We start from the raw sequence: 57,671 nt of genomic DNA, 5'->3' as shown, positions 1-57,671 counted from the left end.
TGTTTCTTTTGTAGAACAACACAAGGTCCTGCTTGAATCACAGTCACAGGCACTACATTGCCATCTTCAGCAAAAATCTGTGTCATCCCAATCTTCTTACCTAGAATCCCTTTCATCATTTACACCTCCTACCATGTGAGAATTTCGTATCTATAACTTAATTTCGATATCAACGCCAGAAGGCAAATCTAAGCGCATTAAAGCATCGACTGTCTGTTGTGATGGATTCACAATATCGATGAGACGCTTATGTGTACGCATTTCAAACTGTTCACGTGAATCTTTATACTTATGAACAGCGCGCAGTACTGTGTAGACCGTCTTCTCTGTAGGAAGCGGTACAGGTCCTGCTACCTTTGCACCTGTACGATTGACTGTGTCAACAATCTTTTTAGCAGATTGATCCAATACACGATGATCGTAGGCTTTTAAACGAATGCGAATCTTTTGTTTTGCCATATCGTAACCTCCTTCGCCCATTTTAGCAATGAACTTCTCCATGGAAATTCCCCGTCCCACCCCATGGCAAAGGGGCCGGGTGTGTCGGCAACCTTCCACTTCATCGCTGCTTAGAAACCAACATTTGCTATTATAAAAAAAAAATCTCCATGATGCAAGCAATTTCTGCAATAGGATGTTTTCCATCGCTATTTTTTGGGTAAGAAACATCATCTACATGGCTATGAAAGATAACGTCTTTACAGCTTTTAGCAAAGATAGTAGTGGCTCCACAATTTCTACTCTTTCGACCAAATATTTCATTCATCTTCTTGTAAACTTAAATGGATCACCTTTCATTTCAAGAATGGCAACAAGGAGGTTTAGCAATGTATGAAAAGGCACTCCAAATTGCTCTGCAAATTACACCTGGGATGTCGATTAACTCGATTGTCGAAATTACAGACCTATATATCGAATCAAGTTGGGAAGAAGTTTTTCATGCGAAGTATGATGAATTAACAGCAGTTTACCAACGGATGGGCAATCTGGCTTATGGAACTTATCTATCCTATCTAATGGGGCCTATCTTTGGACGATTGCATGAATGTTGTTACCAGTTTCCTGGCACCTTTACCCTTGATGATTCTCAAGAATGGGGCTCATCCACATACCGAAATCGTATGTACTGGCGATTGATCCGCTTTATAGATAAACCAATTGGTGGACTGATTGTAGAGCTTTTCCAGAATCATACAAAGCTATCACTTCCGACAAGACCTCGTGCGCATATGTCCGATGCAATCGACCTGCAAGGAGTGGTAAAAAGAGCTCAATCTATTCATAATGCACGCAATCGTCGCTTTACCGAAGACCTCTATTTTCATCCAAAGCCAAAAGATTCATCTAAAACAGACTGCTAAAAAGCGCCATAAGATTTACCGCTTTATCCTACACTACGACCAGATCACGTGACTTTGTCTACAAGCTGAGAGTCTGCCTCTTTTCCTAGCCGAAATCGATCTCTTTTTTTATATGCCAAGCGGATGAGGATCATCCACGAATCGCTTTAATATTCAAACAGCTCCCTTGACAGGTTGCTGTATCCATTCTAAAATAAGAGTGGACGGAATCGCCGCCGTGAGGCGAACGATCTCCGTCGGGTCAAACTAAAAAATCCTTAACCCTACATGAAGGCCGACCAAAGCTCTACCATGTGGGTAAGGAGTGTGGTCACAGTCGCCTTAATTGCTGAGGCGGCTGTTCCCAATTGATCTTGAGTCAAGTACTCGAGCAGTTTTAAGAACAATCCATTAAAGATGACAAATCCCGGCCATGTGTTCACCAAGTTTTTGGCGTGCCATGGCTTTCCTTTTGCCTCTAATAATAAGGCGAGGATCTGATCATCCAGTTCCTTCAGCGCTTTGAGCTGCTGCTGGATGGACTGATCGGAGTCTGCTAACTCCTGTTGCATCTGCATTACTTGTTCCATCGAACAAGTCAACTGATCCAAGCGATGGTGCAGTGAGGATTGCGACTTGCGGATTTCCCGTACTTCTGCCATCAACATTTGATCGGATTGCACCGATAATCGTTGATTGCTTTGAAGTCGGAGCATCTGTTGTCGCATCCAGTTCGCTTGTTGCATGAGAAGCCTCACCAGTTGGTGATTGGTGCGCTTTAACTCAGCAACTTCTTGTCTCAACTGTTGCTCAGATTGCTCCTTCTGATGCAACCTGTTACTGATTTGCTCCAGTTGCAGAGACATTTGCTGCTGGATTGTATTCCCCGTCTGTACCTCTTGAAGCAGTTGTTGCAGCATCTCCATTTGCGCCGGAGAAGGCGTTTGCTCAAGATTTTCCTTAGACGACTGAATGGTATCTTCCGATGCAAGAGGATCAGATTGCTCCGTTCGACTCGATTGCAAAGGGGACACCTGTTTTGAAAATGGATCATGTTTCATAACATTTCGCTTCCTTTCGAGAATAAAATTCCCGACGGGAAACGATCAGCCGCCCACACGGTATGCGATTGTTTGGCTTTTTGGCCTCCGTCCACTAATCAAGTACCTGCGAACTGCAAGCATGAGAAAATTCCTTCCGTGAAGGTCAGGCAACGCACCTCACTCTTTATCTACGGTGATTGCGTGTTGCACACACCAACTAGGCTACCAAGAAGGTAGATTACTAGAAGGAGAATGAATGCAGGACTTCTCTAAATTATACAATATTTCTAATTCTGTTAACAATAAAACCCGGCCATCTCTCCTGTCTATTAATTCCCCATATTCATAAAAATGTAGCGAAAATAGACTTCAATTGACCGCTTATATGGAGCAGGCTAAGATAAAGATAGAAACATTGAGTCATCCTTCCTTCCAAAAACGGGAAGTCCCGTGCAAGGGAGCTTCGACTCAGCCTGCCGTCGAATCCACAGGAGTGGACCAACCCGAAGGAGCACCATGGAAAGCATCCTCTTCCTCTTCGTCGTGGCGATTGCTGGCTTCGTCATCTACATGGTGGTTAAATTCCTCTCCAACTTGGAGAACCTCGACACCATCATTGCCTCAATCGCTGCGGCTGCTGCATTGGTCGTGGTTGCTTGGAAGAGCTACGAAGCAGAGGTGGAGCTGGAAATGCTGATCATCATGCCGCTACTTGCTGGCGGTCTTGTCTACTACGCGGTCCAACGCAAGTTCAAGCAGAAATAACCTCCTGCTGCGCCATTCCTGGTGCAATCAATCCTCAATCAGGAGAGCCTGACCTTGTAGGGTCAGGCTCTTTTGGATGAGATCTTCAACGCTTTATGATTTCCTTTGAAAGCAGTACTTCAAAAAGCTGACTATACACGGGCTGATGAAATGGAACATATCCCGTTTGGAATGATCTTAATTGATGAAAAAAATGATCCCTCGTAATGATGTGTTAGTTTACTTGAAGGATTTATACAAGAAGCACTTGAATGCACAGAAACCATTATTTTGGCAACATCAATATAAACGATAATCATGATGCGATTAGAATATAGTAAGAATATTGCGAATTTTATTTTCACCTCTCTGCCCTCTATCCAGTTTTTGGCTGGATGGAGCAGAGACAGGCGACTCAGATGAAACGGGTTTCCCGATTGATCTTCTCCACGGTGCCCTTGTCGGTGGTGATCTGATTGATGAATTCGATCCTCACCTGCTTCTTGCCCGGCTGGTCGTCAATGGGATGCTGGACAATGAGCTTGATCTCGGTCGTCGTGATCCTGTGCTTGAACATGCAGCAGACCTGTCTGAAGGTGATGCGGACGATCGGTCCACTGATCCACAGATCGGTTGACTTCTGCTGACCGAACGACCCGACCAACTCCTGGTTGACGTACACGTCGAGGCTTCGGCCTCGATGGGTTCGGACCTTCGGCCTCAGTTCCATCGCCAGACCGATGATCTCGTCGAACAGGTCGGATCCGGTGCCGAAGGTCAAGCCGAACTTGTCCTCCAACTCTGGAAAACGAGACTCTTCCGTCTTCCCGCTGAAGTCGCCGCCTTCGAAATCGGCGAACGCCTTGCCCCAGAGCTCGTCCTTGTCGAAGGTGAAGAGGTGCTCGTTGTCCCGGAGGATCTTACTGAGGAACGGGTACACGTCCCACGACTTGTCGATGGGGAACAGTCGGTCATCCAGGTACTTGTTCAAGTGCTTCCCCACGTAGTACGGTTCGTCCCATGTCTCGCGGACAGACGACGGATCCTGATGGCCGTACCCCCTGATGAACATATCCACGGTGGGCCGGCTGTCGAGTAGCTGCCGTAGCACCCGCAACTTGCCTTCGACGTTCCGGTGCTTGCGGCTGAGCTCCCCCAGGCCGGGCAGCTCGCAGATCGTCAGAAGATTCCAGAATTTGTCCCTGTCGTTCTCGAGCTTGCGGCTGAGCTGCTCCAGCTCGGGCCCCTCGAGGCGCTGCAACTTCATCTCGACTTCCCGAAGTTCGTTGAGGAGTTCCTCGACGGTGGACAGGATGGCGCCCATCTGCTCCTCCAGGTTGTCCTTGTCGTTCTGGAGCTTAACGATGCGCTGCTGGAGGTAACCGCTGAGGATCGACTTCCACCTCGGGTTCTCGTTGTGACCCATGGGGGTCTCCCTTCTGATCTATATGAACCGGTTTTCTATGCCTCCCAAAAGGCTCCATCGTTGGTGGCATCCGAAAGGATTCCACTTAGAGCTCCTAGGGAGACAACGATCGAAAGATCCTTCCGCAGTCTCCCTATGGAGAAATGGTTTAGCGGAAAAATCGTTCATATTTATATTAAATCAAACCTATAAATATTCGTCAAATTACGACTTCTCTATTAAAATGTCATCCAATCGTGTGAACAGCAATTTCTCTTTCTTCTACTCAAAACTCTTATTACACATTGAGACCACCAAGCGATGATGGTCTCTTTTATCTATGTCATAAGGATTCATCTAGATGATCAGGAGGTTTCAACCGTTCATCTAGCATTTCCTCTACCTTTTTTAAAATTGTTTGTTCTATGACCAGTTTCTTAATCTGCTCTTGAATGCCTTCTAGAACTTCTAATAATTCATCAACTTGATGTTTGTTTTCAGCGATAAAAATAAGTCCCTCACCGCTTGAATAAGAGACATTAAATGAACACTCTCGACGTACTTTTACTAGGCATCCATCGACGTCAAAGTTCCTCACCTTATCTGGCCCCTGATTCTCTTCCTCTACAATTCTGGAATGATCCATAAAATCCCCTTTCAACTTTTGATAAAAGCACAGACTCAATTGACGAAACGGCTTTTCAAATAAGATCATCCATACATATTTCGAGAAATTGATAGAAACAAGCCCCTCCCAGACAATCATGTAAGTGGTTACAATCATTCTATTCCCTTCTCAAACTTGAAAATAACCTCTTTATACAAACGCTAAAACATCATGATTTCAAGTGTTTGTTTAATCAGACAGAAGAAAAACGCTAACGAGTGAGTGAAGCGGTGAGCAACAAAACTCCATCTCGGGCGCTATGATACAAACTATAAAATATTTAAGTTTAAATAGCTGTTTATGGGCAGTATAAGCTTAATCTCTCTTGTAAATCTTTTAAGACTTCTTTTGGCACTTCTCGAAACTTCATATCCTTACCCAGAAAAAGAAGCCAATCTGTTATCTCAATCAATTCTTCGGGCATATGAACATTGATAAATGTTTTTAGAATGGCTGTAGTTTGGAAAGGATTTGTATAAGAAATGGAGACTTTAAAAGGATGGTACTTTCTGAATTGGGCAATCGCTTTTGGACCAAGTTCAAGGACAAGATTGACTTCCTCATCCTGTTTACTTAGTTTTTCTAAAACCTTTTTCTTACTTAATCTTTTTTTCGTTGGATAGGGTTTCACATCAATCAAATGATCAACAGGAAAGATTCCCCTCTTCTCTTCCTTTAAGTCAAATCCTTCAATCAGCCAAAAGCTTTTTTCATGATAAAGATGCAAGAGATAGATGGGATAAGACTTTATTGCATGCTCTTCTTTGATCGTGATCAATAAATAACGATCCAAAAGAATGACTTGAATGAGGTTTTCTAACATGGGATGAGGGAGATCTGAAAGTTCAAGTAGATCGGGGTTATGGGGGTTCGTTCCTTCAAAAAGCAAAATTTGATTTAAAAAAACGAGGTCTTCTTGCTGGTTTTCTGAGATAAGTCCCAGTAATTTTTCAGCTAAAGACTGACGACTCTTTAGATAAGGTAATTGTTGATTTCTTGTCGCCATAAAGGCAACAAAAAGGGCTTTGACTTCATGATCGGTAAAGCGAACAACGGGCAGGACAGAGTTATGCATGACAAAATAACCTCCATCCCTTCCAACCTCAGAGACGAGTGGCATCCCCATAGCTTCGATTTCTCTGATATCCCTAATCGCAGTGGAACGAGAGACATGAAATTCACGCATAATTTCAGAAATGGTAAAACGGGATCTATTATTTATATATCGCATCATTGTATTAATCCGCTCTACTTTTTTCATCAGAAACCCCTAAACAGTATCATTTTTTGACATGATTTGTAGTTATCATATACCTAACAAGTGATCAACACAAGTCATTTGATTAATCAAACAGAGGTGGGTAATCAACATGGAAAATTATACGCTAGAAGAAAAAGATAGCTTTACTGTTTTAGGCATTGGAACTGAGCTTACAGATTATACAAGCTTAGCCAAGGACAAGTCAGCGTTTTGGAAGACTGTCAACCAAGATGGAAGACTTGACACTTTAAAATCCATAGCCACAAATGACTACATTTTCGCCGTAAACGAAGCGGTAAATAACAAAATGATGCATTATGCTGGCGTCATGACAGAGGCACCAGAATCAGTATCTGCGTTAGGTGAAACCAGAATAATTCAATTCCCTAAGGGAGAATACCTGGTTGTGAAAGGTGAAGAGAAGACGGTTGATGAATTGAATCAGAAACTTGAAGGGATTGCTTTTGGTCAAGTGTTGCCGGAAGCAGAGAACTTTGCCTACGTCGGTGGACCCAATACAATCGCCATGATGGGGAAGCGAAACGGCTTAGTTTTTGGTGAAATGTGGATTCCTGTTGTTAAAAAATGAAGCTTAAAAGGAGAAAAGGATATGTCCTATATTGTTGATTTTAAAAATGTATCTACAGTTGGTTTAGAATCTTCACCTGTAGCAGAGGCACTTGCTGGACTACGTGCGAATGAAGCCCGTTACTTTATGAGTAAATACAAGCATGAATTTACAGTTGTACCTGCTAGCGAAAGCCAAGAAACTCTTGATTATGTGAATCGTATCTTAAAAGAAGAACGTGATATTGAGTTTGCAGCAAAGCCTTTAGAAACGTCACGTTTTCAAATTGAAAATATCAAATTTGCTTATGTCTTTTATGAGGATGGTCTTGCTATCAACGTCATGTATACAATTGATAATCCTAAAAAGCGAGCAGTTGGTTTTAAGCTCTCTGAGGGAATGGAGATACCACAGGAGTTAGAAGGAAAGTTTAAATTTGCTAGACAAAAGTCTAAACTAGCTGGGACAATTCGAGGTTCGTTTTTTGTAATCAAAGGAGAATACTAAGGCGCATATTCAGAAGTCCAATAAATGGAAGCTATTTTCTCTCTAGGTCAAAATAGCTTCCACTCACAAAAACGCAATAGATGTGATCACTTCTCTACCTTGCTAACCGAGTAAACGGAATAATTAAAATCACTTTATTTCATTGGTCATCAATAGTTACATTATTAAAAATTATATGGATATAAACCCAACACAAAGGAAGGGAATCAAAAATGAAAATAAAAGGAAGAATCATTGCTTATTGGACTGTCACATTATTACTCGCTGTATCAATTATGTTAAGTGGTATTGGTCAACTGTTAAAATTAGGAGGAAATATTGAGTTAGTGAAGAACATAGGTTACCCGCTATACATCATGAACATTCTGGGGATATGGAAAGTGCTAGGGGTCATCGCAATCGTCTTTCCAGGTTTTCCTCGTCTTAAAGAATGGGCTCACGCTGGTATCTTCTTTTTAATGACTGGAGCGGCTTTATCTCATGTATTTGCGAACGATTATGGTGATTACGGCTTTCATATTATCCTCCCACTTTTCTATGCCGCACTCAATATCGCTTCATGGGCGCTAAGACCAGAAAGTCGCATCTTAGGAAGTTTGCTTAATCGAACTACAAAACGTACGCAAAAACAAAGCCTAGTATTCAACGATGCAGTGACTTCAAGTCCAAAATAGGAAATGAAATGAGTTGCTGAGCATTCAATTCATGACTACAAAACAAGAAAAAACTGTTGGTCAAAGTTGACCAACAGTTTTTCTATTGATACGACATTACTCGATAATGGAAGTAACAGCACCTGCACCTACCGTACGACCACCTTCACGAATGGTCAAACGAGTTCCTTCTTCAATCGCGATTGGAGCGATGAGTTCAACTTCCATTTCGATGGTGTCACCAGGTACAACCATGTCAACATCACCAGGTAGGTTAATTACGCCGGTTACGTCAGTGGTACGGAAGTAGAATTGAGGACGATATCCGTTAAAGAATGGGGTATGACGGCCACCTTCTTCTTTGGAAAGGATATAGACTTGTGTTTTAAATTTGGTATGTGGGTTCACAGTACCAGGTTTTGCTAGCACTTGACCACGTTGAATATCTTTACGCTCGACACCACGGAGCAATGCACCAATGTTGTCACCTGCTTGAGCAGTATCAAGGATCTTACGGAACATCTCAACACCTGTACATACCGTTTTACGAGTTTCACCAAGTCCTACGATCTCTACTTCTTCACCAGAGTTGATCACACCACGTTCAACACGTCCGGTAGCAACGGTACCACGACCTGTAATGGTAAATACGTCTTCAACTGGCATCATGAATGGTTTGTCTACAACACGTACAGGCTCAGGTACATAGTTGTCAACTGCATCCATTAACTCATGAATTGCTTGTGCATATTCACCAGTTGGGTTTTCTAACGCTTTAAGAGCAGAACCTTTGATTACTGGAACATCGTCACCAGGGAATTCGTATTCACTAAGTAATTCACGAACTTCCATTTCTACGAGTTCAAGCAATTCTTCATCATCGACCATATCTACTTTATTAAGGAAAACTACGATATGACTTACATCCACCTGACGAGAAAGCAAGATATGCTCACGAGTTTGAGGCATTGGGCCATCAGCAGCGGATACAACCAAGATTGCACCATCCATTTGCGCAGCACCGGTGATCATGTTTTTTACATAGTCAGCATGTCCTGGGCAGTCAACATGTGCATAGTGACGTTTTTCAGTTTCATATTCAACGTGAGCAGTTGAAATGGTGATTCCACGCTCTCTCTCTTCAGGTGCGCGGTCAATTTGATCGTAAGCAGTAGCTTGCGCACCACCATCTTGGGAAAGAACGGTTGTGATTGCAGCTGTTAAAGTTGTTTTACCATGGTCAACGTGACCGATTGTACCGATATTGACGTGTGGTTTTGTACGTTCGTATTTTGCTTTTGCCATTCGTTTACATCCTCCCTTTAAGACAAGAACAATTTGATAGATTTATGATCTGTAAAGATCAAAATTATATGAAATGACTACTCTTGACTGTTAGCCAGTTCATCCTGGATATGTTTTGGAACTTCTTCGTAATGATCGGTTTCCATCGAGAAAACACCACGACCCTGAGTACGTGAACGCAAAGTATTCACATAGCCAAACATTTCAGCTAGCGGAACCATCGCATGAATCACTTGTGCACCTGCTCGTGTATCCATACCCTCAATGTTTCCACGACGGGAATTAAGATCACCCATTACATCCCCCATATACTCTTCAGGAACCGTTACTTCTACTTTCATGATCGGCTCAAGGAGTACAGGGTCACATTTTGCTTTTGCTGCTTTAAGTGAAATGGAACCAGCAAATTTAAAGGCCATCTCAGATGAGTCAACATCATGATAAGAACCATCAAAGAGTGTTGCTCGAACATCGACCATTGGATAACCAGCAATCACACCATTTTGCATTGCTTCCTCGATTCCATTTTGTACGGCTGGGATGTACTCACGAGGAATCGATCCACCCACGATCTTATTCACAAACTCAAAGCCAGCACCTTCTTCAAGCGGCTCATACTTGACCCATACATGCCCATATTGACCACGTCCACCTGATTGTCGAATATATTTTCCTTCGACTTCAGCAGAACCGCGGAATGTTTCTTTATAGGCAACTTGAGGAGCCCCTACACTTGCATCAACTTTAAATTCACGCTTGAGACGACTTACAATAATTTCGAGATGAAGTTCTCCCATTCCTTCGATGATCGTCTGTCCAGAGTCTTCATCTGTGCTAGCACGGAATGAAGGATCTTCCTCGGATAACTTACCCAATGCGATCGCCATCTTATCTTGGTCTGCTTTTGTCCTAGGTTCAATCGCAACCTTGATCACTGGCTCAGGGAAATCCATTGATTCAAGAATAATGGGCTGCTTCTCATCACAGAGCGTTTCACCCGTTGTCGTATCTTTTAAACCAACCGCTGCTGCGATATCACCAGCATAGACTGTATCGATCTCTTCACGGCTATTCGCATGGAGCTGCACAATCCGTCCAATCCGTTCACGCTTTCCTTTGTTCGCGTTATAAACGTATGAACCGGAGGTTAACGTTCCAGAGTAGACACGGAAGAAGGTTAGTTTTCCGACATAAGGATCTGTCATAATCTTAAAAGCAAGTGCTGAGAAAGGTTCATCGTCACCAGCTTTACGCTTCGCCCCAGTACCATCTTCTAATTCACCTGAAATCGCGGGAATATCAAGTGGAGAAGGTAGGTAATCGACTACTGCATCAAGTAATGGTTGAACACCTTTGTTTTTATAAGAGGAACCACAGAGAACAGGCGTAATCATAACATCACAAACACCTTTACGCAAAGCTGCGCGAATTTCATCTTCTGTGATTTCTTCTCCTTCGAGATACTTCATCATGAGTTCTTCATCGAGTTCCGATACTGCTTCAATCAATGCAGTACGATACTCTTCTACTTGTTCTTTATATTCATCAGGAATCTCGATTTTCTCCGACTGAGTGCCCAAGTCATCTGTATAGATAATTGCTTCATTTGTGATGAGGTCGATCATCCCTTTAAAAGTCTCAGAAGCACCAATCGGAATTTGAATTGGCACTGCATTAGCTCCCAGACGATCTTTCATCTGTTCTACAGAGCCAAAGAAGTCAGCACCAATGATATCCATTTTATTGATATATGCAATTCGCGGAACATTATAGCGATCCGCTTGTCTCCAAACAGTTTCAGACTGGGGTTCTACGCCACCTTTTGCGTCGAACACGCCAATCGCTCCATCTAACACGCGCAATGAACGCTCAACTTCAACGGTAAAATCAACGTGACCAGGTGTATCAAGAATATTAATCCGATGGTTACGCCACTGAGCCGTTGTTGCGGCAGAAGTAATGGTAATACCTTTTTTCTGCTCCTCTTCCATCCAGTCCATCGTCGCGTTCCCTTCGTGAACCTCCCCGATTTTATGAACACGACCCGTATAAAAGAGAATTCGCTCAGTTGTAGTTGTTTTACCGGCATCGATATGAGCCATAATGCCAATATTGCGTGTGTTTTTCAAGGAGAACTCACGTGCCATCGGTATTTCTCCCTTCATATACACAATTGCTAAAGATTACCAACGATAGTGTGCAAAAGCTCGGTTCGCTTCGGCCATTCGGTGTGTATCTTCGCGTTTTTTAACAGATGCGCCAGCATTGTTTGCTGCATCAATAATTTCATTTGCAAGACGTTCTTGCATGGTTTTCTCATTACGTAGACGTGCATAGCTCACGATCCATCGAAGTGCTAGGCTGATGCGACGCTCAGGCTTTACTTCTACTGGTACTTGATAGTTTGCTCCACCAACCCGACGGGCTTTTACTTCAAGTACTGGCATCACATTTTTAAGTGCTTGCTCAAATACTTCCATCGGATCTTTATTTGAGCGTTCCCGAATAATCTCAAATGCATCATATAAAATCCGCTGAGCGACTCCCTTTTTGCCATCGTACATCAATCGATTGATCAAACGGGTGACCAACTTACTGTTGTAGATCGGATCAGGTAGTGTATCACGTTTTACAACGGGACCTCGTCTTGGCATTTGTTCCCCTCCTTATCTGTTACTCATTTTTGCTTATTTCTTTGGGCGTTTGGCACCGTATTTAGAGCGACCTTGCATCCGATTTTGCACACCAGAAGTTTCTAATGCACCACGAACGATATGATAACGTACACCAGGCAAGTCTTTTACCCGTCCACCGCGAATTAAGACAGCGGAGTGCTCTTGTAGATTATGACCAATCCCAGGAATATAGGCTGTCACTTCGATTTTATTGCTAAGACGTACACGAGCATACTTACGCAAAGCAGAGTTAGGCTTTTTAGGGTTCATTGTTGCCACACGAGTACATACTCCTCTTTTTTGTGGAGAACTCTGATTGGTCGATGTCCGTTTAAAGGTGTTGTAACCAAATTGCAACGCAGGTGCTTTTGATTTCACAGTTCTTTTCTTACGACCTTTACGTACTAACTGATTAATGGTAGGCATCCGTCCCACCTCCTTTTTCAATATAAGGGATGACTAAGACCACAGTTCCAGGTGTTCGCTATTGGCGTAAAGGAAAAGCGCTATTTAGCCTGCGCTCTCCTGTATGATCAATCCTTCACGATTGCAGCCGTCGCTGCCTTCACCTCAATGCCACAGGCTTGACCCAATCTTTTCATTGAATCAACGTAAAGAACGGCAACCCCGCGACTACGACACAAGGAGATAATTTGATCGACCAGTTGTTGATCAGCATCAGTTGCAACCACAACTTCCTGGGCTCTACCTTGTGTAATCGCTTTAATGGTCTGCTTTTTCCCGATCATCAATTGGTTTGCTTGTTTCACTTTATCATAAGACATCAATCAGCCCTCCAAAGTGATTCATTCCAAGCACACGAAGATATATTAACACCTCAAATTGGTGAAGTCAACGTCCACATACAACTTCAATGGAATTGATTATCTGCTCCACTTACTTCTTCTCACACAAATCAATGATGAAAAGGGTAGGAGAACCCAATTTCAGGCTTGAATTCTCCTACATATCGAAGTGAATCAATATTAATCAACCAAGACCGTCTCTTTTCTCTCTTCTTCAGAAACTTCAAATGTGTCAGTTGGGAAATTCACTTGCAATGTGCGATATCGGTTCATACCCGTTCCGGCTGGAACCAATTTACCAATGATTACATTTTCTTTAAGTCCTAACAATCGATCTACTTTTCCTTTTATAGCTGCATCAGTCAAGACACGTGTCGTTTCTTGGAAAGAGGCCGCAGATAGGAAGGACTCCGTTTCCAGTGAAGCTTTCGTAATCCCCAACAAAATAGGTCGGGCGACAGAAGGCTCTCCACCTTTTTCAAAGACTTTTCGATTCGCCTCTTCATATTCATGAATATCAACGACAGAACCTGGCAACAGGTCAGTAGAACCTGAATCAGTGATCCGCATTTTTCGCATCATCTGTCTGATCATCACTTCAACGTGCTTATCGTTAATCTCCACACCTTGTAAACGATAAACTTTCTGTACCTCTTGCAAGATATACTCCTGCACACCACGGGCGCCTTTCACTTGCAAAAGTTCTTTTGGATCAGCAGATCCATCTGTCAACTCATCACCAGCTTGTACTTCATCACCCTCGAAAACTTTGAGGCGTGAACCATACGGGATGCTATGAATTTTTGTTTCGACTTCGCCTTCGATTTCAACTTCCCGTCTGTCCTTGACCTCTTGAATACTAGCTACACGACCTGAGATTTCACTAATGATCGCTTGTCCTTTAGGATTTCTCGCTTCAAATAGCTCCTGAATCCTTGGCAGACCTTGCGTAATATCATCTCCTGCCACACCACCGGTATGGAAGGTACGCATTGTGAGCTGAGTCCCCGGTTCACCAATTGACTGTGCTGCGATAATTCCAACAGCTTCACCAATCTCGACTGGCGTACCCAGAGCAAGGTTTCGACCATAGCACTTCTTACAAACCCCATGTCTTGTTCGACAGGATAAGACACTACGAATGACGATTTCTTCAATGCCGGAAGCGATTAATGTATTGGCAATCTCTTCATCGATTAATTCGTTGCGACCTACAAGTATTTCATTTGTTTCAGGATGGCGAACCGTTTGGAACGCATACCGTCCTACGATTCGATCATATAAATCTTCAATAATTTCATTGCCATCTCGAATGCTGCTGACCAACAAACCACGATCTGTTCCACAATCGACTTCTCTTACAATCACATCTTGTGCAACATCGACCAAGCGACGAGTCAAATAACCAGAGTCAGCCGTACGAATCGCCGTATCAGCAAGTCCTTTTCTCGCACCATGTGTAGAAATGAAGTACTCTAACACGGTGAGACCTTCACGGAAGTTGGTACGAATCGGTTGTTCAATAATACGACCAGCAGGGTTTGCCATCAATCCACGCATACCTGCGAGCTGAGTAATCTGAGATGTGTTACCCCGTGCCCCAGAGTTAGCCATCATATAGATCGGATTATATTTACCCATCTTATTCATCAGAATGCTCGATATCTGATCTTTTGCTTGGTTCCAGATCGTAATCACACGCTCATAACGCTCTTCTTCGGTTATCAGACCGCGGCGATACTGCTTCATGACCGCAGATACTTTTTGCTCCGCTTCTTCAAGGATCAATCGTTTTTCATCAGGAACTTTTACATCAGAAACCGACATCGTAAGTCCTGCTTTGGTGGAGTAGTTATAGCCCAATTCCTTCACTTTATCGAGAATCACTGAAGTTTCGGTTGTTCCAAAGCGTCGGAAACATTCCGCGATCACCGCTCCTAAGTGCTTCTTCATCAATGCGCCAGGATCGGACAATTTCTGAATAAATTCTTTGAGGTCTGTTCCCTTTTCATAGATGAAGAATCGATCATCTGTCCCAAAATTACTGGTCAATGGTTCATTTACATATGGGAAAGAAGCTGGCAATACCTCATTGAAAATCAATTTCCCTACTGTTGTCACAAACAGAGCATCTTGTTGTTTTTCAGTTAGGGTCGTTTTATTTAATGTTCGTGCAGGTACGACAATCCGGCTATGCAGTGTAACATATTCATTTTGATAAGCATTGATCGCCTCAGCAATCGAGTAGAAGATACTGCCCTCGCCAATGTCGCCTTCTTTCTCAATCGTCAAGTAGTACGCACCCAACACCATATCCTGAGATGGTGTAACCACAGGTTTACCATCTTTCGGATTAAGAATATTTTGTGCTGCTAACATCAATAGACGTGCTTCAGCTTGTGCTTCAGCAGAGAGAGGCACATGAACCGCCATTTGGTCACCATCAAAGTCAGCATTATATGCTGTACAGACCAATGGATGAAGACGAATGGCTCGACCTTCTACTAGAATGGGCTCAAATGCTTGAATACCTAAACGGTGCAATGTCGGCGCACGATTCAGCAATACTGGATGCTCTTTAATCACTTCTTCCAATACATCCCATACTTCAGGATGAACACGCTCAACTTTGCGTTTCGCACTCTTAATATTATGAGCGAGCCCTTTCGCTACAAGCTCCTTCATCACAAATGGCTTAAAGAGTTCTAAAGCCATCTCTTTTGGCAAACCACATTGATACATTTTTAGGTTAGGTCCGACAACAATAACAGAACGTCCAGAGTAATCAACACGTTTTCCCAACAGGTTTTGACGGAAACGACCCTGTTTCCCCTTCAACATGTGTGAGAGCGATTTTAATGGTCGATTGCCAGGACCGGTCACTGGACGACCACGACGTCCATTGTCAATCAGTGCATCAACAGCTTCTTGTAGCATCCGTTTCTCATTTTGAACGATAATATCAGGCGCACCCAAATCAAGCAGACGTTTGAGACGATTATTTCGGTTGATCACACGACGATATAAATCATTGAGGTCAGAAGTAGCAAATCGACCACCATCTAATTGCACCATTGGACGAAGCTCAGGAGGGATGACAGGCAGAACATCTAGTACCATCCAATCCGGTTGGTTACCAGAATGACGAAAAGCCTCTAAAACTTCTAAACGCTTTACCGCCCGATTTCGACGTTGTCCTTGAGCTGTATTTAGCTCCTCTTTCAGTTGCTCTACCTCTTTATCCATATCAATCGTCATCAAAAGACGTTTTATCGCTTCTGCACCCATCATCGCCACAAATGCAGTACCATACTTTTCACGATAACTGCGAAACTCTTTCTCAGACAAGAGTTGTTTCCGTTCAAGCGGAGTTGCTCCTGGATCAACCACAACATAAGAAGCAAAGTAGATCACTTCTTCCAAGGAACGAGGAGACATATCAAGCACAAGTCCCATCCTACTTGGAATACCTTTAAAGTACCAAATGTGAGAGACTGGGGCAGCTAGTTCTATATGCCCCATACGTTCCCGACGCACCTTTGCCCGTGTAACTTCAACACCACAACGGTCACAGACAACGCCTTTATAGCGAACGCGTTTATATTTCCCACAATGACATTCCCAATCTTTTGTCGGACCAAAAATCTTTTCGCAGAAAAGACCTTCCTTCTCTGGTTTTAGTGTCCGATAATTAATCGTTTCCGGTTTTTTCACCTCGCCGCGTGACCAGGAACGAATTTTTTCTGGAGAGGCGAGACCGATTTTCATAAATTCAAAGTTATTTACATCAAGCATGATGGGCATTCCTCCCACTCAGGATTCATCCCGTTGCACACATTGCTGTGTGCTACGATTAAGAAGTCGATTTTTCTTCCCCGCTGATCAACTCTAGGCCGAGTTTATCACCAACTGGCTCTTCATCTTCATCTAACTCTCGCATCTCGATCTCTTCTTCATCTTCGGATAGGATTTTCACATCCATTCCCAAACTCTGTAGTTCCTTAATCAAAACCTTAAACGATTCTGGAACACCTGGCTCAGGAACATTTTCGCCTTTTACAATCGATTCATATGTTTTAACCCGACCGACAACATCATCGGATTTCACTGTAAGAATCTCTTGTAGGGTATAGGCAGCCCCATATGCCTCAAGCGCCCACACTTCCATCTCTCCAAAACGCTGTCCACCAAATTGCGCTTTACCGCCCAGTGGCTGCTGTGTAACGAGAGAATATGGACCGGTGGACCGGGCATGTATCTTATCATCTACCATATGAGCGAGTTTGATCATATACATGACACCGACAGTGACGCGATTTTCAAACTCTTCACCTGTTCTACCATCTCGTAAAACAGCTTTTCCATCTCTAGTAAGCCCTGCTTCTTCTAGTGCGTCGAATACATCGCTTTCTCTTGCTCCATCAAAAACAGGCGTTGCCATATGCAGACCGAGCGCACGGGCGGCCATCCCTAGATGAACCTCTAATACCTGGCCAATATTCATCCGCGATGGAACACCTAATGGGTTTAAGACAACTTCAACAGGTGTACCATCAGGAAGGAATGGCATATCCTCTTCAGGTAAAATGCGGGCGATTACACCTTTATTACCATGTCGTCCAGCCATTTTATCCCCTTCGGATATTTTCCTCTTCTGAGCAATGTAGACATGAACCAATTGATTCACACCAGGAGCGAGATCATCGCCATTTTCACGGGTAAAGACCTTTACATCAACTACAATCCCGTCTTGACCATGTGGTACACGCAAAGATGTATCGCGAACCTCACGCGCCTTCTCACCAAAAATTGCATGAAGCAGCTTCTCTTCAGCGGTGAGCTCTGTTACCCCTTTTGGTGTTACTTTACCTACTAGAATATCGCCAGCCTTAATCTCTGCGCCTACACGTATAATTCCACGCTCATCCAGATTTTTCAGCGCATCTTCACCAACGTTGGGAATATCCCGAGTGATCTCTTCAGGTCCCAATTTTGTATCACGAGCTTCTAAATCGTGCTTTTCAAGGTGAATGGATGTGTACACATCTTCTTTTACAAGGCGTTCACTAAGTAGAATAGCGTCCTCGTAGTTATACCCTTCCCAAGTCATAAAAGCAACAACGACATTGCGACCAAGGGCTAATTCACCCATCTCAGTAGATGGTCCATCAGCTAGAACATCACCTTTTTTGACAACATCTCCATGTCGAACGAGCGGACGTTGATTAATACAGGTACCTTGGTTAGATCGGGTAAACTTGGTCAAACGATAACGATCCAAATCGCCTTTTACTGTAGTACCATCTACCTCATCTTCATGCCGCACCCAAATCTCATCTGCCGTTACTCGCTCCACAGTGCCGCCTCTTCGAGCAAGAATCATCACACCAGAATCACATGCCGCTTTATATTCCATACCTGTTCCAATGTATGGCGATTCAGGCTTCAGCAGCGGTACTGCTTGCCGTTGCATGTTAGAGCCCATTAACGCTCTGTTGGAGTCATCATTTTCTAAGAAAGGAATACATGCTGTCGCAACTGAGACCACTTGCTTTGGAGAAACATCCATGTAATCTACTCGTTCTGGCGGAACGGTTAGAAAGTCATGCTTATACCGCACACTCACCAATTCGTCCAAGAATGTTCCATCTTCTGCAATTGGCGCATTCGCTTGTCCGACGTAGTAGTTATCTTCTTCGTCTGCTGTTAGATAATCAATTTGGCTTGTCACCTTATTCGTCTCAGGGTCAACCCGACGATAAGGGGTTTCAATAAAACCATACTCATTAATTCGTGCATACGTGGAAAGCGAGTTGATCAAGCCAATATTGGGTCCCTCAGGCGTCTCAATCGGACACATCCGTCCATAGTGAGAATGATGGACATCACGCACTTCATATCCAGCACGCTCTCTTGTTAGTCCGCCTGGCCCAAGCGCAGACAAACGACGCTTATGCGTCAACTCAGAGAGAGGATTTGTCTTATCCATAAATTGAGAAAGCTGGCTACTTCCAAAGAATTCCCGAATGGAGGCGATCACAGGACGAATATTGATCAATGCTTGTGGTGTAATCGCATTTGCATCTTGAATGGACATCCGCTCACGAACCACTCTCTCCATTCTGGACAAACCAATTCGAAATTGGTTTTGCAGCAACTCACCAACCGAACGCAAGCGACGATTGCCAAGATGATCAATATCATCAGTAGAACCCACATTGTGCAATAGATTAATAAAATAATTGATAGAGGAAATAATATCAGCAGAAGTGATATGTTTTACACTCTGGTCAATTTCAGCATTTGAAATGACATGAATCACTTTTTCCTCATCAAGTGGTGAATAAATTTTAACGGTTTGTAGCAAAATCTCATCATCATCAGGCACGCCACCACGAACTTGATGAATTTTTCGACCAAAGGCACTCTCGCCAGTGATATGAGGTAGAATCCGATCTAGTAAACGACGTTCAAGAATTTGACCTGCTTCAGCTACTACCTCACCAGTTTCAAGGTCAACAATTGGTTCTGCTAGTTTCTGGTTTAACAAGCGATTTTTGATATGCAGCTTCTTATTGATCTTATAACGCCCAACATTTGCCAAGTCATATCGTTTAGGATCAAAGAAACGAGCATATAATAGATTACGGGCGTTTTCAGCCGTTGGTGGCTCACCTGGGCGAAGGCGCTCATAAATCTCAATTAATGCTTTTTCCGTGTTGCCTGTACTGTCTTTGTCCAATGAATTACGGACATACTCATCATCGCCGAGCAGATCGATGATTTCTGCATCACTACTAAAGCCTAATGCACGCAAAAGAACCGTCACTGGTATCTTTCGTGTGCGATCAATTCGCACAAAAATAATATCCTTAGCGTCGGTTTCCAACTCAAGCCATGCTCCGCGATTTGGAATAACAGTAGCAGTATAAGCAGGTTTTCCGTTCTTATCTATTTTCGTGCTATAATAGACGCTAGGTGATCTCACCAATTGGCTTACGATAACACGTTCAGCACCGTTATAGATAAAAGTCCCTGTTTCCGTCATTAGAGGGAAATCCCCCATAAAGACTTCCTGTTCTTTTACTTCTCCTGTCTCCTTATTGATCAGCCGCACTTTTACTCTTAAAGGAGCCGCATATGTTACTTCTCGTGCTTTGGACTCTTCTAAATCGTATTTAGGCTCGCCCAAACTATAATCAATAAACTCAAGAACCAAATTCCCTGTATAATCCTCAATCGGTGAAATATCTTGAAACATCTCACGTAATCCCACATCAAGAAACCATTGATACGACTTCTGTTGAATCTCAATTAGGTTTGGAAGTTCAAGCACTTCATTGATTCGAGCGTAGCTTCTACGTTGACGACGACCATACTGGACAAGTTTCCCAGCCAATAAAACTCCCCCCTCGTAACCAACTGATTCGATGCTTCTAGTTTTAACACATGTGTAACGCTTATAAAAATGACATCACACCATCAACCCCCGATATGAAGTTGGTGGCTACAATGGAATCATTGAAAAAATGATAAAGAATCTTTCTGATTGTAACTTGAAAAAAAGAAAATGAGTCAAATTTGCGATCCCTCATTTTTCCAACAAACCTATTTACCTATCTTATCCAATAAATCTACCGTTTAAACAAATGAATAGGAAAGAAATATCAAACGAAGTGCTGTTCCGAGGTGCAACATTGCTAGTTAGTTATGGTTGAGAGTTTCTGCAATTTATTACACTAGCACATGGCATTCAAGATGTCAATTCATCACCGCTCGAATTAACCAATATCCTTTATTCCGATTGACTACATCTACGATTGGATAGTAGTGACTCAGCTCTTGCACAGCGGACTGAGCGCCCTGTTGTTTCCGAATAACAACCCAAAGTCTACCATTAGGTGCTAAATAGGAAACCGAATCACGAAACCATCTATAGATCACTGCTTTCCCTGCTCGAATCGGTGGATTTGTCACAATTAAATCATAACGTTGATCTGATTGAAGTTGGGCAAAACCGTCACTTTCCATTATCTTCATGTTCTCCTGTAAGCAATGTCGAGCCCAGTTTTCCTTTGCCAACTGAACCGCACGCTCATTGATGTCGACCATCGTCATCTGGAGCTGTGAATAATGGACCCTAAGAGAAATACCAATTGCACCATAGCCACAGCCTAGGTCTAGTACACGATCTCCTGGCAAGACTTCAACATTCTCAATCAAAAATCGACTACCAAAATCCACACCTTGTTTCGAAAAGACACCCGAATCGGTAATAAAGGAAAATGGATGTCCCAAAAGGTTCGCCTGAATGATACGTTGATTTGATTCACTTTCAGGACGTTCCTTGAAGTAATGTTCCTTCACGGGACCTCCTCCTATCGATGAAAGCTACCCGCCTAAGCATTTAAACGGCGGGTAGTAATCTCATTACTTGATTTCTACTGTAGCTCCAGCAGCTTCGAGTTCTTCTTTTAGCTTTTCTGCATCATCTTTGCTGATGCCTTCTTTGATTGGTGCAGGTGCGCCATCAACAAGTGCTTTTGCTTCTTTTAATCCTAAGCCAGTCGCTCCTCGTACCGCTTTGATAACTTGAATTTTGGAAGAACCAGCGGTAGCCAAGATCACATCAAATTCTGTTTGCTCTGCTGCAGCACCAGCATCGCCTTGTACGACCATTTGTGGAGCAGCTGCTGTCACGCCAAACTCCTCTTCAATTGCTTTAATTAAATCATTAACCTCAAGTACGGTCATATTCTTTACCGCTTCGATAATATCGTTTTTCGTCATTGATAAAACCTCCCATAAATGTTTTAAGCTTGTTCTTGCTCTTGCTTTTGATCAGCAACTGATTGAAGGGTGAGAGCCAAATTGCGAACAGGTCCTTGTAAAACACTAAGTAACATCGAGATGAGACCTTCACGTGATGGCAAGGAAGCAATCGATTTAATCTCATCGAGCGAAACCACTTTCCCCTCCACAACACCTGCTTTGATTTCCAATTGCTCATTTTCTTTCGCGAAATTATAAAGAATCTTAGCTGGAGCAACTACATCTTCATTACTAAAAGCGATTGCAGTTGGCCCAATCAGATGTTCATTCAGTTCTGACAGGTCAGTTTGCGTAGTAGCTAAACGAGTTAAAGTATTTTTTAACACTTTATACTCAATACCAGCCTCACGCAGTTGTTTACGAAGTTCAGTAACCTGAGCCACATTTAGACCTTTATAGTCAGTCACAATCGTACTTTTACTTTCTGAAAGACGTGTTGCGATTTCTTGCACGACTGCTTTCTTTTTTGCTAATTTGTCTGTCATAGCTGCACCTCCGTTCCAATGATAAAATAGAAAAAAGCCTTCGTAGACATATGAAGGCCTTACATACACACTTCGCCCATGTGTATCACACTTCACCTCGGTAGGATTTATGTGAAAACTCACACCTACTGTCTACGGCTTTACACTATTTGCTTAACAAATCCAATCTAGCGTATCGAAGCTGACTCAGAATGTCAAGCTTTATCGTACGCTAAATTCAGTCGATTGAACTGGCACTCCAGGGCCCATGGTTGAAGAAAGTGTAACGCTCTTCATATAAGTTCCTTTTGCAGCAGCTGGCTTTGCTTTGAGGAGCGCATCTGCCAATGTTTGTAGATTTTCTGCTAATTGTTCAGCTGCGAAAGAAACTTTCCCGATTCCGACATGCACATTACCAGATTTATCTGCACGGTATTCTACTTTCCCTGCTTTAATCTCATTTACCGCACGTTCCACTTCAAAAGTTACCGTACCAGTTTTCGGGTTAGGCATGAGACCTTTTGGTCCAAGAATACGGCCCAAACGTCCAACTTGTCCCATCATATCAGGAGTTGCGACAACGACATCAAAGTCGATCCAACCTTGTTGAATCTTATTTATATAATCATCATCACCTACATAATCTGCTCCTGCTGCTTCTGCTTCTTTTGCCTTTTCACCTTTTGCAAAAACGAGTACGCGCTTTGTTTTACCTGTTCCATGAGGCAATACAACGGCACCTCTAACCTGTTGATCCGCTTTCTTCGTATCGATACCTAGACGAAAAGCGACTTCAACCGTTTCATCAAATTTAGCTGGGGCAATCTCCTTTACCAATTCGATTGCTTCAGTTGATGAATATAGCTTCTCTTTTTCTACTTTTTCAACTGCTTGACGATAATTTTTACCATGTTTTGGCATTTGTATCCTCCTTTGTGGTTATAGCGGATGTACCTCCCACTTAGTTAGAGGTTAGGAATAAAAGCATTTATTCTGTTACTGTGATTCCCATGCTACGCGCTGTTCCTTCAATGATCCGCGTTGCACCCTCAATATCAGCTGCGTTCAAATCTTCCAATTTTAACTCAGCAATCTCACGAACTTGATCCCGTGTTACAGATGCTACTTTATTACGATTAGGCTCACCGGAACCTTTATCCACTTTTGCAGCCTTTTTAAGCAAAATGGCAGCAGGTGGCGTTTTGGTAATGAAATCAAATGAACGATCCTCATATACCGTAATCTCAACTGGGATCAGTAAACCTGCCTTATCCTGTGTGCGATCATTAAATTCTTTACAGAAGCCCATGATGTTTACACCAGCTTGCCCCAAAGCTGGGCCGACTGGACGCCCTGGTGTCGCTTTACCAGCTTCTACCTGTAACTTGATCACACGAGTCACTTTTTTGGCCATCTATATTAGCCTCCTTCTATTTGTGGTTTTCGGGTAACTTCCCTCCCACAGTGAACCGAGCATCGATCCACGGCAGAACGCGCTTCGGTATGACCGCCGAAACGCAAACAAAGACACTGTAGCACAAAAAACAAAAAAAAGAAAGTCCAAGACTACATCTTCTCAACTTGTGAAAAGTCGAGCTCTAAGGGTGTCTCCCGCCCAAACATATTGACTAACACGCGAAGCTTGGATCGACTGATATCCACCTCTTCAATCGTTCCCACAGTATTTGCAAAAGGCCCTTCTTTTACTTTAACCGATTCAGCAATTTGGAAGTCGACTGTCGCCTTCGCTTCTTCCATACCCATTTGTTCTAATATGTTCTGAGCTTCGTCCGGCATAAGGGGGGTGGGTTTTGAACCTGCTCCAGCCGAGCCTACAAAACCTGTTACACCTGGGGTATTACGCACGACATACCACGAGTCATCAGTCATCACCATCTCAACAAGAACATAGCCAGGGAAAACTTTCCGCATGACTGTTTTCTTTTTACCATCTTTATGTTCAATTTCTTCTTCCATCGGAACCAAGACACGAAAAATCTTGTCTTGCATTTCCATGGAGTGAACTCGTTTTTCCAGGTTTGTCTTTACTTTGTTCTCATAACCTGAATATGTGTGTACCACATACCAATTTTTTTCCATATTACTAAGGGATAATCCCCTTTCCCCCCTTATGGATTTGGTCTCATCATTTTGTAATGATTTGAACCAGTTTCGCAATACCTAAATCAATAACAAAGAAGAAGAGTGTAATTATGACAACAGTTGCCAAGACAGTAAGTGTATACTTCATCATCTCACGACGACTGGGCCAACGTACCTTTTTCAGTTCTTGGTAGCTTCCGCGAAAAAAGCCGGCTGTACCTGTGACGCTGTTTCTGATACCTTTACCAACACTGGCAAGAAACGCCATCTTTTCGTCACCACCTTCCGCGATCAAAGCGAACGCTGCTACTTGGTCTCACGATGAACCGTATGTGAGTTACAACGTGGGCAATATTTTTTCATCTCCATACGATCTGGATGTTTTTTCTTATTTTTGATCTTCGCATAGTTGCGTGAACGGCATTCTGTACATGCAAGTGTAAGTTTCGTCCGCATTTGTAGCACCTCCTACGGTAATGTAACTTATGAAACGGCAAATATGGGTGAAGATTTCCCCAACCCATCTGTTCATCCGTATCCTATGGATTTCTTGGAAATACCCAGACCACGTTATCATAAGAACCCAGTAATGTCAATAATGAAAGAGTTCTCATCTTCTTAAAAGAGAGTAATAATCCATCATTCGACTCTAACTGACGAATGATAAAAGAAAAAATCCCCATGATAGCAGGAGATTTTTTAATATTGTCGAAATAGTTAGAATAAAGTCGGCTATTACTGGCACTTACTTTCATCATTTGATTTCGACTCACATAGAGACTTCTCGAATTTTCAAGTACTTCTCTAGCTTTCTCTTTACTCGCTGCAACGCATTATCAATCGATTTTACGTGTCGATTTAAGTCGACAGCGATCTCTTGATATGAGCGTCCGTCCAAATAAAGCATCAAAACCTTTCGTTCAAGATCACTTAATATTTGTGAAATTTTATCCTCGATGTCGTTATATTCTTCTTGGCTGATGTAATGCTCTTCTGGATTGGATAAATTTACTGTCAATTTATCCCAGAGCGTACGATTTGAATCTTCATCGTGGATTGGTTTATCAAGAGAGATATAGGAATTGAGTGGAATATGCTTCTGGCGTGTCGCAGTTTTGATAGCAGTGATAATCTGCCGAGTGATGCATAACTCTGCAAATCCTTTAAAAGACGACAGCTTGTCCCCTCTAAAATCTCGAATTGCCTTATAAAGGCCGATCATACCTTCTTGCACAATATCTTCATGATCTGCACCAATTAAGAAATAGGATCGAGCTTTTGCACGAACAAAATTCTTATACTTGTTCATTAAAAACTCTAGTGCATCTCCATCTCCTAAACGGACACCGCTTACTAGCTCCTCATCGGCCAAGTCTTTATATTCCATTGATCTATCATAAACGGTTGAATCACTAGATTGAAGATTTACACTCACAGTCATCCCCCCGACTTATCACTTTAGCCGTCTACCCATCGTTTTTTATCTAGACCCGTTTAGAGAGTCAAAGATTATTATATCCGAACTTAGAAATGAAGGTCAATTGATATTCCTGCTTTGACCACTCCCTATGCATACATGCAAAGGTTTCTTGCAACAGGCGACACAAGCTTGGCTTTACACCACTTAAAACAGCAAAATTTGCTACTGGTACAGGCAATATAGAAAGATTTCTTAGTTCTTTCGTCTCCACTGTTCTAATTTCTGTCTGATATCATGCGAGATGCGATCCATTAATTTAGGCTTTTTCTGCATCTGATCTTGTTGATGGATTCGTTTTTGCAAACGCTGATTCATTTGGCGAATCTCTGAAAGCAGCTCTCTCCCTGAAATCCGATAAGCTCCTTGTCCGAAAATCATTCTCTGTTCTAGAAAATCAGAAGTGGCAACAAAAATATGACGTCCAGGTTTTCGATATTTCCTGACAAAACGCTCAATCCACTCATCCGCTGTCTCATCTTGTCGAGTAAAAAATATCTCAATTCCTTCCTGACGCTGCTTTACTTCTGCGCCAGGAGTTAAATGTGCATCAAAAACTAAATAAACCCTACGTCCTGTAACTGCCTGATACTCAGAAAGTGCTGCTGACAATTCCGCTCGTTTTTGCTCTAATCGCTCTGGAATCCACTGAAAACCCTGCTCCATGCCTATGATATTATAGCCATCTACGATAAGCCATTCTTCTATTTCTACATTCATGCGAGGCCTCGATGTCGAACTACCTCATACATAAATATCCCAGCTGCAACTGATGCATTAAGCGAGGAGACTTGTCCGAGCATAGGTAAGCGAACGAGAAAATCACATCTCTTTTTCATCTGCTGCCGAATTCCTTTTCCTTCATTGCCAATTACCAATGCAATCGGTGCTTTGTAATCGACATCTAAATAGGATTGGGATGCCTCGCCATCGCTCCCTACAAGCCATACTCCTTGAGATTGCAATTGCTTCGCTGTCTGGCTCAAATTCGCAACGCGGACAACAGGTACATGTGCTACAGCGCCTGCTGAGGTCTTAGCAACAATCGGTGTCAATCCCACGGCTCTCCGCTTAGGTAAAATCACTCCATGTACACCACTCGCGTCAGCCGTACGAATAATCGAGCCAAGATTATGTGGGTCCTCAATCCCATCTAAGAGCAAGAAAAATGGTGGTGCACCTCGATCTGAAGCTCGCTTGAAACATTCCTCTAGACTGGCATAGCGAAACGCTGCCTGCCTCGCCATCACCCCTTGATGTCTTCCACCAGAGGCTAGCTGATCCATACGTGAGCGGGGAACCCATTGATAAGGAATCCCTCGTTCATGTAATTGATCTAAGAGACTTTTTATACCATTTTTCTGAATACCTTCTGCGAATAAGACTTTCTCGATCTCACTCTCTGAACGAAGTGCTTCTAGAACAGCTTGTCTCCCATATATCCACTCTTGATCCATATTTTCTCTCTGTTACGAAAAACTCATCAACAAGATATAACTAAATTATAGCAAAATTTCCAAATAATACAATCGATGAGTGCAAATGTAACAGAACTACACCTCCTTTTCCCTTTTTTTCTGTCAATTATCCCAAATTAACCAATTTATATAGCAATCAAGTCCTATGAAATTGATCATCATTAAGACTTTCGTTTCCAGCGCACCCCTTGTGGGGTATCTTCTAACAAAATTCCTTTTGCTGCGAGTTCATCACGAATTTGATCTGCTTCTTGGTAATTTCGATTTGCCCTAGCTTGTTGCCGTTTTTCGATTAACATTTCGATTTCATGGTCTAATATCTCGGCTTCACTTAGTTCTACCAATCCAAATAACGTTTCGCCATAAAGAGAAAACCAATCGATAATTGCTTGTAAGGAACCTTGATTTGCCTGCTGAGCAACTTCTTCATTGGCTAACTTTGCAGCTTCAAACAATACACTAATTGCATTTGCTGTGTTTAAATCATCATTCATCGCAGCTTTAACTTTATTAGAGAGCCGTTCTAGCTTTTCTGTCAAAACAGGTTTCACATCGCCTGGCTCCGCTTGCTTTAACAAATGCTGTACATTATTCACCGCTGTCTGTAATCTCTCTACTGCTGCCTCAGCTTGTTCCATTACCTGTTTGGTAAAGGTGATCGGTTGACGATAGTGTACAGAGAGAAGAAAATAACGAATCGCAGGAGCTGAATACTCACTTCTTAAATCTACAACTCGCTTCACATTGCCAAGGGATTTTGCCATTTTTTGATCGCCCATCTGTATAAAGCCATTATGAAGCCAATATCGAGCAAAAGGTTGACCTGTTAAAGCCTCACTTTGAGCAATTTCATTTTCGTGATGCGGAAAGCAAAGGTCTACTCCACCAGCATGAATATCCAAAGTATCCCCTAAATACTTTTTTGCCATAACTGAGCATTCAATATGCCATCCTGGTCGACCTGGCATTCCCCAGGGTGTTTCCCAAGAAATTTCACCAGGCTTCGATGCTTTCCAGAGCGCAAAATCGAGCGGATCTTCTTTTTGATCGTTTACTTCAACTCGGGCGCCTATCTTGAGATCTGCTACAGTCTGCTGGCTAAGTTTTCCATAATCTGTTTTACGCTTTGTACGGTAGTAGACATCTCCTGCTACTTCATAAGCATAGCCATCTGCTAAGAGTTGTTGAATCGCCTCTATCATCTCTGGAACATGTTCTGTTGCCCGTGGATGAACATCAGCACGTTCCACCCCTAAATGATCCATATCTTGAAAGTATGCATCAATATAGCGCTCGGCAACCTGCTCTACCGACTCACTCGTTGTTTTCGCTGCTTCGATCAAACGATCATCCACATCAGTAAAATTTTGAACATATGTTACCTCATATCCGGCTTGACGAAGATAACGACGCATGACATCAAAAAAAACAAAGACCCTCGCATTTCCGATGTGGATATAATTATACACAGTTGGTCCACATACATAGATTTTGGCATGGTTCCCATCAACTGTATAAAATTCTTCTTTTTTTCTCCCTAATGTGTTATAAAACTGCATAATATTGATCCTCCATTAACCAACTTCAATATGACTTATGATCTTAGCATACGTGTCTTATTTCTTCTTATCACTTTTTAATACAGAAATCTCTGCACGTAATAATTCGATTTCTTGATTCATCACACGTATTGTCTCCATGATCGGATCAGGAAGATTCACCTGATCCAAATCTTCTTGTACACGAATCCCATCCTGTACAACTACCCGACCAGGAACACCCACTACGGTAGAATTTGGTGGAACTTCGCGTAAGACTACAGAACCTGCACCAATCTTAGCACTTCTTCCTATCCGAATGGAACCCAAAACCTTCGCACCTGATGCAATCATGACATGATCTTCTACTGTTGGATGGCGTTTCCCCTTTTCCTTGCCAGTACCACCAAGTGTTACCCCCTGATAAATTGTTACGTTTTCGCCAATTTCACATGTTTCACCAATCACCACACCCATCCCATGATCGATGAAACATCCTCTGCCAATCATAGCACCAGGATGAATTTCTATCCCTGTTAAAAAACGGCTGACTTGAGATATAACGCGAGCAATCAAGTAAAATCGATATCTATATAAAATATGGGCAATACGATGTGACCAGATGGCATGTAATCCCGAATAAGTTAAGACCACTTCAAATCGATTTCTAGCCGCTGGATCTCGATCTAAAACTGCTTGAATATCTGAGCCCAATACAGCAATAAACTGTCTAATTCGACCCATCAAACCCATACGTTCTAATCCCCCTCTTAAACAAAAAGTCTCTGTAGCGTATGCTACAGAGACGGTAAAATTCCGCGGTTCCACTCTGTTTGGACATTTTATAAAAAAGTAATCCCACTTTTTGTCTGATAACGGAGACACCGGATGGCCTATTAAGTATGTAAAAACATACCGTTCAGCGCATCTGCTCGTGGGCGCACTTCAGACCGAGTGAAAAGGAGAGCTTTTCACCAACCAGCTCCTCTCTGTACCCTTCACTTTCCTACTCTCCCACTCAAACGCGCTTTCTGATTAAAAATATATTTAAAACCTTATCCTCTAGCTGCTGATAAGATGTTCTTCTTATTTGATGAACCAGACCTATTTTATCCTATTTATGGGAGTGGAACAAGGATTTTTAGAAGTGGTTAGACTCTTTATTTATTAATGAAACAACAGCAATAGCGGCAATGCCTTCTCCACGCCCAACGAAACCAAGTGTTTCTGTTGTGGTTGCTTTGACATTAATATTCTCTATGGATGTTGAAAGCAGCTTCGCGATCTGCTTTCGGATCAGCTCAATATATGGAGACATTTTTGGTTGCTGGGCTACAATTGTAGTGTCTAAATTCCCTAATCGATATCCTTGCTGTGTCGCCATCGACCAAACATCAAGGAGTAATTTTTTACTATCAATATCTTTATATAGAGGGTCCGTATCAGGGAAATGCTTCCCAATATCTCCTAATGCAAGCGCACCTAATATGGCGTCACAGATTGTATGTAGTAAAACATCTGCATCTGAATGTCCTAACAACCCTTTCTCAAAAGGAATCTCTATTCCCCCCAAAATTAACGGACGCCCCTCAACTAATCGATGAACATCATACCCTTGTCCGAATCGAATCATCCTTTTTTAAACCTCTCATCTGAAATATTGCTTCTGCAAATAACAGATCATCCGGTGTGGTGATCTTTATATTTGTATATTCACCTTCAATGATTTTCACAGGAAATCCCAATTCCTCGACTAACATCGAATCATCTGTTGCGAATAGCTTTCCATCCGCACGTTGATGAGCTTTCCACAACAAATCACGCTGAAAAGCTTGAGGAGTTTGAATTGCCCATAATGACTGGCGCTCTATCGTTTGACTTACATAACGACTATCATCACTTCGTTTCACTGTATCTTTCATAGGTACAGCTGTGACCACCGCTTGTTCAACCCTTACTAGATCAATAATTCGCCCTACTAGATCACTCGTGACAAAAGGGCGTACTGCATCATGAACTAGTACATAATCGGTGGTCAACTGCTGTAATCCTAAGAAGACGCTTTCTTGCCGCTCACGTCCTCCTGGTACTACCTTCTTCACTTTTGACAGATGTTCTCGATCAAGCCACTCATAACAACGCTCAATCTCATCCGCTCGAGTCACTACCACAATTTCGTCCACTTGTGGGTGCGAGTCAAATATCTCCAATGTATGAACCAAGATCGGTGAATGATGTAAAAATAAAAACTGCTTACTCTCTTTAGTCCCCATCCGCTTTCCAACGCCAGCAGCGGGTATGACAACACCAACGCTCACCCAGATGTTCTCCTTTCAAAGTTACCCTTATCTCGCCCCAATATTTCGTGACCTCTTAGTGAGACGTTCAAAATGGAACATGATTACAACTCTGTAATCCGAGTTTTTCTATTCTAGTAGTGAGTTTACCAAAGATTGATCTGACATGCGAGAGGGATCAACCACCACATTTATCAATCCAGGGTGACTATAGCGCTTTTTCAAGTAATTTGGGCTTTGCAAAAATCATCCGACCTGCTGAAGTTTGCAGCACACTGGTAACCAATACATCAATCCGATCACCTATAAACTCACGACCACCTTCAATTACAATCATGGTTCCATCATCGAGATAAGCAACTCCCTGACCATGTTCTTTCCCATCTTTGATTACTTGAACATTAATCTCTTCACCAGGGAGAACAACAGGTTTAACGGCATTGGCTAAATCATTGATATTGAGTACATCTACTCCTTGTAGCTCACATACCTTATTCAGGTTAAAATCGTTGGTCACAACTTTTCCTGAAAGAACTTTTGCGAGCTTGACAAGTTTACTGTCAACTTCACTCACTTCTTCAAAGTCACCTTCATAGATGAGAACTCTTACCTGAAGCTCTTTTTGAATCTTATTCAAAATGTCAAGACCACGTCGACCTCGATTCCGCTTTAAAACATCAGATGAATCAGCAATGTGTTGCAGCTCTTCTAATACAAAACTAGGAATAACAAGCGTCCCCTCTAGAAAGCCAGTTTGACAAATATCAGCAATCCGCCCATCGATGATCACACTGGTATCTAAAATTTTGTGTTCAGGCCGCTCCACTTCCTCTTTTTTCTGCTTACTCTCTTTCCCTTGACGCCCAAGGGTAAAGATACTGATCAACTCATCACGTTTTTTATAACCTACGCGGAAACCTAGATATCCTAAAAGACCTGAAACGACAAAGGGAAGAACTCGAGATAAACCTGGTATCGATAGCTCCGAAAGAGGTTGTTGAACAAGAAAAGCAATGATCAATCCAAATATGAGTCCTAAAGCACCAACCAGTCCATCAGCAGCAGGAATTCGAACCAGTCGTTCTTCACTCCATTTGATCCATTTCACTACGTGATCAGAAAACCAAAATGTAGCGACAAAAAGCAAAATAGCTCCTAGACCAGCACCAAAATATTGTGGACCAGGCACTTCAGGAAAATCTAACGGCGATTGATGAAGCACTAGGAAAAACTTCGGCCCTAAATAATACCCAACAGATCCTCCGATCAATGTAAAGGCGAGTTCAACAAACCGTTTTAACATAGGAGCTCCACCTCCTCTCATCAAACCATCTGAATAGCTTCCAACTTTTTTCGTTGCCCCTTTCAGAAAAACAGTGTGGAGATTCTATTGCTACTATCTCATTATAGACAATCTAACGAAGAGGAAACCCATCTATTTAAAAATTTTCTCCGAAATTCATTTATCCTCTGCTACAAAAATGCCATCTATCATCTCAAATGCTTGCTCTTCACGTACATCCTTTGCTAAGACTAGCTCACTGATCAAAATCTGCTTTGCATTATCAAGCATCTTTCGCTCACCTGTAGATAGACCTTTTTCATTATCACGTAGCATTAAGGCACAGACTACTTCTGCAACATCGTAGATATCTCCACTTTTCATTTTATCCAAATTCGCCCTGTAACGGCGATTCCAATTTGCACTGTCATGCTCTTCTTGTGTGCGCATGTGTTCAAGTACCGATTGGGCAGTTTCTCCGTCAACAATTCCACGCAATCCGATGTTCTCCACGTTGTTAAGTGGAACCATTACTTTCATATCACCAATCGGCATACGCATGACATAATACTTCTGACGTTCTCCAAGTATTTCTTTTTCTTCTATTGACTCAATAATTCCTGCACCATGCATCGGATACACGACTCGGTCGCCAATATTGAACAAGCATGCCACCTCCAGATGAAAATATCTAATTTCCAAGATATCACAAGATAGTTAAATTGTCAAGAAATTAAAATTAACATCTTAGCACACTTAACTAATCTGAGTCAACAATTATTTTACATATTATCAGGAGTAAACAATTTGCCAAAAAATTGGCACATAAGATATAATATAGATAACTCGCTCCGTACTCAAAAAGAGGTGAAGAGATGGATGAGAAACAACAGATCAGGGAGTTCCAGCGCAAAGTGGAGCAAACCTTATTCCGGCATCGCAGCTTCTTAGATGTGACCTCGATGCTTCAGGAATCGAACGCACGTCTGACACGCTCGGTCATGAGAGCAGTTACAGAATGCGGCTGTATTGAGATTCGTGCTTCTCGCCAAGAATACTCCAAAGGTTTACAAAATTCAATTCACAAATATCGAAGTCACCTTTATCACAATTTATGCGAATCATGCACCGATCTTGTCTCAACAGAAATGGGAAAACATCTTTTTTACTTTACCTCACTTTGTAGCCTTCTTGAAATCCCTCTGTCCCAAATTTTCAAACAGGAGTTAAAAAATCTATCGACCCTTGGTTTTTTCTATTTGCGATAAAAAACAACCCATCTAAATGGATTGTTTTTATACTGAACATTATTTCAGTTCTTCAAGCGGTTTATCTTCATTTTCCGCCCTACGCTTACGATCAAAAGTTACTTTGATCCCATAAAGAGCATAGATGACAAGTGGTATAAAGATTAGTTTAGGTAGTTCCTGTGGATAAAAAAAGGCAGCTCCTGCAAGCGCAAGCAAATACAAAGGTATGACCACATAGAAAATTTTTGGAAATCCAACCTTTTTAAAAGCAGGATATTTAATTTGACTGACCATTAAATAAGAGAGCAACAAGACAGCCGACATCAATAAATAGTCGCTTCCCATATAATCATTATAGAGGGCTACTGTTGCCAAAATCCCACCCGCAGCAGTAATCGGCAAACCAGTAAAAAATCCAGGCTCACTCTCCTGTACATTAAAACGGGCTAACCGCAATGCTCCACAAATAGGAAAAATGGCTGTCAAAAACCATTGTTCAGGGCCTCCATATTGGAATACAGAAACATACATGATGATTGCTGGAGCGACACCAAATGTAATCACGTCCGACAATGAATCCAATTCTTTACCAAATTCGCTCTCGGTTTTTAACATCCGTGCGACCCTTCCATCGAGTCCATCAAGTAGCATACCAATAATGACCATAATTGCAGCAAACTGCCATTCTGAACGAAAAGCTAAAATAATTGCGATAATCCCCAAAAATAAATTCCCAACGGTAAAGCAGCTAGGCAAAGCTCTAGCAATCATAAATAGGAACCTCCTAAAACATATCGACTCTAAAAAGAGCAGATTATCAGCTTACTTCGTAATATCTTATTCAGTTGATATTCATTATGAAATATTCCGTTTGTACACAAGATTGTAGAAAAAAACTCACATTTTGTATGTAGTTTTATTCTAGGTTATTTTAGATATGTCTGTCAATAAAGACTTGTTCTTGGATTCGCTTCAATCCGTCTTTAATGGTACGCGCGCGAACATCGCCAATTCCCTCGACTTCATCTAGTTCTTGAATTGAAGCAACCATCATTCGGGATAATGTTTCAAATCTAGCAACCAATTTCAATATAATATTATTAGGTAAACGTGGTATCTTACTCAACATTCGAAAGCCACGTGGCGACACAGGAATCTCATGAATATTCATCGCGCCAACATAACCCAAGATTCTTGCTAAGTGTGTATGCTCAAGCAATTCATCCGCGGAGAGCTTCTTCATCTCACATAGCACCTCAGAAGGTGTTGGGTCGCCTAAATCCGCAGAGTAATCCCTAATTAAAAGATATGCCTCTTCCTCTACTTTGGATACTAACTCCTCCAATTGCATACGAATAAGCCGACCTTCTGTTCCTAGTTCACTAATATAACTCTCAATTTCATTCTTTACACGCAACACCATCTCAACTCGCTGCAAGACCATGACTACCTCGTAAAGTGTAACCAGTTCCTCAAACTCTAATGCGCTCAAGTCTGTTGCGGATTGGTCAAGGTTTGATTTGTACTTTTCCAATGTTTGAATTGCTTGATTTGCTTTGGTTAAAATGACCCCAATATCTTTTAGTGCATATGAGGTCACTCCCTTATAGAGCGTGATAATATTACGGCGTTGAGAGATCGAAATCACTAATTTATCCGTTTGTTTTGCGGTGCGCTGAGCTGTCCGATGTCGAATTCCTGTCTCTGTTGATGGGATAGAAGAATTGGGCACTAGTTGCGTATTTGCATATAAAATTTTGCGGCCATCATTGCTTAAAATAATCGCACCATCCATTTTAGCTAACTCATACAAATGAGCAGCCGAAAATGGACTATCAATATGAAAGCCTCCATCAACAATATCTTTTACTTTTTCATCAAAACCGACAACAATTAATGCGCCTGTTCTCGCTCCTAATACATTATCAAGCCCTTCACGAAACTCAGTTCCCGGAGCGATCAAACGCAATAAATCCGCCGGTATTGGAACGGACTCATTCGTCGTCTTCATCGAAATTACCCCCTCAATGCCACTGCCAGTGCTTCTTGAAGACTACTAACTCCCACGCATTCCAATCCATCAGGTATCGTTAATCCCCGATGATTTTTATCTGGGAAAAAAACACGGCGAAAACCCATGTTCTTTGCTTCAGACAACCGCTGTTCAATTCGAGAAACGGCTCGAACCTCACCCGTTAAACCAATTTCTCCAATAAAAAGATCTCCTTCTTGAACAGGGGCATCACGAAAGCTGGAAGCAAGTGCAATAGCAATGGCTAAATCAATTGCAGGTTCATCTAATCGAACCCCACCGACCACATTGAGATAGGCATCTTGGCTTTGTAAGAAAAAGCCTAAGCGTTTTTCGAGTACAGCCATAATCATGGTGACACGATTATGGTCAACGCCTGTCGCCATTCGTTTAGGACTCGGGAAGTTAGTTGGAGCAACTAACGCCTGTAATTCAACAAGAACAGGGCGAGTTCCTTCTATACTCGCTGTTACCGCAGTACCAGGAACACCATTAGGGCGACCCTCTAGAAAAATCTCTGAAGGATTTCCTACCTCTACTAAACCCTGTTCTTTCATCTCGAATACACCAATCTCATTTGTAGAGCCAAATCGATTTTTCACAGCTCGCAAAATGCGGAATGTATGATGTCGTTCACCTTCAAAATAGAGTACGGTATCCACCATATGTTCCAACATTCGTGGACCTGCGATAGCACCAGATTTCGTTACATGCCCCACGATTATAACTGCGATGCCTTGTTGCTTCGCAAAGCGCATTAATTGACCTGTACACTCTCGAACTTGTGAAACACTTCCAGGCGCAGAGGTAATCTCAGGATGAAACATCGTCTGAATAGAATCTATCACTAACACTTTGGGAGGATGTTCTCTTAATAATTCCTCCACAGCAGTTAAATCAGTCTCTGCGGCCACTTCTAATCCTTGATGAAGCGCCTGTAATCGCTCTGCGCGCAATCGAATTTGCTCTGTTGACTCTTCACCTGTCACATAAAGGACGCTTTCTCCCTTTGCAGCGAGGCAATAAGAGGACTGTAAAAGAAGCGTCGACTTCCCAATGCCTGGATCACCACCCACTAAAATAAGTGATCCAGGAACTAATCCTCCCCCCAATACGCGATTATACTCTCGAATCCCTGTGTCAAATCGTGGTCGATCCATTCCTTTTACTTCTGTAATAGGAATTGCCTGTTCTTTCTTTTTCGTATTCATAGGCTGCATATGCGGTCTTCCGCCTGTAATCTCTTTTTCCTCTACTAACGAGTTCCAAGTATTGCAGCCGGGACAACGACCCATCCACTTAGGTGTCTCATATCCACACTCACCACAGACAAACTTTGTCTTTGTTTTTACCACCACTGGCAACCTCTATTCATTAGATTTCATTTATTTCTGCACATATCTATTAGAAATCTTGACTTGTATCTTAGGGGAAATGAAGTCTTGCTGCGCGTTCTTATCTTGAAGATCAATGATCTCAGACCTTCTGACTTTTTTATTATATCATGCGAAAAAGAAAAGCCCTACCACCTTCCCATTTCTTAGCTGAAATAAAACCAACAACATAAAAAATTATTCGCAAAACAGAAAACCTCCGCTTTAATAAAGCGAAAGTTTTCAATGAAGTTATAAATCTATTCGTTTTTTATTTTATATAATTCTATCACTATATATGAATCTTATGTCTTCCTTCACATCATGTGATCACCCAAGCAAATTCAAGCAAGAACAAATAAAACCCCTACTCATGGGAGTAGGGATTGGATGGATCAAGGAAGAGGACTCATTTATTAACTTCACTTGCTGACTTTCCTGCTGATTTTTCGACGTTTAACTTACCATCTTTCTCATCAATCACAACTGTATCGCCTTCTGAGATTTGACCGCTCAACAATTCTTCAGAGAGTCGATCTTCGATATTTTTCTGAATGGCACGACGTAATGGACGAGCACCATATGTGGGGTCAAATCCTTCTTTGGCAAGGAATTTCTTCGCTGCATCGGTCAGGCTAAAGTAGATGTTTTGCTCTTTCAGGCGTTTTCGTAAGTCTTCAGACATGAGCGAAACAATCTCCTGAAGATGCTCTTCTTTTAACGAATGGAAGACGATCACATCGTCGATCCGGTTTAGGAACTCAGGACGAAAACTTTTCTTTAGCTCTTCCATCACATTACTCTTCATTTGTTCATATTCATCTTGGCTTGTATCACCTGTGACAAATCCAAGACGAGAATTGGTACGGATGGTTGAGGCACCGACATTGGAAGTCATAATGATAATGGTGTTTCGAAAATCTACTGTACGTCCTTTAGAATCAGTCAATCGCCCATCTTCTAGCACCTGAAGCAAGACATTGAAAACCTCAGGATGCGCTTTCTCTACCTCATCAAAGAGTACAACAGAATATGGTTTACGGCGTACTTTCTCGGTTAACTGTCCACCTTCATCATAACCCACATATCCCGGAGGAGAACCAACCAAACGACTTGTCGTATGTTTCTCCATGTATTCTGACATATCAATGCGAATCATTGCATCTTCATCACCAAACATAGCCTCAGCAAGTGCACGAGCAAGTTCAGTCTTCCCGACACCTGTAGGTCCAAGGAAGATAAATGAACCAATGGGTCGTTTGGGATCTTTTAGACCTGCACGCGCCCGGCGAATCGCTCGGGAAATTGATTTTACTGCCTCTTCTTGACCAATCACACGTTTATGCAAAATCTCTTCCATGCGTAACAGACGATCCGTTTCTTCTTCAGCTAGCTTACTAACAGGAATCCCTGTCCAGTTGGCCACGACATCTGCAATATCTTCAGCAGTCACCTCAGAATCAGTCTTACCTTGATCCTCTTTCCAGTGATTCCTGGTTTGTTCCAGTTCTTCACGAAGTTTCTGCTCTTTATCTCGCAAAGATGCTGCTTTTTCAAACTCCTGACTTTGTACAGCTGCATCCTTCTCTTTTTTTACTTCTTCCATTTTCTGTTCCAGCTCTTTTAATTCTGGTGGTACCGTATAAGCGGAGAGCCTTACTTTTGAAGCAGCTTCATCAATGAGATCAATTGCTTTATCCGGCAAATAACGATCTGTTATATAACGATCAGACAGACGTACTGCTTGTTCAATGGCTTCATTGGTGATTTTTACGCGATGATGTGCTTCGTACCGATCACGCAGTCCTTCTAAGATTAAAATGGCTTCCTCTGCGGTTGGCTCGTCAACAGTGATCGGCTGGAATCGACGTGCCAGCGCTGCATCTTTTTCAATATACTTTCTATACTCATCCATTGTCGTTGCTCCCACACATTGCAGCTCACCTCTAGCAAGTGCAGGCTTTAGGATGTTTGAGGCATCAATTGCGCCCTCAGCTCCCCCAGCGCCAATTAAAGTATGCAACTCATCGATAAATAGAATAATATTTCCAGCTTGTCGAATTTCATCTGTAATCTTTTTCAATCGATCTTCAAATTCACCACGATATTTTGTTCCGGCGACGACTGTTCCCATATCAAGTGTCATTACTCGCTTGCCACGCAATGTCTCTGGAATCTCACCATCCACAATCCGTTGCGCCAATCCTTCAGCAACTGCGGTTTTCCCTACCCCAGGTTCACCGATCAAGACTGGATTATTCTTTGTACGTCTCGACAGTACTTGAATAACCCGTTCAATCTCTTGGCTTCGTCCGATCACTGGGTCAATATTACCATCGCGCGCTGCTGTAGTTAAATCACGAGCTAATCCATCCAATGTTGGCGTATTCGCATGTGAGCCACCACTTTGGTGTGAAGAGAGGGACTCATTATTTCCTAGTAGCTGCAACACTTGTTGTCTTGCCTTATTTAAACTTACACCTAGATTATTTAGGACACGAGCAGCTACTCCTTCACCTTCACGAATTAAACCAAGTAAAATATGTTCTGTTCCTACATAAGTGTGACCTAACTTTCTCGCTTCATCCATCGATAGCTCAATCACTTTTTTTGCACGGGGTGTATAGGCGATATCTAGTGGCTGACCTGATCCTCTAGGAATTAAAGCCTCCACCTCTTTTTGAATTTTTTCCAACCCTAGACCCAAAGCGATCAACGCCTTAGAAGCAATCCCTTCTTCTTCTCTTACTAAACCTAGTAAAATATGTTCTGTCCCTACATTGTTATGCCCCAAGCGGACTGCTTCCTCTTGTGCAAGAGAGAGAACTTTTTGTGCTCGTTCCGTAAATCGACCAAACATCATTTGGAACCCACCTCTTATCCTATATGATTACTTATCTATTCCCATTCTGTTCATATCCCAAGGATAAACGTTCCCGAATCAATATGGCTCTTCGGATATCGCGTTCACCCGCGTCAAGCCGCTTTCCAGCATATTGTTGTAAGAAACCGGGCTGAGTCATCACCATTAACTCATTCATTACGTTTGACGGAACCTCAGTAATCAGACCCATATCGATTCCAAGTCGAACATCGGATAAAAATTTCATCGCTTCTCGCGTATCGATAATCCGACCATATTTTAATTGACCGTAAGAACGAAAAACACGATCTTCTAATTGAATGGGAGATGCTTCTTTTAATCGTTGTCTTGCGTATTGTTCGTGTTCAATCATTTGCATCACGACGCCTTGCAACTTATCAATAATTTCTTCTTCTGACTGCCCCAAAGTAATCTGGTTTGATACCTGGTAGAGATTTCCTAGCGCTTCACTACCCTCCCCATAGATGCCTCGAACGGCTAAGCCAACTTGGGTGATGGCAGGAAATAATTGATTTAACTGTTGTGTCATAGCAAGCGCAGGTAAATGAACCATCACCGATGCGCGAATTCCAGTCCCCACATTCGTGGGGCAACTCGTTAAGTAACCTTGTTTTTCATCAAATGAGAAGGAAACAAACTGCTCAAACCAGTCATCGAGCGCATCCGCCATTTTCCATGCATCATGAAGCTGTAAACCAGGAAATAAACATTGAATTCGCAAATGGTCTTCTTCGTTAATCATGATACTTACTGCTTCATCTTGACTGAGAACAACGGCACCAGACAAAGACTCTTCGGCAAGGTGGGGGCTAATCAGATGTTTCTCCACGAGTACACGCTTTTGCAAATCAGTCAAATCTTGCATATGAATCAATTCAGCTTGACCTAGCACTCGATGATCTTGAGAATTTTCCAATGTCTGTTCAATCTTACGTACCACTTCACGTGCATGTGAATTGGCACTTAACATCGGAAATGGCATACCTGTTATATTTCGAGCTAGGCGTACTCGACTGCTAAAGACGATGTCAGAGTGTGGACCTTTAACACGCATCCATTCACTCATAGCATGTTCAATAAAATGATGGAGTGACATATTCCACCTCTCCCTAACTTTGGAGTCTTTCTTCTATTTGACGAATTTGATCTCGGACTTGTGCAGCCCGCTCAAACTCCTCATTTTGAACCAGACGAACCATTTCCTGCTTTAATTCATCCAATTCTCGTCTCATTTTCAACTTACCTTCTGTTCGCACGGGAACTTTTCCACGATGAATGGTATGTCCATGCATCCTACGAAACATCGGATCAAGATATTCTTTAAATGTGTCATAACAATCACTACAACCAAACCGTCCAACCTTACTAAACTGTTGGTACGTTAAGCCACACGTTGAGCAACGAATAGTTTGAGGCTGAACTGTTGTATTTGATTCACCTGTACCTGATCCAATATCAAAATTAAGCAAGCCAGAGAGCAACTGGTGAAAAGAAAAACTGCTATCCATATCTGGCAATTGCTCTTCCTTTGCTTTCGCACACACTTCACAGATGTGGAACTCCGATTTTTTACCATTTACAATCTTTGTATAATGAAGCGTGGCCGGACGTTTCCCACATTCAGGACAAAGCATCGACCATCACTCTCCTCTATTTGTAAATAACGTGGTAACAAGCATACGCATCATTCGAGCACGTACTTGATCGCGTAAATGAACAGGCAATTGCAACGTCTCCCTTGAAATCAATCGTTTCATCAATAAAGCTTCCCGCCGATCCATCATCCGGCTTTCGAGTAACCTTGTGATCAAGTGTTCGGCGGTTACCTGGGGAATCGATTGACCAATTTGATTCAAACAATCGACAAAATGCTCAGCTTCATCATCAAGACACACTCTGCGAATTCGGATATATCCGCCACCACCTCGCTTACTCTCTACGAAGTACCCTTTCTCAATTGTAAAACGAGTGCTGATAACGTAGTTGATCTGCGAAGGAACACATTGAAAGAGATCGGCCAATTCATTACGCTTGATCTCTATCTCTCCTGAACGACTTTCATTCAGATTTTGCTTGAGATAATATTCAATGACGTCCGAAACACTATTACTCATCGGACTACCCCCTGCTGACTTTGACTAACTTTGACTTTTGTAGTTTCTATTATAACGAATCTTTTTTTATTTGCCAAGACCTATTCCAATTCTATTCTTTCTCTTTGCCACTCATTTCATTCAAACAATATTCATTCTGTTTGAATCGATTGAACACCATCAATTGTACGTATCTCATCACACAAATCTTCAACTTTCACTTCTTCATTCATCATCACTGTAAATTGAATTTTAACGTTTGGTTTCGCAACCCCATACTGTTTGATATCAATTTTTTGCACACTGCCACCTAAGTCGACAAATGCATTTGCCAGCTCACTTAATTTTCCCCGTTGATCTTCAATTTCCATTGTAAATACCCGTAATCGATTCTTTCTTAACGCCCATTGATCAACTCGATTTAAAACTTCTAGGCTTACTAATACGAGAGCTGTTGCTAATACGGCACCAAACATAAATCCTGCCCCTACAGCCAACCCAATTCCTGCCACGACCCATAATGAAGCGGCTGTCGTCAAACCACTTACTGTTACGCCTTGACGTATAATTGTACCCGCTCCTAAAAATCCAATTCCGCTCACCACCTGCGCCCCGATCCTGGATGGATCAAAGCGAACATTTGGCGAATTCATAAATTCACCAAAGCCATACACTGAAATCAGCATGATTAATGCTGAACCTACACAGACAAGGATATGTGTACGAAATCCAGCAGGATGATTATCTCTTTCTCTCTCCCATCCGATCAATCCAGCTAGCAAAGCTGCCAAAAACAGACGTAGCGTAATTTCGAAGTAAGGAACATTCCATAGAAGCGACACCATCGCATACCCCTTTCATAAGATTTCGATAATAAATGAAACAAAGCTGCCATTAAGAGCGCTATCCCTCTTAAAGACGCAGCTTCACAACATATTTGGCTGGTTGCATTCGCTTAGTTTCGCTCGAGTACATGCAATAACTCAGGAAATTCATAAATGAGATGATCCGCTTGCTCCAACTCATCCAAAGCAGAAAAACTACGGAATCCAGTATAGCGACATCCAATGCTCAATAAATAATTTTCTTTTCCAGCAACAATATCTGACCGCCGATCCCCAACCATCATTCCACTTTGTATATGATGATCATCTAAGCACCGTTTCACCAGTTCTGTTTTCGAGGTAGTCTGATATCTAGAAGCTGTATAAATCCCTGTAAAGAGGCTTAAAATCTCTTCTGAATGTAAGACATGTTCGACATATGCCTCTAGACCATTGCTAGCAATCAGCAATTGATAACCTTGGTCTTTCAACTTATTTAAAGTTTCAACCACTCCTGGATAACATGCACCAGCACCTTGATTGATCCATTTGATCTCCTCTTTTAATAACTGCTGATCTGCTAACTGACGAACCTCTTCATTTGCATCAGGAAGTAATCTTGACCAAAATTCAGCACCTGTCAAACCAAATTGTTGTTCAAATACTTGATCTGCGGGAATCTTTCCTTGATAAAGCCCTTGATCCTTTAGCCACTCAAAAGTAGCGCGAAATGCTGGAACTGCTACTTTTTCCGTTTGATATATCGTTCCATCTAGATCAAAAATGATTGCTTGCATATTTGAGTAGCTCCTATCTTCTTATAAATTCTCTTCCTTCATCCAATGTCAATCTATGATTTCCTATAGAGGAAACTTGATGATCGACTGTTGCTATATGACTACAATGTAAAATTCATATATTTAAATAGCAGTTTCTTTAAATGAACGGGGCACTTCTATTATACAAATGAAATACATCAGATACTAAATTGATTTTAACATTAACATTATGATTCTCTACATTCAGTGCGAATAAAATAGTGGTGACTCCGATTTAGACAATGATTATGGATAGATGCCGAATAATCACCTACTTATCCTCATCGTCAAAGTGAACACTAACAATATATTTCCTTAACTAAAGCCTTTTCTTTAATGCGTAATTGGTAAATCACTATTAGTTACATATTCCCTAACTAATCGGTAGACCTGTGAACAGAGGATGACATCCTAGCTTCGCTGCTTGTTGTTATATCACACTTGTTATATCGTACTATTTGAATCCAATACGGTGATCGATCAAAACTCCTACCTTACTTGCAAAACCTTCGTACAATTATCCTATCTTGGAGGTGAATCGCGTGTCCTATCATCGTTTACTTATTACCTGTGTTTTCCTTATCGCAGTAGCTTTAACAGGGTGTAGCAAATCAACAAATCAACATGATCATGAACACACCTCTCATCAAATGCAAACCGCTTCTACACCTTTAACAATTGTTTTTCAAAAACCTACTGCTCCTCATGTCAACCAAAAGATTACACTTAACGCACAAGTCAAACGCAAACAAGAACCAATCAAAGATGCACAGGTAGAATTTGAAGTGTGGTCAAACGACAAAAATAAACAGAAAGTAAAGGCAACTCAGCCATCGTCTGGTCATTATGAGTCATCGATCCAAGTGAAAGAAGAGGGAGATTACAACATCATTGTTCATGTTACAACACCTAAGGAACATCAGATGATCTCTGATCATTTTACCGTGGGACAATGAGGGAACAATCATCTAAAAATCTATCCACCCAACATCATTAATTATATGGCTTTAAAATATCGGATGGTCAGCCAGAACTTGACTGCAATAATAAGTGAGGCTGACCAAATAGATAATCAATCCTACATAAGCGCTTCCAAAGGCTAATCGTACCTTTGTAGGCACTTGATAATATTGATTATCATGGAAGAAAGAACGACGAAAATAGATTTGCATCTTTAATCGTACATAGCGCCTTTTCAACTTTACTTCCTTTAGTTGAACCTCGAACACTTCTCCATTTAGCTGTCCTTCTGGTAAACGTTTTATCTCACCTACTCCAGGTAAAGAAATCGACGTATATACAATTCGATCTGACCGTTGGCAAAATTGGTGAAAATCCAGTTGTATACTTCGATTCATTAATGATTGAATCAGTTTATCCCATTCAGCTTGATTCAACTTTGCACGATTTACTTTACTGATTGATCGAAGCAGAAATTTTTTATTTCCATCATCCTGATGATTTAATCTCCATTCTCGTACAAAAAAGAGCAATACCATTACCATGAGGTAGCTTTTTAAAAAAAGCATAAACCCAATTCCCAAAAGCAGCCCTACCAGCCACAACCACCGAGAAATAGCTGTAACAATTCGACCTCCATCTAGCGGAGCGATGGGAATCAGATTAAATAAGTTTAATAAAAAACCTAAAATCGCCAACCAATAAAGCTCTTGTCTACCTGTAAACCAAGCGATTAAAAACATTGTAGTTGCCCCGATTGTCCCAATCAAAGGTCCCCCATATGCTATAAAGGCTTCTGTTTGTGCATTTTCTGGTAATTTCCGAAAAGAGATGAGAGCTCCAATAAAGGGAATAAAGGCTGGAGCTGTGACGGAAATTCCTTTTTCTCGCGCCGCCCAAACATGCCCCATCTCATGCGTAAATAACAACAATACAAAGCCAATGGAAAACCACCATGAGTATACATAGGCATAGACAATCGCTGAGATCAACATAGTAAGAACAGTTCCTCCATAGCGATTCAATCGAAAGATGTCCACAATCGAACGCCAACCGGTCGATTTAGATAACAATGATGATCCCTCCGATATGCTGGTAAAAAGTCACCCAGACTGATTCACTGATTTCCATATATTTAAAAGTCTCTCTTTATTGTAACAGAACAAAAAAGAAGGAGTGATCTCCTTCCTTCTTTTCTTCTTTTATAGACTATAGTTTTTATAGAAATTACGAAGGATTACCAAAGATAGAACGAATGGCGTACATGGTGCGTATGGAATACATAATAAAACGGAGAATAAAACAGCTCCTTTGGTACCAAATCGATCTTTCATTTTGGCGAAAAAGTAAGCAAAATCGGTTTTACCTGTCTTCCCAACCGCAGCTTTGCTATATATACGAAAGGATGGAGCCATCGCAGAAATAAGATAGATCAAAGGAAGTGCAATAAATGCGGTATTCAAATAGCTAAAATTGTAAATATCTATACCAACCAGAAACATGATACTTAAAGCGAACATCCACCAACTACCTGTAAACTTACGTTTGCCATGACTCTGAATTTCCATATGAAGTCGATGAATATCATTTCGCAATTCAATATCTTGGATTGGCAGTCGTCTTGCTCGATCTAAAAACACCTTGGCTCTTTTTAGATCTGCATTACGTGTAGGATATCGTCCTGGAGGAAGGTAGGGGTTTCCAGCAGGGACTTGTGTCCAGCCACTACAAGCCATTTCTAGATAAGCTTGTGCTAACTCTCTTAGATATTCTCGATTATCCGGGTTGATTCGAACACAGGTTTCTAACAACTTTAATCCTTCGATCTCTTCGCCTTGCTTTACGAGCGTAGACCCTAGATAAAACCGATAATCAATATTATCTGGATCAAGCGTAGTCGCTCGTTTAAAATGATGCCGCGCACGCTCCCATTTGCCTTGTTGAGTAAAAATTTTCCCTAGCTGGGCAACATATGCAGCATTTTGTGGATCAAGGTCTAGAGACTTTACAAAGGCAGTTGTAGCTTCATGGTAATCCTGCATCGCGATTCTGACCTCACCCATAAATGCCCAGACAGTGGCCACCAATTCAGCTTCTTTTATCAAGCGCTCTGCAATCTCCAGCGCCTCAGATAAACGATTCTGCTGTAGATAATCCTCGCCTTTGGCTATGAGTAAAACCCGATCTTCATCTGAAATCTTAGGACTTGACGGCTCTACTTGTTCCTCTACAGCTGCTGCTACATCATCATGATCATCATCGAGACTTGAAATAAACTTCACTTGTTCCCAATCGACTTGTTGAAAATCAGACTTCGCAGATGCTTCTTGTGAAGCTTCTGTCTCATTCTGCTGTTTATCAAGGAATTCTTGGAGAGCTTTATTGTATTCATTCCGCCTTCCTTCATCGAGCAAAGTCTCTTCAACTTCTTCTAGAAGACGTACCATTCGCTCTGCTTCTTGTCTTCTCTCGATTTGAGGAGCGTTCGTTCGGTGAGACCAAAGTCTCATTTTTTGATTTAGCTCTCTTCTCAGCACATCGATTGGGGCATCGATCGATAGACCTAGTAATTCGTAATAGTTCTCCATCGTTTAAACTTTCCTTTAGATCAAATTTTAACTAATGGCTAACTTACCTACGCGATCTTGTTTCTCCTGCACTTCTGCTTCGGTGAGATTTGAAGTTCGCTCTATATCTAGCTCCCCAATCAATTCATCCTTAGATGAATCAACCACTGAAACATGAATAATTCCATCGCTATCATATTCAAAGATTACCTCAAGCGGAGCGCCTTTTGGATATTCAGGTAAATCAATTAACCCTTCCCCTACGATTTTTACATAATCAAGATCAGTATCTTCACCTTCGGTAACTTGAATATGCAATTGGGTTTGTCTTTCGACAGTCGTAGTATAATGTCCACTCACGCGGGCAGGAATCACAGTATCTTTTTTTAAGACGATTGAATTAACCTCGTGACCATCATCTTCTAAGGCAACGACTCCTAAGCTATGTGAGTTCACATCTTCTACTTCTACAACAGGGAATGCTTGACTTCCTTTAAAATCCGTTCGACCTTCTTTTGCATAGATGATCGCACCTTGAATAGCGGCTCCCATCGCAACGACTTCATCTGGATTCACATCTACTGATGGTTTGATCCCCGTTAGATTAAAAATGGAGTCTGGGATGGAACGCATACGAGTCGATCCACCAACCATTAAGATTCGATCAACATCACTCCATTTTAGTCCAGCATCTTCTAGCACATATTGCATAATGTTTTGCGTTTGTTTCACAAGATGTTGAGTCAAGTCTTCAAATAGTCTTCTGGTTAAACTGATCGAAGCGTTTACACCACCTGCAGATAGGAATACAGTGGTACGATCACGAGCAGAAAGTGTCTTCTTGGCGATCTCTGCTTTTTCGCGCAAGTCCTGTTCCAACATAGGGTCATCAAGCAAATCAATGCCCCCTTGCTGCTGAAACTCTTCGTTTAGATAGTTCATAATTGCGTTGTCCCAATCAAAACCGCCTAAGTTACGCGCACCACCTGTTGATAAAACACGCAACCCTTTTGGTGAAAGGCGCATAATGGTAACATCAAACGTTCCTCCACCAAGGTCATAGACCAAAATGGTTTGGGTTTGGTTCAATTTATCTAACCCATATGCCAACGCGGCAGCCGTCGGCTCATTGATAATTCGCAGTACATTTAACCCAGCGATTCGACCTGAATCCTGTGTCGATTTACGCTGTGCATCATCGAAATAAGCTGGTACAGTAATCACTGCATCTTCAATATCTTCACCAAGAAAGGTTTCCGCATCTTCTTTTAATCGACGAAGGACCATTGCTGAAATCTCTTCAGGTGTATAGGCCTCAGCATTCTCAGTGCGAAATTTCCATGATTTATCTCCCATTTGACGCTTTACAAATTGAATCACATTAAATGGGTTGGCAACTGCTGATCGCTTTGCAATACTACCAACAATCGGATCTTCCCCTTCAAATAAGACAACAGAAGGAGTAATTCGCTCTCCTTCACGGTTTGTTAGTATTTCAGGTTTTCCATATTCATTCATTATCGAAATCGCTGAATAAGTAGTTCCTAAATCGATTCCGACGACTCTACCCATTTTGATTCACTCCTTTTTACACGTCTTCCTTTCCTCAAATAATAGCAACCACCCTATGATTCGCTTAAAAACGAGAGATAATTCTTAACAATTGCGCAATCATTCCGTAGTTTATATTAACGCACTACCATCCGAGTCACCATCTTGACCTTTCTGATGCTGTGATCCATTCTCTTATGGCTACGTCCAGACGTACTTTCGTTTCAACTGTGTCGGTACGATTCGAGATGCTATTATTAATGGGATTGCTAACTTACTTATGTATTTTCAGCGAATCGCTCGTCTGGTCGACTGAAGAAAACGAAACCGTTTTTCATGAATACCAGGTGAGTCATGTAACCGAATTCCCCCATCGGCGTATCTACTGGCTCATTTTTCTATTAACCTTGGAATTTCTTAATTACAACTTCCTCTGGACGTAACACCATATCTTGAAAGCGGTAACCATCACGTCGAATCCCCACAACCAGATTATCCTCAGATGGGTTATAAGTTGGTTCTGTATCAACGACTTTTTGAAAAGTTGGGTCAAAATATTCTGGCGTATGTTCGATCTGCTCTACACCACGTCGATATAAAATCTCTAACACTTCGTTCTTCAGTGTTACCATAATATTTTCAACTTCGGGAGAAGCAGCCCCATTCTCTTCTAAATCAAATTCGATTTGTTCCATACGATCTATTAATAAAATCAGATCGATATAAAGTGGACGCAGCTCATTAAATGTTTGTTCCTGCTTTAGCTCCTCCATCTCCTGATAGAGGCGATCAAAAGCCATCTCTTTTGTTTTATCGTAACTTAATCTTCGCTCAAACAGGTGAACAAGGGAAGCAAAATTGGTTTGAAGATTTGACAAAAAAGAAAATAGCTGCTGTTGTGATCGGTCAATCGGTTTTAAAGGAGCTTGCTGCCGATCCATCTTTTGCGGAATCATTTGTTTTTTTCCGGTTATACTCAGTTCAGGGTCTGAAGAAGACGGAACTTGAGGAGCCTTCTTTGAGCTGTCATATCTCTCTCTCTTAAAAACCATAGGCATACCTCCCTACTACTATTTTACAAAAGATGTGCTCTGATTCCTAGTTATGGATTTGGTTAAAAACCATTTCCGTATAAACTGATCATCTACACCAGAATATGTTCCATCATTTCCAGTTGCTTAAACATCTTTAGTTTTATATAACAGTCTGATATTGATTTCGAAATACGTCATACATTTTGCAAACAATTTGAAAAAGATGACTGGCGAGATCGTTACAGACTATCTAGCTACTTTTCATTGGTTTGAAGATTTTACATTGCAGACCTTTTCCTACAATAACTCTATATCTTCAGTTTTCATAGGAGTCAATCTCTTTCACGGACATTATAGTCGGTTTCTCATTATCAGACAAGCTATATTAACCAATAATTATAGCTCTAGTTGACGAGATGACCAATACTATTATAAAGAATTTCTACTAAAAAATGTCCTTTTATGTTTATTTAAAAATCTTAGAGTTAAATTATCTATAAAAACATCTCCAAATTGCAAAACAAAGGAAACCTATTTTTTTCCATAAATACAGAAAAATCATACAAAAGGGTTCGGGCAGGAAAATGCGATTTATAACTATACTCCAACAATCTGATACTTGGAATATATCAGTCTTTTATATTTTCATTAAGTTAATTTATTTCATTATATATCATTTGAATGTGCTTTATTGATGCCAGTGTAGTAGACAGATAAAATCATATTTAAAGTTATCTTATCATACGTATCTCAAAGCTATTTTGTAGATAAATATATGAAACAAAAGAAATGGCCAAAATACTAATAGATCTTAAGGAATGGATTGAAAGAAGGGAATAATATGGGGAGAGATAGGAAATTTAGTACATTTGACTTATTCCTTTGCACCAAAAAGCTTATTATTCAAACAGGCTATGAAGGGTTTACAATTGGTCAATTAGCAACACAATTAAATGTTTCACGGGCGGCAATTTATAAGTATTATCAAAATAAAGATGAATTGTTATTAGATTTTATGATAGAGGAAATGAAAAATACTTTGAAGAGTTTTTCTTCTATTCCAGAGGAATTACCTTTTCTAGAAAAGGTAAACACCCTTTTGCAAAAAATATTTATGTACAAGGATTTGCATTTAATTCTTGGAATTCAGGAAGTCATCCCCACCAAAGGCGCACCACTTTTGGAAGGAAAGAAAAGACATCTTTCTCTTATGCATCGCGAACTATATAAACCTCTTATCCATTTAGTACAGCAAGGCAAATCAGAAGGCTATATCGAGATGGATCTACCGAATGACCTTTTACTAGGATTTATATTTCAAAGTATTTCTATTCCTAATCACTCAGGAATGGACACTGAAAAAGCGTTCTTTTATACGAAAAAGTTGATTCTAAATGGAATTCTAAAAAACAAGTGACACATGTGTAACTTATATGTATAATAATCTATGTGTAAACATATAAGTTATTTTTTTATCCAAAGTGACACATGTGTAACTAAAAATCGGAGGGAGAGTTTGAACTTGTTTTTAGCAATAAAAGAATTAAAGCATGCAAAATTTCGTTATGTAATGATGAGCATCATCATTATTTTAATTGCATGGCTTGTTTTTATCTTATCAGGACTGGGAAATGGCCTTTCAACTCTAAGTGCTGCATCAATTAAAAACCTAGATGCAAATTATGTTGTTTATGAGAAATCTGCTAGTGCTACTTTTAGTAAATCGATTCTTTCTGGCGATTTAATCAATGAAATTAAAAAAAATAAAGATGTAGAGGATGCAGCTGGCTTTGGATCTTCCATGGCATCTATCTCCACAGAAAAAACGGGTAATGCTAACAAGAAAACAGATGTGGCACTACTTGGAATCACCGTAGGCTCATTTATTGAACCAAACGTCATAGAAGGGAAAAAGCTGTCAACTGGTGATAAATTTGGTGTTCTAGCTAATAAGAGTTTAAAAGACGCAGGATACAAAATAAACGATGAACTACTTGTTTCTAATTCTAAAATGAAGTTAACAATTATTGGTTTTGTTGAAAATGAAACGTTCAACCATTTACCTGTATTATTTACAAATCTGAATACATGGAGAGATTATCAATTTGCAGCACCAGGGGCTGATAATGGTGTAAAAAAACCAGTTCAAGCCGTCACTTTAAAAGCACCTCATTTAAATGCCGCAAAACTTGATAAAGAGATTAAAGGAATTGAAACTGTTACAAAACCAGTAGCTGTAAATGGGATGCCGGGTTATAAGGAAGAAAGTGGAACCATTCTAATGATGCTTGTATTCCTAATGGTTATTTCAGCATTTATCATCGCAGCTTTCTTCTACGTGATTACGATTCAGAAAACCTCACAATTTGGTGTTATGAAAGCTATTGGTGCATCAAATCGATTTATTTCAAAGGCAATTGTCTCACAAGTTTTTATTCTATCCTTTTCTGGCATCATGATAGGGATTGGTTTAACATACTTAACAGCTCTTGCATTTCCCAAAAACATGCCCTTCGATTTAGATGTGAAGCTTGTTGTCTTATATGCACTTTGTTTATTAATGATTAGTCTTTTGAGTTCAATTATTTCTGTTCGACAAATTGCCAAAATTGATCCGCTAACAGCTTTAGGGAGAGTGGAATAGATGAGTGGTATTCAGTTACAACAGGTTACGAAACAATATAGAGAGGGGTCATCTATTATAACAGCTTTGCAAGAAGCTTCTATTACAGTCAATTCTGGAGAGCTGGCAGCAATTGTCGGCCCTTCTGGCTCAGGAAAAAGCACTTTACTATCAATTATTGGTGCATTAATAAAGCCAACGTCTGGAAACGTGATGGTAAATGGTCAAGATGTAGGAGCATTAAGTCCGAAGCAATTAGCAAACTTTCGTTTAAATGAAATAGGGTTTATTTTACAATCATCAAATTTAATTCCTTATTTATCTGTACTTGATCAGTTGATTTTGATTAATAAAATGTCAGGGAAATCGAGTAAACAGGATCATCAGTTTGCAATCAATTTATTAACAGAGCTGGGGTTGGGTAATAAGCTCACGAAAATGCCCCACGAATTATCTGGTGGTGAGCGTCAACGCGTAGCTATATCTCGTGCCTTATTCAACCAACCAAGCGTTATTCTTGCTGATGAACCGACAGCAAGTTTAGATTCTAAGCGTGCTCATGAAGTTGTAAAATTAATTGCCGCTGAGGTAAAAAAGCGGCAAAAAGCAGCCATCATGGTGACACATGATCAACGTATGTTAACTTATTGTGACCATGTATATCATATGGAAGATGGGAAATTAATACCAAAGGTAATGCAAAGCTCAATTATTAAATAATTTATTAATTTGATAAAAATTAAATAAAAGGGAGAAATGATCATGTTTGTTATTACAAATCGCATTAAAACACAAAAAGGATTCGCCAAACACATGGCGCCAACTTTCACAGCGAACCAACAAATTCATCAATTCGATGGCTTTATTAAAACCGAAGTGTTAGTTTGCAATCATAATAAGGATTTTGATGAAATGAATGTGAATATGTATTGGGAAACCTTAGAAAGTTTTAGAGTTTGGCGTGAAAGTGATGCGTTTAAAAATGCTCATAAGCAACCTACTGAAGGCAAGGGATCGAAAGAATCTCCTATACTCGGAAGTGAAATTATTATTTCTGAGCTTGCTTCTACAACCGAAAAATAACCGTACCAATCGTTGCCACTAAGAAAGAAAAGCTAGGTTTCTCATTTTCCATTGAGTACCTTAGCTTTTCTTATTTATATTCCTAATGTGTTAAATTGGCATTTCCCAAAGGCGCCCACTACACCTATGTTTACAACTTTTTTATATCTCTATTCCCTTTCTCTCATATGTGGGAAGAGAAGCACATCACGAATAGATGGCTGATTGGTTAACAACATAACCAAACGATCTATGCCGATTCCTAATCCGCCTGTAGGTGGCATACCATGTTCCATCGCTTCGACAAAATCTTCATCCATTGGGTGAGCTTCATCATTACCAGCTAGTTTCTCTGCTACTTGTGCAGAAAAACGCTCTCGTTGATCAATGGGATCATTTAATTCGCTAAACGCATTGGCATGCTCACGCCCCACAATAAACAGCTCAAAACGATCAGTAAAACGAGGGTCTTGTTCATTTTTCTTCGCTAATGGTGAGATTTCAACAGGATGACCATAGACAAAGGTAGGTTGTATTAATTTTTCTTCCACTCTTTGTTCGAAAAACTCATTAACGATATGACCAAAGCTCATATTATCCTTGATCTCAATTTGATATTCTTGCGCAAGTTTCCGTGCCTCTTGATCACTTTTGACTTGTTTCAAATCAATTCCGACATACTCCTGAATCAAGTCTGTCATAGAACGACGTGCCCAACGCGGGGTTAAATCAATCTGTTCTCCTTGGTATTCGATGATCGAACTACCTGTTACACGCCGGGCAATAATCGCGATCATCTCTTCCGTCAGATCCATCATATCATGAATATCAGCATATGCTTCATAAAGTTCCATCATGGTGAATTCTGGATTGTGACGAGTTGAAATGCCCTCATTTCGATAGGTACGACCAATCTCATATACTTTTTCAATCCCACCAATAATCAAGCGCTTATGATATAGTTCAAGAGCGATGCGCAGATATAGAGTCATATCTAGGGCATTATGATGAGTTGCAAAGGGTCTAGCATGTCCGCCACCTGGAATCGTTTGTAAAGTAGGGGTTTCTACTTCTAAAAAGCCTTTGTCATTCAAATGCTCTCGCATCGCACTCACAATTCGACTACGAGCAATAAAAGTATCTTTGACATCAGGATTCATGATCAGGTCAAGATAACGCTTCCGATAACGTTGTTCTACATCTTTTAGTCCATGATACTTTTCTGGAAGTGGACGCAATGATTTACTTAAAAAAGTAAACTGACTTCCTCTGACGCTTAATTCGCCCCGATTTGTCTTAAATAAAGTACCTTGTACTCCTACAAAATCGCCGAGATCTGTCAAGCGAAAAGCTTCATATGCTTTCTCTCCAACTTGATCGAGTCTTACATAAATTTGAATCTGTCCACTTACATCTTGTAGATGAGCAAATCCAGCTTTACCTTGTCCGCGTTTTGACATGACCCTTCCCGCTACTGTTACCGTTACTTCTTGCTCACTAAGCTCTTCCTTGCTGTAAGCATCATATGCATCTAGTAACTCTTTCGCTAGATGGGTGCGTTCAAATTTCGTGCCAAACGGATCAATGCCCATCCCTCGAAGCCGATCTAGCTTCTCTCTTCGCACCTGCTCTTGGTCTGTCAATTCTTCAATACTCATTTTTTCCACCATCCATATTCCGCTTAATTTGCTACCTGCTCTAATGAGCGATTTGCTACACTCATCAACAATTGAGCCATTTCATCCCTTGATTCAGTTGCATTCACATGATCTTTGATTCGTGCAGCACCACGTAACCCTTTTAAATACCAAGCGGCATGTTTTCTCATTTCACGCACAGCTACTTGTTCCCCACGTAATCTAACAAGCCGATCCATATGCAACACTGCGATTTCCATCTTTTCTTGAGCTGTTGGTTCAGCAAGTAGCTGACCTGTTTCAAGATAGTGAACCGTTCGATAAAGCATCCAAGGATTGCCCAATGCAGCACGTCCGATCATAACTGCATCACAGCCAGTCTGCTCTAACATCCGCTTCGCATCCTCAGGGGAAGCTACATCGCCATTCCCGATTACAGGGATCGAGACGTTCTCTTTTACCTGTCGAATTCTGTTCCAGTCAGACTTACCTTTATACATTTGTACTCTTGTTCTGCCATGTACAGCGACTGCTTGACCTCCAGCTGCTTCAACTGCTTGTGCATTCTGCACAACATAAATATGTTCATCATCCCAACCAATTCTCATTTTCACCGTCACAGGTTTCTCAACAGCCTGCACTACAGCATGAACCATACGATAGATTTTATCCGGATCAAGCAACCACTTGGCTCCAGCGTCACATCGCGTTACTTTTGGCACAGGGCAACCCATATTAATATCGATGATATCGGCATTCGTATGTTGATCCACCACCTGTGCAGCCTGAACAAGACTCTCCTGATCACCACCAAAAATCTGCAATGATAGAGGCTTTTCTCGCTCATCTACATAGAGCATCGCTTGTGTTCTCTTATTGCCATTCATGATTGCCTTATCACTCACCATTTCAGCACATACCAATCCAGCACCAAACTCTTTTGCGATTAAACGAAATGCTGGGTTACACACACCTGCCATCGGCGCTAGCACAACTCTATTTTTTAGCTTGATCGGTCCAATTTGAAACATGCAAACTGCCTCCTTTCTATGTAGCACTTATCACTTGATTCAGTTTTTTAATTTGTTGTTCTTGTATGAGTCGCTTACCGAGTTCTTTTATCGTTTTCTCGGGAGTAGGAGGCTTGTAATCAGGGATCAGTTCAGTCAATGGAATGATCACAAAAGCGCGCTCCCACATTCTAGGGTGTGGCACGATTAAGTCTCGTGTATGAATCTGTTCATGATCAAACAGTAAGATATCTATATCAATCGTCCGTGGACCAAAGCGAATCGTGCGTGTACGTTTAAGTCGCTGTTCAATCGCTAACATCTCAGACAATAGTACATCCGCAGGTAGCTCCACTTCAATTTCACACACCATATTAAAAAAAGAACCTTGATCGACATAACCAACTGGCGCTGTTTCATAGATGGAAGAGAGTCGTGATATCGATATGCCTGCTACTCGATTGATCTGCTGGATTGCTTGCTGCAAGTGCTGCAAACGATCTCCTTGATTACTCCCTAAGCCAAGATAAGCTATATTCATGATCCTGCTCGACTCCTAAAAATCACGACACTCACCGCTTCGTAATGCCCCGGAATTGGCGGATTTGGTTTTTCAACTTTGACACGAATCGCTTTGATTGGGTACAGAGACAAACAACGAGCTGCTACCTTCTCTGCCACTCGTTCAATCAACTTTACCTGATGCCCTTCTACTACTTGCTGCACTTGTTGATAGACATCAGCATAGTTCACTGTCGCTTCAAGGTCATCTGTTTGCCCAGCTTTCTCTAATGAAAGATATAAGTCAAGATCAACAAAAAAACGTTGTCCTAGTCGATTTTCTTCTTCTAAAGCACCATGATACCCATAAAAAGCCATCCGTTTCAATTGGATATGATCCATCATGGAGTAATCAACACTAACTGTCAAGCGTTTCACCCCAATCATTATTCAACATTGCATCCATCATCCGACAAACGCGTACCATCTCCTTTACATCATGTACACGGACAATGTGACACCCTTTTGCAATCCCTAATGCTACAGTCGCCGCAGTACCTTCTAGTCGCTGCTCTGGTGGCAAATCCAAGGTCTTCCCAATCATCGATTTACGAGAGGTTCCAAGCAAAACAGGATACCCTAAGGCAACGATCTGCTCAAGATGTTTCATCACATGCAGATCCCCGTGGTACCCTTTTGCAAAACCTATCCCTGGATCAAGAATCACATGCTCTTCACGACCACCTGCTTGAAGATAAGTGTTTACAGATTCTAGCAATTCTTGTTTGATCTCTTTCATCATGGATGAATAGACTGTATTTGATCGATTATGCATGAAAATCATCGGAACATCGAGCTTTGCAGCTACTTTTCTCATTTCTGGGTCATACTTTCCGCCCCAAACATCATTGATTATGCTCGCACCTGCTTCTATCGCCTCTTTTGCCACGCTCGCTTTATACGTATCGATGGAGATCGGCACTTGAATCGTATCTGCTACAGCTTGC

At 41.4% G+C, this 57,671-nt stretch carries 60 protein-coding genes and 2 other annotated features (2 of these 62 running past the window's edge); of the genes, 11 read left to right on the top strand and 49 right to left on the bottom strand.

Features of this window, described 5'->3' with window-relative positions:
- Both rplC and rpsJ read right to left on the bottom strand, forming a co-directional pair.
- Positions 1–116: the start of a 50S ribosomal protein L3 gene (gene rplC / locus BUB71_RS12590; RefSeq protein ID WP_073155180.1), read on the bottom strand. It extends 532 nt beyond the left edge of the window; the window shows 116 of its 648 coding nt (coding positions 1–116); it begins with the start codon at positions 114–116; its stop codon lies beyond the left edge, outside the window.
- 34 nt (positions 117–150) lie between these two features.
- A complete protein-coding gene (gene rpsJ, locus BUB71_RS12585) occupies positions 151–459 on the bottom strand; it encodes a 30S ribosomal protein S10 (protein ID WP_139279090.1) in 309 nt (102 codons plus the stop codon).
- 368 nt (positions 460–827) lie between these two features.
- Between rpsJ and BUB71_RS12575 the strand changes: the two genes are divergently transcribed.
- On the top strand, positions 828–1,361 hold the full coding sequence (locus BUB71_RS12575; RefSeq protein WP_073155178.1) for a DUF6022 family protein: 534 nt from the start codon (positions 828–830) through the stop codon (positions 1,359–1,361).
- Between the two features lie 263 nt (positions 1,362–1,624).
- On the opposite strand, the gene BUB71_RS12570 is transcribed toward BUB71_RS12575, so the two are convergent.
- The gene (locus tag BUB71_RS12570; protein ID WP_073155177.1) at positions 1,625–2,401 is read right to left on the bottom strand and encodes a hypothetical protein; all 777 of its coding nucleotides are present in this window, start codon (positions 2,399–2,401) and stop codon (positions 1,625–1,627) included.
- Positions 2,402–2,899: 498 nt separating this feature from the next.
- On the opposite strand from BUB71_RS12570, the gene BUB71_RS12565 reads away from it, so the two are divergent.
- A complete protein-coding gene (locus BUB71_RS12565) occupies positions 2,900–3,148 on the top strand; it encodes a hypothetical protein (RefSeq protein WP_073155176.1) in 249 nt (82 codons plus the stop codon).
- A gap of 394 nt (positions 3,149–3,542) precedes the next feature.
- Here BUB71_RS12565 and BUB71_RS19125 read toward each other — a convergent pair whose 3' ends face one another.
- The 3 genes from BUB71_RS19125 to BUB71_RS12540 all read right to left on the bottom strand — a co-directional run bounded on the left by BUB71_RS19125 (position 3,543) and on the right by BUB71_RS12540 (position 6,460).
- Positions 3,543–4,553: a hypothetical protein gene (locus BUB71_RS19125; RefSeq protein ID WP_139279089.1), complete on the bottom strand. Its 1,011-nt coding sequence runs from the start codon at positions 4,551–4,553 to the stop codon at positions 3,543–3,545.
- 322 nt (positions 4,554–4,875) lie between these two features.
- Positions 4,876–5,316: a hypothetical protein gene (locus tag BUB71_RS12545; protein ID WP_073155172.1), complete on the bottom strand. Its 441-nt coding sequence runs from the start codon at positions 5,314–5,316 to the stop codon at positions 4,876–4,878.
- A gap of 181 nt (positions 5,317–5,497) precedes the next feature.
- Positions 5,498–6,460 (bottom strand): helix-turn-helix transcriptional regulator, encoded by a 963-nt coding sequence (locus BUB71_RS12540; protein WP_073155171.1) that lies wholly within the window; start codon positions 6,458–6,460, stop codon positions 5,498–5,500.
- Positions 6,461–6,563: 103 nt separating this feature from the next.
- On the opposite strand from BUB71_RS12540, the gene BUB71_RS12535 reads away from it, so the two are divergent.
- From BUB71_RS12535 to BUB71_RS12525, 3 genes are all read left to right on the top strand, one after another.
- On the top strand, positions 6,564–7,049 hold the full coding sequence (locus tag BUB71_RS12535; RefSeq protein WP_073155170.1) for a GyrI-like domain-containing protein: 486 nt from the start codon (positions 6,564–6,566) through the stop codon (positions 7,047–7,049).
- Positions 7,050–7,070: 21 nt separating this feature from the next.
- Positions 7,071–7,535: a phage tail protein gene (locus BUB71_RS12530; protein ID WP_073155169.1), complete on the top strand. Its 465-nt coding sequence runs from the start codon at positions 7,071–7,073 to the stop codon at positions 7,533–7,535.
- 212 nt (positions 7,536–7,747) lie between these two features.
- Positions 7,748–8,209, top strand: a complete 462-nt coding sequence (locus tag BUB71_RS12525; RefSeq protein ID WP_084731523.1) for a DoxX family protein — start codon at positions 7,748–7,750, stop codon at positions 8,207–8,209.
- A gap of 96 nt (positions 8,210–8,305) precedes the next feature.
- Here BUB71_RS12525 and tuf read toward each other — a convergent pair whose 3' ends face one another.
- From tuf to BUB71_RS12400, 25 genes are all read right to left on the bottom strand, one after another.
- Entirely contained in the window at positions 8,306–9,493 is a 1,188-nt protein-coding gene (gene tuf / locus BUB71_RS12520) for an elongation factor Tu (protein ID WP_073155168.1), read from the bottom strand.
- 77 nt (positions 9,494–9,570) lie between these two features.
- The gene (gene fusA / locus BUB71_RS12515) at positions 9,571–11,640 is read right to left on the bottom strand and encodes an elongation factor G (protein ID WP_073155167.1); all 2,070 of its coding nucleotides are present in this window, start codon (positions 11,638–11,640) and stop codon (positions 9,571–9,573) included.
- 36 nt (positions 11,641–11,676) lie between these two features.
- Positions 11,677–12,147 carry a 30S ribosomal protein S7 gene (gene rpsG / locus BUB71_RS12510; protein WP_073155166.1) on the bottom strand — a complete coding sequence of 157 codons (471 nt, stop codon included), beginning with the start codon at positions 12,145–12,147 and terminating at the stop codon, positions 11,677–11,679.
- Positions 12,148–12,180: 33 nt separating this feature from the next.
- Positions 12,181–12,594 carry a 30S ribosomal protein S12 gene (gene rpsL, locus BUB71_RS12505; RefSeq protein ID WP_073155165.1) on the bottom strand — a complete coding sequence of 138 codons (414 nt, stop codon included), beginning with the start codon at positions 12,592–12,594 and terminating at the stop codon, positions 12,181–12,183.
- A 107-nt stretch (positions 12,595–12,701) separates the two neighbouring features.
- Positions 12,702–12,953, bottom strand: coding sequence for a 50S ribosomal protein L7ae-like protein (locus BUB71_RS12500; protein ID WP_073155164.1), 252 nt, complete (start codon positions 12,951–12,953; stop codon positions 12,702–12,704).
- A 201-nt stretch (positions 12,954–13,154) separates the two neighbouring features.
- The gene (rpoC, locus tag BUB71_RS12495; protein ID WP_073155163.1) at positions 13,155–16,769 is read right to left on the bottom strand and encodes a DNA-directed RNA polymerase subunit beta'; all 3,615 of its coding nucleotides are present in this window, start codon (positions 16,767–16,769) and stop codon (positions 13,155–13,157) included.
- A gap of 58 nt (positions 16,770–16,827) precedes the next feature.
- Entirely contained in the window at positions 16,828–20,373 is a 3,546-nt protein-coding gene (gene rpoB / locus BUB71_RS12490; protein ID WP_073155162.1) for a DNA-directed RNA polymerase subunit beta, read from the bottom strand.
- A gap of 362 nt (positions 20,374–20,735) precedes the next feature.
- Positions 20,736–21,341, bottom strand: coding sequence for a class I SAM-dependent methyltransferase (locus tag BUB71_RS12485; protein ID WP_073155161.1), 606 nt, complete (start codon positions 21,339–21,341; stop codon positions 20,736–20,738).
- Between the two features lie 63 nt (positions 21,342–21,404).
- Positions 21,405–21,764, bottom strand: coding sequence for a 50S ribosomal protein L7/L12 (gene rplL, locus BUB71_RS12480; protein ID WP_073155160.1), 360 nt, complete (start codon positions 21,762–21,764; stop codon positions 21,405–21,407).
- 23 nt (positions 21,765–21,787) lie between these two features.
- Positions 21,788–22,291 carry a 50S ribosomal protein L10 gene (gene rplJ, locus BUB71_RS12475; RefSeq protein ID WP_073155159.1) on the bottom strand — a complete coding sequence of 168 codons (504 nt, stop codon included), beginning with the start codon at positions 22,289–22,291 and terminating at the stop codon, positions 21,788–21,790.
- Between the two features lie 21 nt (positions 22,292–22,312).
- Positions 22,313–22,447: a sequence feature (ribosomal protein L10 leader region), on the bottom strand.
- Positions 22,448–22,492: 45 nt separating this feature from the next.
- Complete coding sequence (gene rplA, locus BUB71_RS12470) at positions 22,493–23,191, bottom strand: 50S ribosomal protein L1 (protein ID WP_073155158.1); 699 nt, start codon at positions 23,189–23,191, stop codon at positions 22,493–22,495.
- Between the two features lie 67 nt (positions 23,192–23,258).
- On the bottom strand, positions 23,259–23,684 hold the full coding sequence (gene rplK, locus BUB71_RS12465) for a 50S ribosomal protein L11 (protein WP_073155157.1): 426 nt from the start codon (positions 23,682–23,684) through the stop codon (positions 23,259–23,261).
- 152 nt (positions 23,685–23,836) lie between these two features.
- Positions 23,837–24,370 carry a transcription termination/antitermination protein NusG gene (gene nusG / locus BUB71_RS12460; protein WP_073155156.1) on the bottom strand — a complete coding sequence of 178 codons (534 nt, stop codon included), beginning with the start codon at positions 24,368–24,370 and terminating at the stop codon, positions 23,837–23,839.
- 46 nt (positions 24,371–24,416) lie between these two features.
- Positions 24,417–24,641, bottom strand: a complete 225-nt coding sequence (gene secE, locus BUB71_RS12455) for a preprotein translocase subunit SecE (protein ID WP_073155155.1) — start codon at positions 24,639–24,641, stop codon at positions 24,417–24,419.
- Between the two features lie 38 nt (positions 24,642–24,679).
- Positions 24,680–24,829: a 50S ribosomal protein L33 gene (gene rpmG, locus BUB71_RS12450; protein WP_073155154.1), complete on the bottom strand. Its 150-nt coding sequence runs from the start codon at positions 24,827–24,829 to the stop codon at positions 24,680–24,682.
- A gap of 83 nt (positions 24,830–24,912) precedes the next feature.
- Positions 24,913–25,146, bottom strand: a complete 234-nt coding sequence (locus tag BUB71_RS12445) for a hypothetical protein (RefSeq protein WP_073155153.1) — start codon at positions 25,144–25,146, stop codon at positions 24,913–24,915.
- Entirely contained in the window at positions 25,143–25,814 is a 672-nt protein-coding gene (gene sigH / locus BUB71_RS12440) for an RNA polymerase sporulation sigma factor SigH (RefSeq protein WP_073155152.1), read from the bottom strand. Before sigH ends, BUB71_RS12445 begins: the two co-directional genes overlap by 4 nt.
- A gap of 231 nt (positions 25,815–26,045) precedes the next feature.
- Positions 26,046–26,570, bottom strand: coding sequence for an NYN domain-containing protein (locus BUB71_RS12435; RefSeq protein ID WP_084731521.1), 525 nt, complete (start codon positions 26,568–26,570; stop codon positions 26,046–26,048).
- Positions 26,567–27,307: a 23S rRNA (guanosine(2251)-2'-O)-methyltransferase RlmB gene (gene rlmB, locus BUB71_RS12430; RefSeq protein WP_073155151.1), complete on the bottom strand. Its 741-nt coding sequence runs from the start codon at positions 27,305–27,307 to the stop codon at positions 26,567–26,569. Before rlmB ends, BUB71_RS12435 begins: the two co-directional genes overlap by 4 nt.
- Before the next feature lie 182 nt (positions 27,308–27,489).
- Positions 27,490–28,887, bottom strand: a complete 1,398-nt coding sequence (gene cysS, locus BUB71_RS12425) for a cysteine--tRNA ligase (RefSeq protein ID WP_084731519.1) — start codon at positions 28,885–28,887, stop codon at positions 27,490–27,492.
- 57 nt (positions 28,888–28,944) lie between these two features.
- Complete coding sequence (gene cysE, locus BUB71_RS12420; RefSeq protein WP_245815600.1) at positions 28,945–29,619, bottom strand: serine O-acetyltransferase; 675 nt, start codon at positions 29,617–29,619, stop codon at positions 28,945–28,947.
- 45 nt (positions 29,620–29,664) lie between these two features.
- Positions 29,665–29,898 (bottom strand) — a binding site (T-box leader).
- A 109-nt stretch (positions 29,899–30,007) separates the two neighbouring features.
- The gene (gene ispF / locus BUB71_RS12415; RefSeq protein ID WP_073155149.1) at positions 30,008–30,499 is read right to left on the bottom strand and encodes a 2-C-methyl-D-erythritol 2,4-cyclodiphosphate synthase; all 492 of its coding nucleotides are present in this window, start codon (positions 30,497–30,499) and stop codon (positions 30,008–30,010) included.
- Positions 30,474–31,184 carry a 2-C-methyl-D-erythritol 4-phosphate cytidylyltransferase gene (gene ispD, locus BUB71_RS12410; RefSeq protein ID WP_422785142.1) on the bottom strand — a complete coding sequence of 237 codons (711 nt, stop codon included), beginning with the start codon at positions 31,182–31,184 and terminating at the stop codon, positions 30,474–30,476. The genes ispF and ispD overlap by 26 nt, the downstream gene beginning before the upstream one ends.
- A gap of 187 nt (positions 31,185–31,371) precedes the next feature.
- Complete coding sequence (locus BUB71_RS12405; protein ID WP_073155147.1) at positions 31,372–32,466, bottom strand: PIN/TRAM domain-containing protein; 1,095 nt, start codon at positions 32,464–32,466, stop codon at positions 31,372–31,374.
- A 156-nt stretch (positions 32,467–32,622) separates the two neighbouring features.
- Positions 32,623–33,120, bottom strand: a complete 498-nt coding sequence (locus BUB71_RS12400) for a CarD family transcriptional regulator (protein WP_245815620.1) — start codon at positions 33,118–33,120, stop codon at positions 32,623–32,625.
- Between the two features lie 200 nt (positions 33,121–33,320).
- Between BUB71_RS12400 and BUB71_RS12395 the strand changes: the two genes are divergently transcribed.
- The gene (locus BUB71_RS12395; protein WP_073155145.1) at positions 33,321–33,713 is read left to right on the top strand and encodes a hypothetical protein; all 393 of its coding nucleotides are present in this window, start codon (positions 33,321–33,323) and stop codon (positions 33,711–33,713) included.
- Positions 33,714–33,752: 39 nt separating this feature from the next.
- On the opposite strand, the gene pssA is transcribed toward BUB71_RS12395, so the two are convergent.
- The 9 genes from pssA to BUB71_RS12350 form a co-directional block, all read right to left on the bottom strand.
- Positions 33,753–34,466, bottom strand: a complete 714-nt coding sequence (gene pssA, locus BUB71_RS12390) for a CDP-diacylglycerol--serine O-phosphatidyltransferase (protein ID WP_073155144.1) — start codon at positions 34,464–34,466, stop codon at positions 33,753–33,755.
- Between the two features lie 160 nt (positions 34,467–34,626).
- Positions 34,627–35,706: a DNA integrity scanning diadenylate cyclase DisA gene (gene disA, locus BUB71_RS12385; RefSeq protein ID WP_073155143.1), complete on the bottom strand. Its 1,080-nt coding sequence runs from the start codon at positions 35,704–35,706 to the stop codon at positions 34,627–34,629.
- A 5-nt stretch (positions 35,707–35,711) separates the two neighbouring features.
- A complete protein-coding gene (gene radA / locus BUB71_RS12380; RefSeq protein WP_073155234.1) occupies positions 35,712–37,082 on the bottom strand; it encodes a DNA repair protein RadA in 1,371 nt (456 codons plus the stop codon).
- Positions 37,083–37,509: 427 nt separating this feature from the next.
- Positions 37,510–39,963 carry an ATP-dependent Clp protease ATP-binding subunit gene (locus tag BUB71_RS12375; RefSeq protein ID WP_073155142.1) on the bottom strand — a complete coding sequence of 818 codons (2,454 nt, stop codon included), beginning with the start codon at positions 39,961–39,963 and terminating at the stop codon, positions 37,510–37,512.
- Between the two features lie 31 nt (positions 39,964–39,994).
- Positions 39,995–41,080 carry a protein-arginine kinase McsB gene (locus BUB71_RS12370; protein ID WP_073155141.1) on the bottom strand — a complete coding sequence of 362 codons (1,086 nt, stop codon included), beginning with the start codon at positions 41,078–41,080 and terminating at the stop codon, positions 39,995–39,997.
- Between the two features lie 13 nt (positions 41,081–41,093).
- Positions 41,094–41,618 (bottom strand): protein-arginine kinase activator protein McsA, encoded by a 525-nt coding sequence (locus BUB71_RS12365; RefSeq protein WP_073155140.1) that lies wholly within the window; start codon positions 41,616–41,618, stop codon positions 41,094–41,096.
- A 6-nt stretch (positions 41,619–41,624) separates the two neighbouring features.
- On the bottom strand, positions 41,625–42,098 hold the full coding sequence (locus BUB71_RS12360) for a CtsR family transcriptional regulator (protein ID WP_073155139.1): 474 nt from the start codon (positions 42,096–42,098) through the stop codon (positions 41,625–41,627).
- A gap of 131 nt (positions 42,099–42,229) precedes the next feature.
- Positions 42,230–42,922 (bottom strand): MgtC/SapB family protein, encoded by a 693-nt coding sequence (locus tag BUB71_RS12355; RefSeq protein WP_073155138.1) that lies wholly within the window; start codon positions 42,920–42,922, stop codon positions 42,230–42,232.
- A 110-nt stretch (positions 42,923–43,032) separates the two neighbouring features.
- Positions 43,033–43,698 (bottom strand): HAD hydrolase-like protein, encoded by a 666-nt coding sequence (locus tag BUB71_RS12350; RefSeq protein ID WP_073155137.1) that lies wholly within the window; start codon positions 43,696–43,698, stop codon positions 43,033–43,035.
- Positions 43,699–44,261: 563 nt separating this feature from the next.
- Here BUB71_RS12350 and BUB71_RS12345 point away from each other — a divergent pair.
- Positions 44,262–44,675 (top strand): FixH family protein, encoded by a 414-nt coding sequence (locus BUB71_RS12345; protein ID WP_073155136.1) that lies wholly within the window; start codon positions 44,262–44,264, stop codon positions 44,673–44,675.
- 51 nt (positions 44,676–44,726) lie between these two features.
- Here BUB71_RS12345 and BUB71_RS12340 read toward each other — a convergent pair whose 3' ends face one another.
- From BUB71_RS12340 to BUB71_RS12325, 4 genes are all read right to left on the bottom strand, one after another.
- Positions 44,727–45,752, bottom strand: coding sequence for a site-2 protease family protein (locus tag BUB71_RS12340; RefSeq protein WP_073155135.1), 1,026 nt, complete (start codon positions 45,750–45,752; stop codon positions 44,727–44,729).
- Positions 45,753–45,881: 129 nt separating this feature from the next.
- Positions 45,882–47,267 (bottom strand): tetratricopeptide repeat protein, encoded by a 1,386-nt coding sequence (locus BUB71_RS12335; protein ID WP_073155134.1) that lies wholly within the window; start codon positions 47,265–47,267, stop codon positions 45,882–45,884.
- A gap of 27 nt (positions 47,268–47,294) precedes the next feature.
- Positions 47,295–48,818, bottom strand: a complete 1,524-nt coding sequence (locus BUB71_RS12330) for an Hsp70 family protein (protein WP_073155133.1) — start codon at positions 48,816–48,818, stop codon at positions 47,295–47,297.
- A gap of 380 nt (positions 48,819–49,198) precedes the next feature.
- Entirely contained in the window at positions 49,199–49,849 is a 651-nt protein-coding gene (locus BUB71_RS12325; protein ID WP_073155132.1) for a nucleotide exchange factor GrpE, read from the bottom strand.
- A gap of 805 nt (positions 49,850–50,654) precedes the next feature.
- On the opposite strand from BUB71_RS12325, the gene BUB71_RS12320 reads away from it, so the two are divergent.
- The 4 genes from BUB71_RS12320 (at position 50,655) to BUB71_RS12305 (ending at position 53,537) form a co-directional block, all read left to right on the top strand.
- Positions 50,655–51,248, top strand: coding sequence for a TetR/AcrR family transcriptional regulator (locus tag BUB71_RS12320; protein WP_139279088.1), 594 nt, complete (start codon positions 50,655–50,657; stop codon positions 51,246–51,248).
- Positions 51,249–51,347: 99 nt separating this feature from the next.
- The gene (locus tag BUB71_RS12315) at positions 51,348–52,475 is read left to right on the top strand and encodes an ABC transporter permease (protein ID WP_340148301.1); all 1,128 of its coding nucleotides are present in this window, start codon (positions 51,348–51,350) and stop codon (positions 52,473–52,475) included.
- Entirely contained in the window at positions 52,476–53,174 is a 699-nt protein-coding gene (locus BUB71_RS12310; protein WP_073155129.1) for an ABC transporter ATP-binding protein, read from the top strand.
- 42 nt (positions 53,175–53,216) lie between these two features.
- Complete coding sequence (locus BUB71_RS12305; RefSeq protein ID WP_073155128.1) at positions 53,217–53,537, top strand: heme oxygenase; 321 nt, start codon at positions 53,217–53,219, stop codon at positions 53,535–53,537.
- A gap of 149 nt (positions 53,538–53,686) precedes the next feature.
- On the opposite strand, the gene lysS is transcribed toward BUB71_RS12305, so the two are convergent.
- The 5 genes in view from lysS to folP are tightly spaced (at most 23 nt apart) and all read right to left on the bottom strand, a layout consistent with a single transcriptional unit that may run on beyond the window.
- Positions 53,687–55,174, bottom strand: a complete 1,488-nt coding sequence (gene lysS / locus BUB71_RS12300) for a lysine--tRNA ligase (RefSeq protein WP_073155233.1) — start codon at positions 55,172–55,174, stop codon at positions 53,687–53,689.
- 23 nt (positions 55,175–55,197) lie between these two features.
- Positions 55,198–56,184, bottom strand: coding sequence for a tRNA dihydrouridine synthase DusB (gene dusB, locus BUB71_RS12295; protein ID WP_073155127.1), 987 nt, complete (start codon positions 56,182–56,184; stop codon positions 55,198–55,200).
- A 16-nt stretch (positions 56,185–56,200) separates the two neighbouring features.
- Positions 56,201–56,704, bottom strand: coding sequence for a 2-amino-4-hydroxy-6-hydroxymethyldihydropteridine diphosphokinase (gene folK, locus BUB71_RS12290; RefSeq protein ID WP_073155126.1), 504 nt, complete (start codon positions 56,702–56,704; stop codon positions 56,201–56,203).
- The gene (gene folB, locus BUB71_RS12285) at positions 56,701–57,093 is read right to left on the bottom strand and encodes a dihydroneopterin aldolase (protein ID WP_340148300.1); all 393 of its coding nucleotides are present in this window, start codon (positions 57,091–57,093) and stop codon (positions 56,701–56,703) included. The genes folK and folB overlap by 4 nt, the downstream gene beginning before the upstream one ends.
- Positions 57,083–57,671: the 3' portion of a dihydropteroate synthase gene (gene folP, locus BUB71_RS12280; protein WP_422785141.1), read on the bottom strand. 254 nt of this gene lie beyond the right edge of the window; the window shows 589 of its 843 coding nt (coding positions 255–843); its start codon lies off the right edge, out of view; it ends in the stop codon at positions 57,083–57,085. Before folP ends, folB begins: the two co-directional genes overlap by 11 nt.

This window comes from Seinonella peptonophila (genome assembly GCF_900129355.1).
GTDB lineage: Bacteria > Bacillota > Bacilli > Thermoactinomycetales > Thermoactinomycetaceae > Seinonella > Seinonella peptonophila.
Note: the sequence above shows the minus strand (reverse complement) of the source record. Positions and strands in the feature narration are given on the sequence as shown.

Coding starts and splice junctions, on each gene's coding strand:
- rpsJ (WP_139279090.1), bottom strand. CDS start 459: ATGGCAAAACAAAAGATTCGCATTCGTTTAAAAGCCTACGATCATCGT.
- BUB71_RS12575 (WP_073155178.1), top strand. CDS start 828: ATGTATGAAAAGGCACTCCAAATTGCTCTGCAAATTACACCTGGGATG.
- BUB71_RS12570 (WP_073155177.1), bottom strand. CDS start 2,401: ATGAAACATGATCCATTTTCAAAACAGGTGTCCCCTTTGCAATCGAGT.
- BUB71_RS12565 (WP_073155176.1), top strand. CDS start 2,900: ATGGAAAGCATCCTCTTCCTCTTCGTCGTGGCGATTGCTGGCTTCGTC.
- BUB71_RS19125 (WP_139279089.1), bottom strand. CDS start 4,553: ATGGGTCACAACGAGAACCCGAGGTGGAAGTCGATCCTCAGCGGTTAC.
- BUB71_RS12545 (WP_073155172.1), bottom strand. CDS start 5,316: ATGATTGTAACCACTTACATGATTGTCTGGGAGGGGCTTGTTTCTATC.
- BUB71_RS12540 (WP_073155171.1), bottom strand. CDS start 6,460: ATGAAAAAAGTAGAGCGGATTAATACAATGATGCGATATATAAATAAT.
- BUB71_RS12530 (WP_073155169.1), top strand. CDS start 7,071: ATGTCCTATATTGTTGATTTTAAAAATGTATCTACAGTTGGTTTAGAA.
- BUB71_RS12525 (WP_084731523.1), top strand. CDS start 7,748: ATGAAAATAAAAGGAAGAATCATTGCTTATTGGACTGTCACATTATTA.
- tuf (WP_073155168.1), bottom strand. CDS start 9,493: ATGGCAAAAGCAAAATACGAACGTACAAAACCACACGTCAATATCGGT.
- fusA (WP_073155167.1), bottom strand. CDS start 11,640: ATGGCACGTGAGTTCTCCTTGAAAAACACACGCAATATTGGCATTATG.
- rpsG (WP_073155166.1), bottom strand. CDS start 12,147: ATGCCAAGACGAGGTCCCGTTGTAAAACGTGATACACTACCTGATCCG.
- rpsL (WP_073155165.1), bottom strand. CDS start 12,594: ATGCCTACCATTAATCAGTTAGTACGTAAAGGTCGTAAGAAAAGAACT.
- BUB71_RS12500 (WP_073155164.1), bottom strand. CDS start 12,953: ATGTCTTATGATAAAGTGAAACAAGCAAACCAATTGATGATCGGGAAA.
- rpoC (WP_073155163.1), bottom strand. CDS start 16,769: ATGCTTGATGTAAATAACTTTGAATTTATGAAAATCGGTCTCGCCTCT.
- rplL (WP_073155160.1), bottom strand. CDS start 21,764: ATGACGAAAAACGATATTATCGAAGCGGTAAAGAATATGACCGTACTT.
- rplJ (WP_073155159.1), bottom strand. CDS start 22,291: ATGACAGACAAATTAGCAAAAAAGAAAGCAGTCGTGCAAGAAATCGCA.
- rplA (WP_073155158.1), bottom strand. CDS start 23,191: ATGCCAAAACATGGTAAAAATTATCGTCAAGCAGTTGAAAAAGTAGAA.
- rplK (WP_073155157.1), bottom strand. CDS start 23,684: ATGGCCAAAAAAGTGACTCGTGTGATCAAGTTACAGGTAGAAGCTGGT.
- nusG (WP_073155156.1), bottom strand. CDS start 24,370: ATGGAAAAAAATTGGTATGTGGTACACACATATTCAGGTTATGAGAAC.
- secE (WP_073155155.1), bottom strand. CDS start 24,641: ATGGCGTTTCTTGCCAGTGTTGGTAAAGGTATCAGAAACAGCGTCACA.
- rpmG (WP_073155154.1), bottom strand. CDS start 24,829: ATGCGGACGAAACTTACACTTGCATGTACAGAATGCCGTTCACGCAAC.
- sigH (WP_073155152.1), bottom strand. CDS start 25,814: ATGACTGTGAGTGTAAATCTTCAATCTAGTGATTCAACCGTTTATGAT.
- BUB71_RS12435 (WP_084731521.1), bottom strand. CDS start 26,570: ATGAATGTAGAAATAGAAGAATGGCTTATCGTAGATGGCTATAATATC.
- rlmB (WP_073155151.1), bottom strand. CDS start 27,307: ATGGATCAAGAGTGGATATATGGGAGACAAGCTGTTCTAGAAGCACTT.
- cysS (WP_084731519.1), bottom strand. CDS start 28,887: ATGCAGTTTTATAACACATTAGGGAGAAAAAAAGAAGAATTTTATACA.
- cysE (WP_245815600.1), bottom strand. CDS start 29,619: ATGGGTTTGATGGGTCGAATTAGACAGTTTATTGCTGTATTGGGCTCA.
- ispF (WP_073155149.1), bottom strand. CDS start 30,499: ATGATTCGATTCGGACAAGGGTATGATGTTCATCGATTAGTTGAGGGG.
- BUB71_RS12405 (WP_073155147.1), bottom strand. CDS start 32,466: ATGTTAAAACGGTTTGTTGAACTCGCCTTTACATTGATCGGAGGATCT.
- BUB71_RS12395 (WP_073155145.1), top strand. CDS start 33,321: ATGGATGAGAAACAACAGATCAGGGAGTTCCAGCGCAAAGTGGAGCAA.
- pssA (WP_073155144.1), bottom strand. CDS start 34,466: ATGATTGCTAGAGCTTTGCCTAGCTGCTTTACCGTTGGGAATTTATTT.
- disA (WP_073155143.1), bottom strand. CDS start 35,706: ATGAAGACGACGAATGAGTCCGTTCCAATACCGGCGGATTTATTGCGT.
- BUB71_RS12375 (WP_073155142.1), bottom strand. CDS start 39,963: ATGATGTTTGGTCGATTTACGGAACGAGCACAAAAAGTTCTCTCTCTT.
- BUB71_RS12370 (WP_073155141.1), bottom strand. CDS start 41,080: ATGTCACTCCATCATTTTATTGAACATGCTATGAGTGAATGGATGCGT.
- BUB71_RS12365 (WP_073155140.1), bottom strand. CDS start 41,618: ATGCTTTGTCCTGAATGTGGGAAACGTCCGGCCACGCTTCATTATACA.
- BUB71_RS12360 (WP_073155139.1), bottom strand. CDS start 42,098: ATGAGTAATAGTGTTTCGGACGTCATTGAATATTATCTCAAGCAAAAT.
- BUB71_RS12355 (WP_073155138.1), bottom strand. CDS start 42,922: ATGGTGTCGCTTCTATGGAATGTTCCTTACTTCGAAATTACGCTACGT.
- BUB71_RS12350 (WP_073155137.1), bottom strand. CDS start 43,698: ATGCAAGCAATCATTTTTGATCTAGATGGAACGATATATCAAACGGAA.
- BUB71_RS12335 (WP_073155134.1), bottom strand. CDS start 47,267: ATGGAGAACTATTACGAATTACTAGGTCTATCGATCGATGCCCCAATC.
- BUB71_RS12330 (WP_073155133.1), bottom strand. CDS start 48,818: ATGGGTAGAGTCGTCGGAATCGATTTAGGAACTACTTATTCAGCGATT.
- BUB71_RS12325 (WP_073155132.1), bottom strand. CDS start 49,849: ATGGTTTTTAAGAGAGAGAGATATGACAGCTCAAAGAAGGCTCCTCAA.
- BUB71_RS12310 (WP_073155129.1), top strand. CDS start 52,476: ATGAGTGGTATTCAGTTACAACAGGTTACGAAACAATATAGAGAGGGG.
- BUB71_RS12305 (WP_073155128.1), top strand. CDS start 53,217: ATGTTTGTTATTACAAATCGCATTAAAACACAAAAAGGATTCGCCAAA.
- lysS (WP_073155233.1), bottom strand. CDS start 55,174: ATGAGTATTGAAGAATTGACAGACCAAGAGCAGGTGCGAAGAGAGAAG.
- dusB (WP_073155127.1), bottom strand. CDS start 56,184: ATGTTTCAAATTGGACCGATCAAGCTAAAAAATAGAGTTGTGCTAGCG.
- folK (WP_073155126.1), bottom strand. CDS start 56,704: ATGAATATAGCTTATCTTGGCTTAGGGAGTAATCAAGGAGATCGTTTG.